Source organism: Ralstonia flatus, from assembly GCF_958439105.1.
In the GTDB taxonomy this organism is placed as follows: domain Bacteria; phylum Pseudomonadota; class Gammaproteobacteria; order Burkholderiales; family Burkholderiaceae; genus Ralstonia; species Ralstonia flatus.
This window is the reverse complement of record NZ_CAUDLI010000013.1, coordinates 57,296-114,966: the sequence shown is the minus strand read 5'-3', so window position 1 is coordinate 114,966 and position 57,671 is coordinate 57,296. Positions and strand designations below refer to the sequence as shown.

The 57,671-nt window shown below is 64.0% G+C and carries 43 protein-coding genes (2 of these 43 running past the window's edge); 16 read left to right on the top strand and 27 right to left on the bottom strand.

Features of this window, described 5'->3' with window-relative positions:
* Window positions 1-1,710: the 5' portion of a type VI secretion system Vgr family protein gene (locus R2676_RS24015; protein ID WP_206274399.1), read on the bottom strand. Its footprint begins 1,164 nt before the window's first position; 1,710 of the gene's 2,874 nt are visible here — the first part of the coding sequence; it begins with the start codon at window positions 1,708-1,710; its stop codon lies off the left edge, out of view.
* Window positions 1,711-1,858: 148 nt separating this feature from the next.
* Complete coding sequence (locus tag R2676_RS24010) at window positions 1,859-2,626, bottom strand: hypothetical protein (RefSeq protein WP_206274398.1); 768 nt, start codon at window positions 2,624-2,626, stop codon at window positions 1,859-1,861.
* Window positions 2,627-2,887: 261 nt separating this feature from the next.
* On the opposite strand from R2676_RS24010, the gene R2676_RS24005 reads away from it, so the two are divergent.
* From R2676_RS24005 to R2676_RS23970, 8 genes are all read left to right on the top strand, one after another.
* Window positions 2,888-3,745, top strand: coding sequence for a M15 family metallopeptidase (locus R2676_RS24005; RefSeq protein WP_206274397.1), 858 nt, complete (start codon window positions 2,888-2,890; stop codon window positions 3,743-3,745).
* Window positions 3,746-3,770: 25 nt separating this feature from the next.
* A complete protein-coding gene (locus R2676_RS24000) occupies window positions 3,771-4,040 on the top strand; it encodes a PAAR domain-containing protein (RefSeq protein WP_092975286.1) in 270 nt (89 codons plus the stop codon).
* A gap of 11 nt (window positions 4,041-4,051) precedes the next feature.
* Window positions 4,052-5,536: a hypothetical protein gene (locus R2676_RS23995; protein ID WP_206274396.1), complete on the top strand. Its 1,485-nt coding sequence runs from the start codon at window positions 4,052-4,054 to the stop codon at window positions 5,534-5,536.
* 64 nt (window positions 5,537-5,600) lie between these two features.
* Window positions 5,601-9,551: a type VI secretion system membrane subunit TssM gene (gene tssM / locus R2676_RS23990; protein ID WP_206274395.1), complete on the top strand. Its 3,951-nt coding sequence runs from the start codon at window positions 5,601-5,603 to the stop codon at window positions 9,549-9,551.
* The gene (gene tagF, locus R2676_RS23985; RefSeq protein ID WP_027678940.1) at window positions 9,548-10,543 is read left to right on the top strand and encodes a type VI secretion system-associated protein TagF; all 996 of its coding nucleotides are present in this window, start codon (window positions 9,548-9,550) and stop codon (window positions 10,541-10,543) included. The genes tssM and tagF overlap by 4 nt, the downstream gene beginning before the upstream one ends.
* Window positions 10,544-10,545: 2 nt before the next feature.
* Window positions 10,546-11,364: an OmpA family protein gene (locus R2676_RS23980; protein WP_092975298.1), complete on the top strand. Its 819-nt coding sequence runs from the start codon at window positions 10,546-10,548 to the stop codon at window positions 11,362-11,364.
* Between the two features lie 154 nt (window positions 11,365-11,518).
* Window positions 11,519-12,352: a hypothetical protein gene (locus tag R2676_RS23975; protein WP_206274394.1), complete on the top strand. Its 834-nt coding sequence runs from the start codon at window positions 11,519-11,521 to the stop codon at window positions 12,350-12,352.
* A gap of 75 nt (window positions 12,353-12,427) precedes the next feature.
* A complete protein-coding gene (locus R2676_RS23970) occupies window positions 12,428-13,981 on the top strand; it encodes a TIGR04222 domain-containing membrane protein (RefSeq protein WP_206274393.1) in 1,554 nt (517 codons plus the stop codon).
* A gap of 5 nt (window positions 13,982-13,986) precedes the next feature.
* On the opposite strand, the gene tssA is transcribed toward R2676_RS23970, so the two are convergent.
* The 15 genes from tssA to R2676_RS23895 form a co-directional block, all read right to left on the bottom strand.
* Window positions 13,987-15,063 (bottom strand): type VI secretion system protein TssA, encoded by a 1,077-nt coding sequence (tssA, locus tag R2676_RS23965; protein ID WP_206274392.1) that lies wholly within the window; start codon window positions 15,061-15,063, stop codon window positions 13,987-13,989.
* A 38-nt stretch (window positions 15,064-15,101) separates the two neighbouring features.
* Window positions 15,102-15,509 carry a hypothetical protein gene (locus R2676_RS23960; protein ID WP_316857628.1) on the bottom strand — a complete coding sequence of 136 codons (408 nt, stop codon included), beginning with the start codon at window positions 15,507-15,509 and terminating at the stop codon, window positions 15,102-15,104.
* A 219-nt stretch (window positions 15,510-15,728) separates the two neighbouring features.
* Complete coding sequence (locus R2676_RS23955; RefSeq protein WP_206274391.1) at window positions 15,729-16,475, bottom strand: putative type VI secretion system effector; 747 nt, start codon at window positions 16,473-16,475, stop codon at window positions 15,729-15,731.
* A gap of 94 nt (window positions 16,476-16,569) precedes the next feature.
* Complete coding sequence (locus R2676_RS23950) at window positions 16,570-17,682, bottom strand: MFS transporter (RefSeq protein ID WP_206274390.1); 1,113 nt, start codon at window positions 17,680-17,682, stop codon at window positions 16,570-16,572.
* Window positions 17,683-17,690: 8 nt separating this feature from the next.
* Complete coding sequence (locus R2676_RS23945; RefSeq protein ID WP_206274389.1) at window positions 17,691-20,420, bottom strand: T6SS effector BTH_I2691 family protein; 2,730 nt, start codon at window positions 20,418-20,420, stop codon at window positions 17,691-17,693.
* Window positions 20,398-21,531 carry a DUF4123 domain-containing protein gene (locus R2676_RS23940; RefSeq protein WP_206274388.1) on the bottom strand — a complete coding sequence of 378 codons (1,134 nt, stop codon included), beginning with the start codon at window positions 21,529-21,531 and terminating at the stop codon, window positions 20,398-20,400. Before R2676_RS23940 ends, R2676_RS23945 begins: the two co-directional genes overlap by 23 nt.
* 17 nt (window positions 21,532-21,548) lie before the next feature.
* Complete coding sequence (locus R2676_RS23935) at window positions 21,549-24,308, bottom strand: type VI secretion system Vgr family protein (protein ID WP_316857627.1); 2,760 nt, start codon at window positions 24,306-24,308, stop codon at window positions 21,549-21,551.
* 21 nt (window positions 24,309-24,329) lie between these two features.
* Window positions 24,330-27,053 carry a type VI secretion system ATPase TssH gene (tssH, locus tag R2676_RS23930; protein WP_206274386.1) on the bottom strand — a complete coding sequence of 908 codons (2,724 nt, stop codon included), beginning with the start codon at window positions 27,051-27,053 and terminating at the stop codon, window positions 24,330-24,332.
* A 39-nt stretch (window positions 27,054-27,092) separates the two neighbouring features.
* The gene (gene tssG, locus R2676_RS23925; protein WP_206274385.1) at window positions 27,093-28,184 is read right to left on the bottom strand and encodes a type VI secretion system baseplate subunit TssG; all 1,092 of its coding nucleotides are present in this window, start codon (window positions 28,182-28,184) and stop codon (window positions 27,093-27,095) included.
* Window positions 28,148-29,998: a type VI secretion system baseplate subunit TssF gene (tssF, locus tag R2676_RS23920; protein ID WP_027678927.1), complete on the bottom strand. Its 1,851-nt coding sequence runs from the start codon at window positions 29,996-29,998 to the stop codon at window positions 28,148-28,150. The genes tssG and tssF overlap by 37 nt, the downstream gene beginning before the upstream one ends.
* A gap of 78 nt (window positions 29,999-30,076) precedes the next feature.
* Window positions 30,077-30,550 (bottom strand): type VI secretion system baseplate subunit TssE, encoded by a 474-nt coding sequence (gene tssE, locus R2676_RS23915; protein ID WP_009241814.1) that lies wholly within the window; start codon window positions 30,548-30,550, stop codon window positions 30,077-30,079.
* A gap of 68 nt (window positions 30,551-30,618) precedes the next feature.
* Entirely contained in the window at window positions 30,619-31,122 is a 504-nt protein-coding gene (locus R2676_RS23910) for an Hcp family type VI secretion system effector (RefSeq protein WP_009241815.1), read from the bottom strand.
* 105 nt (window positions 31,123-31,227) lie between these two features.
* A complete protein-coding gene (gene tssC, locus R2676_RS23905; RefSeq protein WP_027678926.1) occupies window positions 31,228-32,712 on the bottom strand; it encodes a type VI secretion system contractile sheath large subunit in 1,485 nt (494 codons plus the stop codon).
* Entirely contained in the window at window positions 32,705-33,217 is a 513-nt protein-coding gene (gene tssB, locus R2676_RS23900; RefSeq protein WP_009241817.1) for a type VI secretion system contractile sheath small subunit, read from the bottom strand. Before tssB ends, tssC begins: the two co-directional genes overlap by 8 nt.
* A 34-nt stretch (window positions 33,218-33,251) precedes the next feature.
* The gene (locus R2676_RS23895; RefSeq protein WP_037026711.1) at window positions 33,252-33,881 is read right to left on the bottom strand and encodes an outer membrane protein assembly factor BamD; all 630 of its coding nucleotides are present in this window, start codon (window positions 33,879-33,881) and stop codon (window positions 33,252-33,254) included.
* A gap of 439 nt (window positions 33,882-34,320) precedes the next feature.
* Here R2676_RS23895 and tssJ point away from each other — a divergent pair, with 439 nt between their 5' ends.
* The 7 genes from tssJ (at window position 34,321) to R2676_RS23860 (ending at window position 43,551) form a co-directional block, all read left to right on the top strand.
* Window positions 34,321-34,914 (top strand): type VI secretion system lipoprotein TssJ, encoded by a 594-nt coding sequence (gene tssJ, locus R2676_RS23890; protein ID WP_231479625.1) that lies wholly within the window; start codon window positions 34,321-34,323, stop codon window positions 34,912-34,914.
* Between the two features lie 15 nt (window positions 34,915-34,929).
* The gene (tssK, locus tag R2676_RS23885; RefSeq protein ID WP_027678923.1) at window positions 34,930-36,276 is read left to right on the top strand and encodes a type VI secretion system baseplate subunit TssK; all 1,347 of its coding nucleotides are present in this window, start codon (window positions 34,930-34,932) and stop codon (window positions 36,274-36,276) included.
* Window positions 36,273-37,058: a type IVB secretion system protein IcmH/DotU gene (gene icmH / locus R2676_RS23880; protein ID WP_027678922.1), complete on the top strand. Its 786-nt coding sequence runs from the start codon at window positions 36,273-36,275 to the stop codon at window positions 37,056-37,058. The genes tssK and icmH overlap by 4 nt, the downstream gene beginning before the upstream one ends.
* 70 nt (window positions 37,059-37,128) lie before the next feature.
* On the top strand, window positions 37,129-39,942 hold the full coding sequence (locus tag R2676_RS23875) for a type VI secretion system Vgr family protein (RefSeq protein WP_316857625.1): 2,814 nt from the start codon (window positions 37,129-37,131) through the stop codon (window positions 39,940-39,942).
* Entirely contained in the window at window positions 39,939-41,672 is a 1,734-nt protein-coding gene (locus R2676_RS23870; RefSeq protein WP_206274384.1) for a hypothetical protein, read from the top strand. The genes R2676_RS23875 and R2676_RS23870 overlap by 4 nt, the downstream gene beginning before the upstream one ends.
* A 103-nt stretch (window positions 41,673-41,775) precedes the next feature.
* A complete protein-coding gene (locus R2676_RS23865) occupies window positions 41,776-42,783 on the top strand; it encodes a PoNe immunity protein domain-containing protein (protein ID WP_206274383.1) in 1,008 nt (335 codons plus the stop codon).
* A gap of 57 nt (window positions 42,784-42,840) precedes the next feature.
* On the top strand, window positions 42,841-43,551 hold the full coding sequence (locus R2676_RS23860; protein WP_206274382.1) for a hypothetical protein: 711 nt from the start codon (window positions 42,841-42,843) through the stop codon (window positions 43,549-43,551).
* A 128-nt stretch (window positions 43,552-43,679) separates the two neighbouring features.
* Here the strand turns inward: R2676_RS23860 and R2676_RS23855 are convergent, their stop codons facing one another.
* The gene (locus tag R2676_RS23855; RefSeq protein ID WP_206274381.1) at window positions 43,680-46,421 is read right to left on the bottom strand and encodes an FtsK/SpoIIIE family DNA translocase; all 2,742 of its coding nucleotides are present in this window, start codon (window positions 46,419-46,421) and stop codon (window positions 43,680-43,682) included.
* Window positions 46,422-46,516: 95 nt separating this feature from the next.
* A complete protein-coding gene (locus R2676_RS23850) occupies window positions 46,517-47,311 on the bottom strand; it encodes an MHYT domain-containing protein (protein WP_206274380.1) in 795 nt (264 codons plus the stop codon).
* 256 nt (window positions 47,312-47,567) lie between these two features.
* On the opposite strand from R2676_RS23850, the gene R2676_RS23845 reads away from it, so the two are divergent.
* Window positions 47,568-48,149 carry a hypothetical protein gene (locus R2676_RS23845; protein ID WP_206274379.1) on the top strand — a complete coding sequence of 194 codons (582 nt, stop codon included), beginning with the start codon at window positions 47,568-47,570 and terminating at the stop codon, window positions 48,147-48,149.
* 21 nt (window positions 48,150-48,170) lie between these two features.
* On the opposite strand, the gene R2676_RS23840 is transcribed toward R2676_RS23845, so the two are convergent.
* The 8 genes from R2676_RS23840 to kdgD all read right to left on the bottom strand — a co-directional run.
* The gene (locus R2676_RS23840) at window positions 48,171-49,472 is read right to left on the bottom strand and encodes an MFS transporter (protein WP_206274378.1); all 1,302 of its coding nucleotides are present in this window, start codon (window positions 49,470-49,472) and stop codon (window positions 48,171-48,173) included.
* 52 nt (window positions 49,473-49,524) lie between these two features.
* Window positions 49,525-50,427, bottom strand: coding sequence for an SMP-30/gluconolactonase/LRE family protein (locus tag R2676_RS23835; protein WP_206274377.1), 903 nt, complete (start codon window positions 50,425-50,427; stop codon window positions 49,525-49,527).
* A 4-nt stretch (window positions 50,428-50,431) separates the two neighbouring features.
* Window positions 50,432-51,277 (bottom strand): NAD-dependent epimerase/dehydratase family protein, encoded by an 846-nt coding sequence (locus tag R2676_RS23830; RefSeq protein ID WP_206274376.1) that lies wholly within the window; start codon window positions 51,275-51,277, stop codon window positions 50,432-50,434.
* Window position 51,278: 1 nt separating this feature from the next.
* Window positions 51,279-52,880, bottom strand: coding sequence for a galactarate dehydratase (garD, locus tag R2676_RS23825; RefSeq protein WP_206274375.1), 1,602 nt, complete (start codon window positions 52,878-52,880; stop codon window positions 51,279-51,281).
* Window positions 52,881-52,921: 41 nt separating this feature from the next.
* Window positions 52,922-54,331, bottom strand: coding sequence for an enolase C-terminal domain-like protein (locus tag R2676_RS23820; RefSeq protein ID WP_206274374.1), 1,410 nt, complete (start codon window positions 54,329-54,331; stop codon window positions 52,922-52,924).
* Between the two features lie 18 nt (window positions 54,332-54,349).
* A complete protein-coding gene (locus tag R2676_RS23815; protein ID WP_316857624.1) occupies window positions 54,350-55,702 on the bottom strand; it encodes an MFS transporter in 1,353 nt (450 codons plus the stop codon).
* Between the two features lie 100 nt (window positions 55,703-55,802).
* Window positions 55,803-57,374, bottom strand: coding sequence for an aldehyde dehydrogenase (NADP(+)) (locus R2676_RS23810; RefSeq protein WP_206274373.1), 1,572 nt, complete (start codon window positions 57,372-57,374; stop codon window positions 55,803-55,805).
* Window positions 57,375-57,401: 27 nt separating this feature from the next.
* Window positions 57,402-57,671: the 3' portion of a 5-dehydro-4-deoxyglucarate dehydratase gene (gene kdgD, locus R2676_RS23805; RefSeq protein WP_206274372.1), read on the bottom strand. It continues 669 nt past the right edge of the window; only the last 270 of its 939 coding nucleotides appear in the window; its start codon lies off the right edge, out of view; its stop codon occupies window positions 57,402-57,404.

The window sequence follows — 57,671 nt, the reverse complement described above, 5'->3', positions numbered from 1 at the left end:
TTGCTTGTAGAGGGCCGTGCCGTCGCTTTGGTCGGATGCGCCCTGCCCGCCCGGCGTGGGCGCGATGCCTGCCTCGCCCTGGCCGTTGTACAGCGAGCCGATCACGACGGGCTGGTCGATGTCGTCTTCGCTGAACTTGACGAGCACTTCCTGCCCGATGCGCGGCAGCCATTGCCAGCCCATGCCCGAGCCGGCCTGCCGCTGTGCGACGCGCACCCAGCGGCTGCTGCGGTCATCGGCGCGCTCGCCTTGTTGCCAGGGAAAGCGCACGCGGATTTCGCCTGCGGGGCTGGCATGATGCTCGCCATCTCCGCCGGCTTGGGTCTGGCCGTCCGGGCCGACCACGATGGCGCTGTGTACGCCCTGCGCGGTGGGTGCCGCGTAGAGACGGCCGCAATCGGGTTCAGTCACGGCCGGGCGCCAGGGCCGGCGTGCGTCGCTGGCGCGGAACAGGCCAGCGTAGCCGTGCGCGCGTGCTGCTTTGAGCAGATCGCCAGTCGGCGTGCTGCGCTCGATGGGGCCTTCTGCTTCTTGGAAACCAAAAACGCCCGGGCCGGATTCCGGTGCGCTGGGCGGCGTATCGAATGCCAGTGCGGCATCGAGGCCGCCCAAACGCTGGCTGAGCGCGTTGTGCGTATCGACGGTCAGGTTGTTGATGCCGCAGTGCTCGACCAGATCCATCAACAGCGGATAGGCGCCTTCCACGTCCTGCGGCAAGTGCGGGCAATCCACCACCTGCAGGCGCGTTCCGCTGCGCAGTGTGCGCACGGTGCCGCGCCCTGAAAACAACAGCGCGCGCGCTTCCAGGCTTTCCATGACCTGCTCGGCAATGCGCTGGGCATTGGCGGAATCCGGTGCGAGCGATGGGCTGATCGACAGATACGCATCCGGGCTGCCCGTGCTGGTGGCGAAGCGCGCAGGGGCGTGGGCGCGAGCGTTCTGCTTGCCTTCCGGGTCCCACGCGGCCACCGCCACGCCGCCCACCGTCGTGCGGCTGTGGCAGGCGAGTTGCTGGATGGCGTCGCGCTCTTCCAGGCTGTGCGCGCGGTGGAAACGGATACCGCCCGCCGCAGCCGATTCCACATCTTCCGGCAGCTGCGTGCTGTCGGCAAAAATCACCAGCGTGTGGCCGCCGTGCGCCTGGTCGTCTTCCACCGTGGTGAAGCCGAGCCCCGCTTCGGCCAGCAGCCGCGTGACGAAGTGGTAGTCGGTCTCGCGAAACTGGGCGATGTGCGGGCGTGTACCGAAATCGCTCATGCGTGCTTCGGCACCGGCCGCGTAGCGCCACGAGGCGTACGGCTCGTACGGCGACAGCATCTGCTCAATGATGTCGGCAAGTGGCCGATTCTGGAACACCTGGCTGTGGCGCTGCTGCGTGGTCAGCCAGAACCATGGCACCACCGTCAGGCGATAGCGCGTGAGGCTGCCGTCTGCGCCGAGTTTTTCGGCCAGGCGAATCAGGCCCGTGCGCTTGGTCTGCGTGCCATCGGCCAGCGTCGTGACAAGCGTGACCCGCTGGCCCAGCAATGATTTGAGTGCGATGCGCGCATTGGCGCTCACGGCCACCACGCGCCACTCAAACAGCTCGGACAGCGCCTCGCGACCAAGCCAGGCTTCCACCGCAAGGTCCGCAAGCGGCCCTTCGCCTTCAAGCGTGTAGAGGCGGCGCGTGGGTGCGAAGAGGTTCTGAAGAAGGGTCGTGGCGTCCATTCGCTGTCCGGTGCTGCAACGCGTGGCGTATCACGGACGATTTTCGTGAGACCAGCGCGGGCATTTACGAGGCAGCGCAATGTCGGACATCGCACTTGCCTCCGCTCAATTACCGGGTTGTAAAAACACCAACCCAGCAGTCAAGCAGCTATTGCCCTTTGTAATTGGGTGAATTGGCGGCCTTATTGGCAGCATTCTGCGGCGCAAGCAATGCGGCCAGCAGATCGGCATCAGGATCATCGGGTGCCAATGTGCCTTTTCGGTTCTTGGCAGTTTTGGCGGTGGATTGCGCCTTGGGCTTGGTTGGCTGCTGCAACGCCTTAAATGGCGTGTTGGTCGATTTGGCGACGAGCTTGGCAGTTGCCGTCTTGCCTTCCTCGGTATCAGTCGTGGTGCTGCCGGACTTTGCCGCCACGGCATGCGCGGCGGGCGTTGCGTCATGCGCGTCTTTGGCGGACACGCTGGCAACCGGCGTCTTCTCGCTTTTATCGCCCTTCTCGTTTGCGTGGTCTTCGCCCGGCGCGACGTTGACGATGGTGGCGGCCTGCGCTTCTGCCACAGGCTCGCTTGCGGAGGCAACCGGCGCCGCAGCGGCCGTGTGAGCGGCTTCGGCGGCTGCAGTTTGCGTGGACGCGGGCGCTTGCGCGGCTGCAGGCGTGGCCTGTTCTGCCACCTGCGCGGGCGCAGATTCGCCGCTCGGATTCAGCAGGACCCATGCGCCGATACCGGCGGCCAGCACGACAACCGCCGCCGCAACGCCATAGCGCCGCCCCGACTTTTTCGGTGCCTTGCCGTTGGCCGCAACGCGGCCCTCCAGGCTCGCAAGAATGCGCGTATGCCCGGCCTCATCGGTCTCGGATTCAGAATTGAAGAGCGTTGGAGGCCCTTCTTGTTTCAAATCGCCGTTATTACTCATCACGGGTCCAGAATTGAAATAGAATGCGCGGCGAACGTATGGATTACAAACAAGCGCCGATTCCGGTGGTGGCTGCTGATTCTAAGTCTGGCCTTGCTGAAAGACAAATGATTGGCGCAGGTAGCGGTATTTTCTTTATCGTTTCTTAATATTTCTGTGTAGCGGGCGCTGGATTATTACCGTTTATTAATAATTTAGCGTTGTAAATACAGATATAAATCTGGATGAATTGACGTAGGCGCGCACGCTCCGCAGGTCGGTATGGTTTTTGTCGCTCTGGTTCTCTACTTCGTTGCCATGGTGGTGGTGGCTGCCGTGCTGCTGCTGCCGTCGGTACGGCAGCGCTGCGCGGCGTTGCTGCGTGCGCAGTGGCAGCGCTTGAGCACGGGGGCTGCGGTGGTGGGCGCGCGCTCCGCAGGGTCGTTGCGCGAGTCGGTGGACAGCGCAACGTCCGGGGTGTCGGCGTTCAAGCAGTTCGTGGTGCGGCGGCGGATGCTGCTGCTCGGCGCGCTCGGCGTGCTTTCGGTGCCGCCCATGCTGGCACTGGCGCTGCGCGAGCAGCAGTCGTTCGAGTTCGATGACGACCAGGTGCGCGAGCCGGATCCGCACATCTCGGCATTGCTCAACGGTGAACGGCTGATCCCGCCGCCGCCCCTGCCGCCCGAGGTGTTCACCACGCGTGAAGTCGAGCAGATCCGCCCGGCCATCCGCGATGCGAGCCGCGACTGGAACCTGCTCGACGCGGATTTCCGTCAGCGCCTGCTGCTCGTCTACAAGATCATGCGCGACGAACACGGTTACGAGATGGCGCTGCTCGAAGGCTACCGAAGCCCCGAGCGGCAAGTGAAGCTGGCGGCGATGGGCAGCAATGTCACGCAGGCCACGGCGTTCCAGAGCTATCACCAGTACGGCCTGGCGGCAGACAGCGCTTTCTTCCGCGAGGGCAAGCTGGTCATCAGCGAGAAAGACCCGTGGGCCATGCGCGGCTACGAGCTGTACGGCCAGACAGCGGAATCGGTCGGCCTCGTGTGGGGCGGCCGCTGGAAGATGATGGATCTGGGCCACGTCGAGCTGCGCCGCAAAGGCGTGCTCGGCAAGCAGCCCGCACCAAGGCAATGACGAAAGGACACATGGGGAGCATGCAATGACACGGCCCTTCATCCTGCTGGGTGACAAGACGGACCACGGCGGCGTGGTGATCACCGCGTCGGGCAACACAAGCACGGGCGGCAAGGGCATTGCCTGCGTGGGGGACAAGGTGACGTGCCCGAAGAACGGCCACGGCGGTACGACCGTCATCGTGACGGGCGACCCGAACGTCATCATCGACGGCAAGCAGGCGGCGCGCCACGGCGACAAAACCGCCTGCGGCGCCACGCTCCTGTCCAGCCAGGGCAACACCGGCAGCATCTGAACGCGCACGACATGGTTGCAAGACTCTTCCGGTCCGGGCTGACGCTGCTCGCTGTCTTCGTGGTGGTGTGGATTGCCGTCATCGTGTGGTGGCAGTCCGCCAACCGCATGCCGACCACCGGCGACATCCTGACCTACCTGCTGTTGCTGCCGGTCGGCATGATCGTCGGCTATTGGGTCATCAAGCGCGCGCTGGACGGCATTCGCTCCAATGTGGTCGCGGGCCGCGAGCTGGCGGCGGCCACGCCGGCCGCAACAGGCACCGATGCCAAAACCGCCGACCCGCAAGACGCCACACGCCAATGGCGCGCCGTGCTGCTCGCCAGCGCCCTGCGTGCGCCGGCCGGCGGCGATGCCGCTTCAGTGGTGGAGGCCGTGCAGGCCAATACGCAACCCGGGTTGACCGACGTGCAAGGCTTTGGCCAGCCGATCTTTGCTGCGCAAGTGGAAGGCATCGACATCGAAGACCTGCGTGCAGAACTGGCAGAGCAACATCCCGATGTCGACTGGCTGGATGAACGCCTGCGCGCCCTGTCACTGGCCGGCCAGGTGGCCGAAGAACTCGCGGCACACGCCGTTGCGCAAGCCCCGGAAACAACCGAGCCGGATACCACGCGGCTGATCATCACCGCACTCCTCCCGCGCGAGTGGACGCCGCAGCATCAAGCCGCCGCCGATGGCTGGCTGCGCCGCCGCATCGCGTTGATCTGGCCGGCAGACCGTTTGACGCTGGAGCCCATCACCGCCAAGGGCGATGCCGATGCGCTGCTGTTGCTCGATCGCGCCACGCAAGGCGTCAACCGCGCCAGCGACGAGCGCGTGCTGCGCATGGTGGTGGTGGCGGATTCGCTGGTGGGCCCCAGCGCGGTCGAACAACTGATGCAGCACGAGCAGTTGTTCGAAGCCAATCGGCAGCATGGCCGCGTGCCGGGCGAAGCCGCTGCGGGCGTGCTGCTGTGCGCGCCGACGATGGCGAAGAGCCTGCTGCCACCTGCGCTGGACGGCGACGCCGCGGCAACGGAGGCGTTCACGATCACGCGCGCCGGCGTGGCGCGGCTGGAATCGCCGACGCCCGATCGCGGCCAGCCGCAATTGCAGGCGCTGGGCGACGCCGTGGGCCACGTACTCGACACCTTGGCCGCCGCACCGGTCAAGGTCAAGCAGGACGCAGCACCCGCCGAGAAGGCCGAAACCGCCGAGGGCAACTCAGCTGCCGAACCCATCACCGTGGCCGGCGTCGTTTCAGACACCGGCATGCACCCCGTACGCACCGTCGAGGTGGCTCGCGTGTTTTCCGAACGTTTCCCCGCACTGGACCTTGCCGCAGATCTGCTGCCCGTCGGCACGCCGTGCGGCTATGTGGGCGCTGCAGGCCCGCTGCTATCGGTGGTGGTGGCGCACCAGTTGAGCCAGCAGACCGGCAAGCCGGTGCTGGCCATTACCGCCAACGACATCCAGCAGCGCGGCGCCATCGCGGTGGTGCCCAGCCTGACCTGACCTTGTTCCAGATTTCGATTTTGATTTCGATTCCGATTCCGTCTGTTCCCGAGCCGAAGGCAACATGCAACGCTTCCTGAACTTCCTGACCAACTCACGCACGCTATCGATTCTTGGCGTGATCGTGCTGACCATCTTCCTGCTGCTGATGGCGCAGACCTTCGAGGTTGGCCTGGTCTGGGTCGGCATCGCGCTGGGTGTGCTGCTCGCGCTGTGGCTGCTGACGTATCTCTGGAAGCGCTGGCGCGCGCGTCAGGCCAGCAACAAGCTGGAGGGCGTGCTGGAACAGGCCGCTGCCGACAAGACCGCCACGCCAGACAAGCGCGAAGAAGTGGAAGCCCTGCGCGTGCGCCTGGCAGAAGCCGTCAAGACCATCAAGCGCTCCAAGCTCGGGCAGATGTCGGGCAGCGCAGCGCTGTACGAGCTGCCCTGGTACATCGTGATCGGCAACCCGGCGGCGGGCAAGAGCACGGCCGTGCTCAATTCCGGCCTGCAGTTTCCGTTTGCCGACAAGGGCGGCGCGGTCATTCAGGGCATCGGCGGCACGCGTAACTGCGACTGGTTCTTCACCACCGAAGGCATCCTGCTCGACACGGCCGGCCGTTACTCCGTGCACGAAGAAGACCGCCGCGAGTGGCTGGGCTTCCTCGACCTGCTCAAGCGCTATCGCCCCAAGGCGCCCATCAACGGCATCGTCGTGACGGTGAGCGTGTCCGAACTCACGCAAAACCGCCCCGAATTCGCCATCAACCTGGCCAAGAACCTGCGCCAGCGCGTGCAGGAACTGACCGAACGCCTGGAAGTATTTGCCCCGGTGTACGTGATGTTCACAAAGGCCGACCTGATCACCGGCTTTACCGAGTTCTTTGGCGACAGCGAGAAGCAGGAGCGCGACCGCGTCTGGGGCGCCACCCTGCCCTTCGAGCCCGATTCGAAGCCCGACGTGGCCGCCGTGTTCGACCAGCGCTTTGACGAGCTGTGCGATGGGCTGAAGGAGATCAGCGTGGCGCAGATCGCGCTGCACCGGAACAACAAGCTCTCGCCGGGGCTGCTGAGCTTCCCGCTGGAATTTGCGTCGATCAAGCCGACGCTGCGTGCGTTCCTGATGACGCTGTTCGATGAGAACCCGTTCCAGTACAAGCCAGTATTCCGCGGCTTCTACTTCACCAGCGCGCTGCAGGAAGGCGCCACCAACAGCGTGTCGGCCGAGCGCATTGCGCGCCGCTTTGGCCTGTCGACCGACGGCGCCGCACGCACGCGAGAGGTGTTCTCCAAGAACGGCTTCTTCCTGCGCGACCTGTTCTCGAAGGTGATCTTTGCCGACAAGCAGACCGTGCGGCAATTCGCCAGCCCCGCCAAGACGCGCCTGCGCATCGCTACGTTCTTTGCGCTGGTGCTGGCACTGGGCGTGATGCTCGGCGGCTGGACGTGGTCGTACATGGGCAACCGCACGCTGACGGCCAACGTGCAGGCTGACCTCGACAAGATCGTGAAGATGCAGCAGAACCGGGTGGACCTGCAGGCCCGCCTGGAGGCGCTCGACATCCTGCAAGACAGGATTGAACAGCTCGACCGGTATCGCAACGACCATCCGCTCGCGCTGTCGCTGGGCCTGTATCAGGGCGACACGTTGCAGCACAAGCTGCTCGACGAGTACTACAACGGCCTGCGCCAGGTCATGCTCAAGCCGGTCGGCGGCGCGATCGAAACCTTCCTCGCAGAGGTCAACGCGCATCCGGATCAGCTCGCCCCGATGGTGCGTCCGCCGGAAACCGGCGCGGTGATGACCACGTCCGTGACGACGGCTACCGCCACCGTGGGCGGCGCGTCCGGTGCCTCGGGTGCAGCGGCCAACGCGCCTGCCGCGCCAAACCAGGCCACGGCGTCGACCGGTGCCAAGCGCTACACCGATGCCTCGCCCACCAACGTGGAAGACGGCTACAACGCGCTCAAGACCTACCTGATGCTGTCGGACAAGCGCCACGTGGAAGTCGCGCACCTGACCGATCAAGTGACGCGCTTCTGGCGCGGCTGGCTGGAAGACAACCGGGGCAACATGCCGCGCGAGCAGATGATCCGCTCGGCGGAGCGCAACCTGTCGTTCTTCCTGGCCCGCGTGAACGACGACAACTGGCCGCTGCTGGAAGGCAACCTCTCGCTGATCGACCAGACGCGTGAGAACCTGCGCCGCGTGGTGCGCGGCATGCCCGCACGCGAACGCGCGTATGCGGAGATCAAGGCCCGCGCCTCCACGCGCTACGCCCCGATGACCGTCGCACGCATCGTCGGCGATACCGGGGCCGGCCTGGTTGCGGGCAGCTACGCCGTGCCCGGCACGTTCACCAAGGAAGCGTGGCTGGGCTACGTGCAGCCCGCCATCAAGGAAGCCGCCAACAAGGAACTGCAGACCAAGGACTGGGTGCTGAACGTTGCCGCGCGTGACGACCTCACGCTGGAAGGCAGCCCGGAGCAGATCCAGAAGGCACTGGTCACGATGTACAAGACCGAATACGCGCGCGAATGGCAACGCTTCATGCAGGGCGTGGCGATCCAGGATTTCACCAGCTTCGATCAGGCCGTCACCGGCATGAACCTGCTGGGCGACCCGACCAACTCGCCGATCCGCAAGGTGCTCGACACCGCGTATGACCAGACGTCGTGGGACAACCCGTCGATGTTCAACGCCGGCCTGAAGCAGGCCAAGACCGGCGTGCTCGGCTGGTTCAAGCAACTGTTCGCACGCCAGACGCCGGCGCAGGTGAACGTCAACCTGGAGGTGGGCGGCAATGCCGATGCCGGCGCCATTCCGATGGGCCCGGTGGGCAAGGAGTTCTCGGGGCTGGCACGCGTGGTCGTCATGCGCGACGACAAGTCGCTGCTGCGCGGCTACATGGATTCGCTCTCCAAGGTGCGCACGCGCTTCAACCAGATCAAGAACCAGGGCGACCCGGGCCCGGGTGCGCGCCAGTTGATGCAGCAGACACTGGACGGCAACGGCTCCGAACTGGCCGACACGCTCAAGTACGTCGATGAGCAGATGCTGACCGGCATGACCGATAGCGAGCGCGCGACGCTGCGTCCGCTGCTGGTGCGCCCGCTGCTGCAGTCGTACGCAGTGGCGATCCGCCCGGCCACGACGGAAGTCAACAAGGTCTGGAACGCGCAGGTGTATCAGCCGTTCGCCACCACGCTGGCAGACAAGTACCCGTTTGCGCCCAACGCCAAGATCGAGGCCAGCGCGGCTGAGATCGGCCAGGTGTTCGGCCCGGACGGCGCGATCGCGAAGTTCGCCAGCACGACGATCGGTCCTCTGTCGGTGCGGCGTGGCGACATGATCGCCTCCCGCACGTGGGGCGACCTGGGCATCGCGTTTGTGCCCGAGTTCACCACGGGCTTCACACGTTGGATCGCACCGCTCACGGGTGGTGCCGCCGGTGGTGCTGGCGGTGCCGCAGCCGCGGCGCCGCAGACGGTGTTCCAGATCCTGCCGGTGCCATCGCAGGGCGCTACCGAATACACGATCGAGATCGACGGGCAGCAACTGCGCTATCGCAACACGCCGCCGCAGTGGGCCAACTTCGTGTGGCCGAATCCGCAGGGCACCCCGGGCGCCCGCGTGACGGCCACCACGTTTGACGGCCGAACGGTGGAGCTGCTCAACGAGCCGGGCCGCTTCGGCCTGGAACGCCTGATTGCGACGGCACAACGCAAGCGGCGTCCGGACGGCGCATTCGACCTGTCGTGGACGAAGGACAACCTGACGGTATCGATCAGCCTGCGCATCATCAGCAGCCCGCAAGCCGGCGGCACGACGGCATCGGATTCGCCGCAGGGCCAAGGCCTGCGCGGCTTGCGTCTGCCGACGTCGATTGCCGATGCATCGGCGCCGCAGAACACCCTGACGCCGCCCGCCCCGGCGGCGCCCGCAGGCACGCCGCCTGCGGCGCAAGCGGCCGTGTCCACGCAGGCCGCACGCCACAACATCACGGAAGAGCAAGGAGGGACGGCGCAATGAGCCAGACCCAGTTGCAGCTTTCGTATTTCGGCAAGCTTCCGTCGCGCGGCGATTTCGTCAAAAGCGCCAACAACGTCCAATTGCTCGACACGCTGGACCGCTGGCTGGCGCAAGGCATGGAATTGCTGGCCGAAGCCCCGGACTGGAAGACGACCTACGACAGTTGGAAGCCGGTGCAGTTTGCGTTTCTCGGCTCGCAGAGCAAGCTCGCCATTGCGGGCACGCTCATGGCCAGCAGCGATCTGTCGTCGCGCCGGTTTCCGTTCCTGACGGCGGCGGCCATGGAGGTCGAGCGCCCGATCAACTTCATCGCGCGCAGCCCGATTGCGCTCGCCCGCCTGTGGACGCGCGCCGGCCAGCAGATGCTCTCGCTCGGCACCGCCACCGACGCCACTGAAGGCCTGCGCCTGCTGGCCGAAGGGCAGCACGGTGTGGAGACCGGCACCGGCGGCACCAGCACGCAGTCGCACGACGCCAGTTTTTCGGATTTCATCGACTTCCAGACCGTTGCCGGCCTTGAGCAGATGCTGCGCGCTGAGGGCCACAACATCCGTCTGCGCCGCACCCTGCTCGCGCTTGGCACGCTGCTGCAACCCGTGATGGCCAATGGCTCGTCGCGGCTTGAGAAAGGGCTCACGCTGCCGCTGCCGGCAGACCCGCTCTATCGCAGCCTGGTCGCGAGTTTCTGGCTGGAGCTGGTGTCGCGCTTCCTGCAGCGGGCGGACTTCGAGCTGTCGCTGTTCCTGGGCGATATCAATGGCGCAGAGCGACTCGTCATCGGCTTCAATGGCGCTTCGTCACGCACGCTGCACAGCGTCATGTCGCCGCTGGCGTATGCCGAACAGAACATCAACATCGACGATCCGGAATGGGTCGACCAGCACGTCAGCGGAGAGTACGGCTTGGCCAAGTTCGTGAGCTACCTGGATCAACCGCAGCTGTCGCTGCGCGTGGCCGTCGATACCTTCCGCGAAGTCTTCATCGGAGAATGAACATGGGTCTGGATGCAATCAAGCGCGGCTTCCGGCCTGCAACCCTCCTGGCGAACGCCGCCATGCTGGCCTGCCTGGGCAGTGCCCTGCCCGCGCATGCCGCAGCGGGCGATGCGGCGCCCGTGCCTGGCCAGGTTGTGGCCGGCGGCATGGTGCCGGACGAAGCCACCAAGGCGACCGTGCTGGCCAAGCTGCGCGAGCTGTACGGCAGTGCCAACGTGGTCGACCAGATTGAAGTCGGCAACGTGGTGTCGCCGCCCAACTGGTCGGCCAATGTGCAGAAGATCCTGTCGCCGGCCATCAAGCAGGTAAACCGCGGGCAGCTCAACATCGACGGCACGCAGGTCTCCCTGCATGGCGACGTCGGCAACGAGGCGCAGCGCCAGCAGCTGACCAGCGACATGGCGACAGCGCTCGGCCAGAGCTACACGATCAAGAATGGCCTGCGCGTGGCGGCGGTGTCCGAGCAAGGGCTGCTGGACCAGACGCTGGCTAACCGCATCATCGAATTTGAAACCGGCAGTGCCACGCTCACGCCCAAGGGCCGCGCGATTCTGGATGAAATGGCCGCCGTGCTGCCGCGCCTGAACGGCCGCAAGATCGAAATCGTCGGCCACACCGACAACTCCGGCAGCCGCGCGTTAAACCTCAACCTGAGCCAGGCGCGCGCCGAGACGGTCAAGAACTACCTCATCGCCAAGGGCGCCGAGCAAGGCACGCTCACTGCGATGGGCGTGGGGCCGGATCAGCCAGTGGCGGCCAACAACACCGATGAAGGCCGCTCGCGCAATCGGCGGATCGAGTTTCGGGCAAGCAAGTGACGCGGGAGGACGCTCGCCGGCGGGCACGGTTGCGTGAACCGTCGCCTGCTGGCCATTGCAGCCGGGTGATGAACGGCGTCCCTCCACCCAGATCCGCCTCGAGTATCACGACCCCACTAGGAGACGGTCGCTGCCAATCGCGCAATTTTCTCCGGTGAAAGAGCGCATTTGGTGGCTCTGGTGTCATCTGGTATGGGCTTGGCAACAGCTTGAGCACTGGCTTGCCAGTCGGCGACGGGGTGCGCCTGTCGCGATCGTCAGCGGCATCATTCGCTCAGTACAGGTGGATAGCGCGGCATTCAAGGCCTACGAGGCCATGGGACGGAGCGTCGACGCCAACGCGCGCAGCGCATACGACTACACCGACGACATCTCGCGGGATACCTACTATCGCGTGACTCCCGTCGTCATCACGTTGACCGACGATCGCGTTATCCACTTCTGCGAATACCAGGTCACGGACCGTCGGGTTTCGTCCAATGCACCCTATTTCGCGGGCCTGAGCGGCATGCGCGTGCTTGCTGCAGGCTGGTGGGACAACGACTGTTTTTCAGCGTGGGGCATGCGCTTGACCGGCCGCCGTGAGCCACAGACCGTCTATGTTGCAAAGCGCCCTCGAGACTTGCCCGAACCGCTGGAGACGATACTGTCGCGCAGGAGCCCCCACTTTAGCGAGGCGATCGGCCTTCTTGGTTATTTCTGCGCGCTGATGCTCGTGATCATGCTTTTTTTTGTGGGCAGTGAGTTTGGCCTCGAGGCCGCCGGCCCCGTCGCGGGGATGATGGTCGGGATGTTTACCCTCGCGCCGATGTTGTTCGTGATCATTTCACAGACGCTGATGCACCTGATGGCTGGGCCCCTGCGCTCCATCCCAGAAATGATGGCGGCGGGTGAATACGGCAACCGCCATCTCCGCTTGCGCAGCTTTGACTTCGGCCGCTGTGAGCGCGCGGTATTTGAAGCGTTGGAGCGACATGAAGAGAATTAGTCGTTCGCGGCTAGGTGCATGCAAGCGTGCAGTGTCCTTCCAGCAAGTAGGCATTAACGGTTGACAGCAACGCACATGACACCGTCCGCCCCATCGACCCTGCCCGATTCCGCCCCGACCGAAGCCGATCGGGAAGCCTGCCTGCGCCGGCTGAGCGAGTATTCACCGGACGCGCCCGATGCTCCAGTGCCGTTCAGCCAACGTCTGGCGGAGGCTGAAGGGTGGTCGCGCTTATACACGCTGACCGTCATCGAGGAATACAAGCGCTTTGCGTATCTGGCGGTGTTTGCGGGCCACCCCGTCACGCCTTCCGAGGCGATCGATGCCGCCTGGCATCTCCATCTGCAATATTCGAAAGAGTATTGGACGGTGTTCTGCGGCGAAGTACTACGCGCGCCGCTGCATCACGCGCCGGGGATTGGCTTGCCGCACGAAGACGACGCCTACGCACAGCATTACGCGCAAACACTGGAAAGCTACCGGTGCACGTTCGGCGAGGAGCCGCCGGTCGACGTCTGGCCGAGGCCGGAGCAGCCCGAGGCAGCCAAGGCGCCGGAAACTGTCGTCCCCACACAGCATGCGCCGGAGCCGGTCATGCCGCCGCCCGCACCCACAGCGCGCGCATTCATGCCATCCGTATGGCTTGTGATCGCCGTCATCCTCATCGCCATCACCACGAATGTCGCCTCGGATGTCGATGTGCTCGGCTATTCGGGGCCGCGCTTTCTCGCGTTCTATCTGGGTGTGTGCGTGATGGCGTGTCTGCTGATCCGGAGCCTGCATCGCGCCGCCTACAGCCGGAACCCCTGGGGTGCCGCGGGTGGCAACGTGCCGCGTCAGCTGACACCTGCCGAGGCGGCGCTCATCACCGGCGATGCTGCACGAATGGCGCAGGTCGCGGCGTTGACGCTGCTTGATGCGGGTGCGATCCGCATGGTCCCTCCGGCTAAGCGGAAACGCGACCGCAACACCTACGTGGTGGCGAACGAAGATCGAAGGCCGGAGCGTCACGTCAACGCGTGGACATGGCTCGCCCGGCAAACGCAGCAGCGCTCGGCGTGGCCGAACTTTCGCAATCGGCTCGTCGACGAAGCATCCGACATGACAGATCGGCTGCGCAGCGAAGGATGGCTGTGGACTCGCGGCGCGATGCGCGGAACGACGCTCGCTGCGTGGGCCATTGTGCTGTCGACGCTCTGCCTGGGCGTGATGAAGGTCTTTGTGGGCCTGTCTCGGGAGCGTCCGGTGATGTTGCTGCTGATCGAGATGGCGCTGTTCGCCATCGTGTACTGGGGCGTGACGGCGCGGCTGATCGGCGTCGGCCGTGCCGGCCCCACCGCGGGGGCCAACGCCGCGCTTGAGGTCTATCGCCAGCGCGGCCAGCAGGGGCCACGCGCCGGTTTGTCGACGCACGATCTGCTGTGGTTGACCGCGTTTGGCGGCACCAGCGTGCTGGCCAACACAGCATGGGCCGGATACCGATCGATGATGGGACCACCCGCCGGCGCCAGTTCCGGTGGCTCCGGAGGCGACACGTCGAGCAACTGCAGTTCAAGCAGCAGTGGCTCCAGCAGTTGCAGCTCGAGTAGCTGCGGATCCAGCGGCTGCGGCGGCTGCTCGAGCAGCTAGCCGAATCAGCTGGCGCTTTCCGAGGGCGGATCGCCCAGGCCCAGCAACTCCTCGATCTGCGACAGCGTCGCATCGTCCTTGACGACCGTCCGAAGCCAGGCATGCAGCGGCATGTCGCCCCACTTCGCGGCACGTGCGGCGAGGTAGGCAACAGGGCTGTGCGGCTCGGTCTGGCGGAAGAACTCGGCCACATCGCGCAGCTGGTTCAGCGCCTGGGCGCGCGTGCGGATGGGGCCAGAAACCACCGTTTCGATGACGGTGCCTGCGGCAGACTGAGCCGTCTGTTGCGGAGCGCCCTTTGCTTCCACGGCGGTTGGCTTGGGCTCCGGCTTGCCACCGAAGCGCTCAACCAATGCGCGCACCGCCTGCAAGGCTTCGCGCGCGGGGCGGAAACTCGGCGCGTGATCACCCGCTCGTGCATCGAGCACAGACTCCAACCGCAGCAGCGCGGCGCCGCAGCCGACCACATCGTCGTGCAGCGTCTTGTAGAACGCAGGCGGCGTGGCGCGCCGTGCGGATTCAAACTGCTCCTGCGTGACTTTTCCGCGCGACAGTTCGTCGGCCTGTTCCGGATCGCGGCGGATGGCTTCGACTAGGCTAGTCGCGACTTCCCAATCGATCAGGCTGTAGCCGCCCTTGCCCGCCTCCACCAGCGGCACCTCGCGAATGAGCTGGCTCGAACGCGTCGCAAGCCACGCCATGCTGCCCGTACGCGCTTCAGGATCGTCGGCTTCCGGCAGCGGATAGAGGTGCTCCCAGAACTGCTCGCACAAACCTGCGATCAGTTCGTAGCCCTCGCGCAGGCCGGCAAAGCCACGCTCCTTCGACAACGCCTCGGCCAGCCATGCGGCCAGGCGCAGATCCTTCGTGCGGTTTTGCAGCAGCGACGTGCTCTCGGCGATGACGGCGCGCCAGTCGGCTTCCTTGATCTCCGTGACCCACTCGCCCTGGTCGAGTGACGGGTCATCAAACCGGCGAGCATCCTGGATGCTGTCGAATTCTGCTGAGAAGAGCATGTCTTCGCCGCAAGGTTGAGCGCCGGGCAGCGGAGCGAGCAATTGGTCAAACGGAAGAGAGGCCATGATCTGAAGCGAAAGAAAACCGATGTGCGGTACGAAACTCAGGGCTTGCCGACGCGGCAGTCCGCCAGCGCCAGCGTCAGGCCAACGAACTGCCGGTTCAGGCAGTCCAGCGTGATGTCCTTGCTGGGCTTGTACGCCGCAAGCTTGTGATCGGGAAACAGCGCCTTGAGCGCGTCACGCTGATCGTCCTGGAACGGCGCGCCCACCTTCAGGTCTTCCGTCACGGCCAGCGTGTTCAGACTGTCGTCGGACAACGGATAGACCTGCCCCTTGAAGACCAGGCGGCGACCGTCGTATTTCTTCGACGCGGTCGGCGCGTCCTTGAAATATTCGGTCAGCACCTGGCGGTACGAAACCTGCAACGGGGTGTCGTCCTGAGCGAATGCGGGCGTGACGAGCAACGCGACCACAGCAGAAGCGGCGGCGAGGCGGGACAGTGCGTTCATATCAGCGTGCGTGAATCAGACGTCCGCGCGCGCGGGGCGGACGGTGGAGATGCTACGCAGGCTTGGGGCGGTTGGGGGGATTGTTTCTAAATCTTCATGTGTGGGCCTTAACCCGACACGTGCGAGACATCACGCTGTGCATTTAACGAGTAGACCGGCGGATCCTCTGATGTTGGCTCTGTGCCGGGCGAATCCCGTTTCTGGTTGCCTGCCAACGCATCAGTATCTGAAGTAGAAGGTACCGTATTCGCCCGAGTCATCCGGCTTGCGTTGGACCTTGGCCGACTTGACCAGATCGACGTTCCCGGAATCGGGAATGCCCAGCGTGCGGCAAACCTTCTCCGTCAGACGTACAAATGGCATCCATTTTCTGGCGAGGCTAATGGTCATCAGGCCGAAGAACGCATAGAACCCTGCGCTCATGGCTAAAAAGCCGTACGGGAAAACGTCGTGCAGCAAATTCTGCGGCGACTCGACGAGCAGCAGCATGATCCCCAGTATCGGAGCCCCTAGTCCCACAAGTATCCCAGCTACTCCTATAACCCACCACTTCACCGCATTCTTGATATGCCGGGCCTTACCCCGAGAGCAATGCGGGTACAACGCGATGATGCGGTCCTCTGGTCTCGCAATGCCCGCTGTCTCATAGTGATCGTTACGCCATTCGGCGGCCACTTCGACTTTGTCCCCTTCTTTAAAAGGACTGCGCCAGACCCAGCCCTTGACCGGATCGCCGTCAAGGTCAAATTCGACGTAATCAGCATGTTCCTCCGCACTCGATGCGGACGCTGCTGTCGCGATCGCGGGTCCACTCAACCCCGCGATGCCCGCTGCAATGGCGACCACTTCGAGCTTGTCCCGATCGGCCTCCGTAAACACGAAACTCGCTTCTGCACGGGTCACCTTGTAGTTCGTTATCGTGCCCGTCAGCTTTACCAACCCTTCAGGCCGTTGCTCGACGATCATTTATCGGAAACGCATATCGGTTGCTATCAGCAATATATCCGACGGCTCCTTCTTGCCATGCTTCTCTCGATGCAGGCGAAATGCTGCCTCACAGTCAAACATGTCGGGGCTCTGGGCGCTCGTCAACAGTGCTTTCCGGAGACGCTTTCCACCGCAGCGGCTCCTCTGGCCCTATGCCGTCCTCGCGACGCTTCCGGCCACAGTCGCTATTCCACTCTTCCGGAAACGTTGGCCAAGTGCACAGCCTCTCCGCCAAGCAATGCAGCGGTGCCCACAGAAACGTCGCCAAGAATGTGAGCTGCGTTTGCGCGGAATTCTCACCGCGACCACCGACACGATCCAGTACGCGCGAGGCCGACAACTCCGTTTCCTCAAGATGCTGGCTCGGGGTGTGAAAGCCTTTTCGCAGCCATTCATATTCGGTCGGGGACGGCACCTTCTCTATGCCCTCTTCCATGAATGTGCGGATGTACTGCCACAACCCTTCTCCGGCCAGCTTAGGGCCGACCCAAAGAACCTCCTCGCCCTTGCGTTCGGGGTCGCCCGGGTCCAACGGCGGCCAGTACAGCACTAGGCCACGCAGCCCAAAATAGCCTCCACCTGTCTCCTGCCTGCGCTGGCGAGCAAATTTGTCATCAATCTGATCTGGCCGCATGTCACGTGGTGCACACCAACTGGTATGCGCCCTGACGCGATCCCACTCCAGAACGACGTTACCGCCATAACGCTGCGGACGCAGCACATACACTTTGCGTGTGGTGCGATTGAAGCGATAACGCGGTCGCAGCAGCGTGAAATAGTTAGGCGCAATCTTCTCTGGCCAAAAGAGCGACAGCACAAATCCCATGACGCCTGTCATGCCGGCGCCGATCAGCATGGAGATGTACCACCCGCTGGAAAACACGGGGTCCATCGTGGATAGCAGCACCCAAAAGAACAAACAAACTCCGAGCGCAAGCCATAACAAGCCCACCGCCATGAACTCAACGGAGCGATCTTCCTCGCCCATATTGGAGAGTTCGATGAAGTGCTCGTTATGATCGAACAGCGTGCGCGCCCATTCCAAGCTGGGCTTAGCATCATCCTTGCGGCGCTCCTTGGGAGCGTGCAGCACGGTGTACCGATTGATATCAGCCAGGAATTCGACGGCCTCCTTCTGACCGTGTTTTTTCCGGTGCTGCTGGAAAGCCGCTTCGCAATCAAACATTACCTACCTCAACCGATATCAGCCAGTGCATCAGCAAGCTTGTCCATCATTTGCGCCTCGCTCTTGTAAGGGATTTTCGTGCTACTGGCCTTGTGGAACGGCTGTGCTTTCAGCCAATTCTCCCACTCCACGCCTTTAAGCTTGCCGATCACGAAGGTGGCAGCGACCGTCAACAATCCCGAAACCAGATTGAGTCGAAGCAACCAGAGAGGTGCAGTCAAATAGCGCGCACTCAAAATGGCGCCACCAACCGCAACACTGCCACTAACGGCGCGCACAGCGTACGCGACCATCAAATATTTTTCTTTTTCCTTGTACGCAGTTACGCCGTCCACACTATCCCAGATCACCCCAACAACCGCCCCCGCAGCAACATATCGCGCTGCCCCCGCCTTCAATGTGAGGAGTTCGCGTTCTGCGACCGTGGCCGTACCAACCTTGTGAGTCTTATACACAATGTCTGGCACCTGCTTATACAGCACCTTTTCATAAAAGGTTGCCCTGGTGTCTTTGAACATCCCCAGCAGATCGGCCATTGATCCGACCAACTCTGTCGTAGTGCGCAGATCGTGCCGAACGTAGGCCCGGCTGATGGCTGGAAGAATCGCTAAGGCATTGACGGCGCAGATTGCATGAGTGGTTCGCATCTCTTGCATGGCGCTGTTAGCGCTGCCCCCTTTGATAGCATTTCGTATCCGCCGGTCAATGGATTTGACCTGCTTCATCAGCGCCGAACTAAGTGCGTCCTGTTCAAGCTGCTTGATGTGCGCTATAGCTTTGGTACCCAAACCTCGAGCGAGTAGCAGAGCCTGTGTCCGGGCAATGCGCTTCTCCATCTCGGACGGCGAGAGCCCCTTGACCTGGATCATGACGGCGGACAATACGATTCCCGCCATGCCGTTCTTCGCTTCCTTCGCAAGCTTCATCAGCGAAGTACGCCGATCTGCGGCGGCAGCGGCTCCGTCGAGCACGGTCAACAGATCCTTCTCAACTTTGTCCGACGTCTTGAGGGTGCCGCTCATCTTGTTGAGCGCTGCGGCCATATCTGCGTAGGCTTTCTGGCTACGCGCGTTGTCTTGCGCTCCTGTCACCGCCTGCTCAGAGGGGGGGATCGGCGTGACGAGGAGCTGCAGCGCCGACTGCAGTTCCGAGCTCAGAGCACGATTGTTCAAGCTGAGCATTCGCCAGACCAGATTCTTCTTATGTGGAGTGAACAAGTCGAGCGACCCATACCATGCGCGACCGCGAGGACTGTTGTCCAACTGCATGAGGATGACGCACAGTTGCCCAGCACACCGATCACCGTCGCCCGTATCTGCGGAAGCAGTATCGCTGTACAAACCCAGTGCTTTGTCCGTCAAGCTATCCGACTTCAGCCATTGCACAAGGTCTTCCGCTACGCGGTCCATCTCTGTATCGCGGTTCCTGATTTCCTTTTCGTGTTCGGTATCGAAGGCACTGACCAACGCCATATCGCAATTGGCGTCGATGCTGGCTTGCGCCTTCTTTGCTGCATCGTCAACAGCTTCTTGACGCTTCGCTGTCTTCTGCTCGATCTGCTTCTGCAAGTCTTCACGACGACGTCGATTCAACTCTTGGATGCTAATGGTCTCGTAGGTGCCATCCGGCCGGCGAACCCTGACGGGCTGGGGGCTGTCCGAGCCCGGGTAGTGCCCACCCATGTTCTCGCGGACTTCACGCATACGATCGATCGCGCCATCAAAGTCATCGATCGCTTTCTTCTCGAGCGCCTTCTTAACGGTTTGGATACTGCGACTGGCGCTGTCCTTCCAAGCGTTTGTGATATTTCGCCCGTCTTCCGTCTTAAGCCACTTGACGTAAGGCACCGATGCCGACAGGTGATGAAGGCTCAGCTCCTGCGCGACACCGAGCGCGTCTTCGCACGCAACTACCGCGCCTTTGTTGTCCTGCAGGAACTTACGCATGCCCTCCAATCGAGAACCGTGTTTGGCCTTGTAGGGCGGCTGCGTCACCGTTTCAATACGCGTGTCTTCGATAATCACGGGAGCCGCATCGGGAGTTGGAATGACCTGCTGCTCCGTCACGGTTTTCTCGTAATTGCCCCAGCCACGCTCCTGCGGCGTCATGCCCATCAGGCCGAAGAACTGCTCATTCCCGACAACCTGAACTTTCTCATCCCCAAGCGCGGCATATTCCAGCACCTGTTTGTCCAGTTGCGCAGGCTGCATGCTGTCTGCCTGGCTGGTATTGCCACCGAGCCAGCCAGCAACATCGAACTGTTGCATGTACTTTGCAGGGTTCGGTTCGATCTCGCGCTTCAGGTGCGCCGGGTCGATCGGATCGGGATGGAAGGCATACCAGAGCGATTTGACGTTCTTTGCGTCTTTGATCCAGACCAGACTGTTATTGGCCTGCCGTGCATCCCGCGCGCAGGCGATCTTGACCTCGGCTTGCTGCGGGAGCATCACAGGAAACTGCTTCAGATAGCCATGCGGATGGATGGCGTACCCCTCCCACTCCAGCAGGCCGCGCCGCTCGATGCGCAAGTACAAGTAACCGGCGCGTAGCATCCGTACGCCGTAGCGTCCCGTTTTGATGGAAACCCCGCCTGGCTGGGCTTGAAGCTTGCCGGTGGGTTTGAACTTGTCGAGAAGAGTCAGCCCTTCTGACCGCGAACTGTAGCCAACGGCGTAGCGTGTAAAGAGAATCGGCAAGCCTTCTCGCTTGCAATCGTCACACGGGTTGGTGCAAACCATGTGTTTCGTCTCCGGGGTTCAGGCAGGCATCGAAGGCGCTCACAAAACGCGCTTCCGGATCTGCACTCAGTGCTTCCAGCGTTTGGTTCAACACGCGCGACCAGTGCGGCGTGTCCCAGTCAATCGAAGGTGGTGCTTCGCGGTACCTGATGCTGCACCAGACGAAGTCTTCGAGGTTTCCCCCATCCAGATGGTGCGCGGTACCGATTGAAAGCAATTGCCGCATCAGGTTGGCATTGGGTTGCTCACTTGGAGTGACACCGTTTTCCGCAAACCGCGCCCACACTCGATTCCCAACCGGCGCCGAATGCGCCGCCCGCCATTGCTTCGCATCCATCAAGCGGTTCAATACCGCCCCCTCCGGCCCCCTGTCTGGCTCCCTAGACAGCTCGGCCTCGAACCATAACGGAACCGACACAACGGCATTCTGCGTCGATACCATTTCCTCTAGCGCCCATGGCCCCCATGGCTGCGTCAACGACCACCATCCCTCCACCGGGCCTAGCCACATGGCTTGCTGCGCGGCAGTCAGTTCGGGCCACACGCGCTGCAGCACGCGCGGGTCCTGGTAGCGAAAGACTTTGGCGTTCCGGCCTTCGGGGGGATATTGAAACCCCAGCATGCGGAGGTGTTGTGCGAGCCCGGCTGCGGAGTCGGCGCAGAACAGCACGGCCCCCAAACCTTGCCGCACCAATCGTTGATTTGCCTGCCCGCTCGCGGTCATCACCAAACGGGCCAGTGCATCTCGTGATAGTTCCTGCTCCAAACTGTTCGTTGCGCCGTCTGGTAACGCGCTGTCGGGCAGCGGCACGACGCAGGGTGCTTCGTTCTCGCGCCCCGTGTAAAAGTCGTCTGGCACGGCAACGCGCAGGGTGGCGGCTTCCGGCCAGACTTCGGAAATCGCGTCAGCCAGCGGATTGCTTTCCCACGCGTCCAAGAGAAGATAGGCGCGCAATGGGTGGGCCCCCGCCCGTTGCTGCCGCTTCAATGCGTGATAGCGGGCAGCCAGCTCACGGCACCTTGCCAGGGCGTCGGGATGTGGCACGTCTGTATCCGTGCTGTCGGCCGCAAATAAGGAGGTTTCCAAGTCCGCCAGCGTGGGATGGGGCATACCTTTCGTCCCAGAACTCAACGTGACACCGAGCCAGCACCATTGGCGGCGGCGCTGCTTTCTTGCACGCCACAGCCCTTCAGATTACCGCCCGCCAAGCTGTTATCCGTCCCCGCCCCACCCGGCCCCACAAACCGATGCCCCGCCCCCTTAAACGTCACCATCCCGGGCGCATGCAGCTCAATCGTTCCGTTCGTCACCTTGATCTGCGCACCGGCCGCATTGACGAGCACGTGCTGCTTCGCCTCCGCAGTGACATTGCCCTGCGTGGAGGCAACCGTCACAGCCTTCTCGGCCACCAGATGAGTCTCGCCCTTGAGGCTCGAAAGCCCGACCTTGCCGCTTGCGGCATGCATGGCGATGCCCGGTGTCGCATCCCCGGCTTGCCCGAGCGATTTGCCATGCGCATAGAGGCTTAGCCCCTCCGCCACCGCCACTGAAAGATTGCCGCCCGCGGCGACGTTGGTGTCTTGCTTGGCGACCAACGTGGCTTGCGTCCCGGCAATCAGCACCGCATCTGCCGGCGTCGTGCTGACAATGCCTTTGGGCGCAGAGACTTGCAGATGCGGCTCGCTGTAGGCAACGGCCTGTGCGCCTTCACCCGCGCTTTCGGTGTGACGCAGCACTTCGGTGGTGTGGCGCAGCTGCTTGAGCGCGGGGAGTTCCTTGGCGGCAGGTTCGTCGGCCAGGCCGGCTTTCTGCTTCTGCGCCGCGTCGGCGAGGGATTCGGCGAGGTCGCTCACGGCTTCGATCTGGCTGGCGGCAGCTTCGCTATCCTGCAGCGATGCGCTGGTGCCGGCGCTGTGGGCGGTGAGCAGCAGGCCGGCGCCGGCGCGCACGGCACCGCTGTCGTCGGTGGCGAGTGCGGCTCCGTGCCCGAGATCGGCTTGCCGCGCGCTGTCGACCTGTTCCTTGTGATGGCCGAGCACGAGGCCGCTTGCCGCCTGCGTGGTGCTGAGCTGCGTGCGGCCCTGCCCTGCGGAGTCATCAAAGACGAGTTGGTTGTAACCCGACGAGCCCGACTGGCTGCCGGCCAGCGCCTGCGTCTTGATGCCGGACAGCACGGCGTTGTGGGCGTAGGCGCCCTGGCTCTTGCTGTCGCCGGCAAACCACGCCGGCGCGTTGCCGGTGGCGCCGGCTGCGCCGGCCTGGTTCTGGTTGTATTGCGCGTCAGTCTGGCCGCTGCCGTTGTAGGCGGCGCCCACCACGACGGGCCGGTCGATGTCGCCTTGCAGGAATTCGACCAGCACCTCCTGGCCAACACGCGGCAGCGCCACGCCGCCCCAGTTCGGGCCGGCCACGGGCGCGGTCACGCGCACCCATGCGCCAAGGCCGGCGCTGGCGCGCGCGTTGTCGTCGCCAGCCGGATGCGATTGGCGGCTGGCCGACCGAGCGCCGCGTTGCCAATGAAATTGCACCTTGATGCGATGGTCCCGGTCGGTATGCACGGGCCCTTCCGCCCCCACCACCAGCGCGGTCTGGCTGCCATTGACGGTCGGGCGCGGATGCAGCGCACGGCCCTGCGCATCACTCTGCTGCGGGCGCACGGGCACGTTGTCGCGCACGACGGTGAAGTGGTTGCGATAGAACGGCGCGTCGTCGCCTGCGCCGTGGTTGCTTCCCGCGGCCAGCACATCCCCGCCACGCAGTGCACCAAGCGTTTCGGTCAGCACCTGGCCGAAGCGGTCGTTGAAGTTGTTGCGTGCCTGGTGCTTCACGGCCAACACGGCAAAGCGCTGCTCGCCATCGTCATGATCGAAGTGATCGAGCAACTGGAAGCGCGTGCCGGTCGCCAACGTGCGGGCGGTGCCTTCGCCGTCGAACTGCTTGTCGCGCAGCTCCAGCGCTTCCATCATCAGCCGCGCGACGCGCTGCGCCTGGTTGTTGTCTTCAAACCAGTACTGACCGGGGTAATCGGTGTCTTGCAACGTCAGCTGCGGGCCGTCGTTGCTTTGTTGCTGCGCGCCGAGTTGCGCCGTGCGCTTTGCGTTGGCGCGATAGTCCCAACTGGCGATCGATACGGCATTGGTCTGCCAACGGCGGGCGCCTTGCCAGCGGTCGATCACGTCTTCCGTGGCCGTGGCATCTGCGCGGCCAAAGCGGATGCTCGCCTGTGCGTTGTCGGCAAAGACGTCATTCGAGTCTGCAATGACCATGCGATGCACGCCCAGCGCATCGCCGTCCTTGGCTTCATGCTCGAAGAAATAGAAGAGCCCTTCTTCGGCCAGCAGGCGCGTGACGAAATTAAAGTCGCTTTCGTCGTATTGCGTGATGACGCTGCGGCGCGTGTAGACCGCGCTGTCGCGCAACGCCCAGCGCCAGGCGGGCACGAGGTGGCCCTGGCCCTGGTAGTCGCCAAACAGGCTGTCAATCACCTCGATGATCGACATGTCCTGGAACAGGAAGCTGTCTTGCCGATGGCGCAGGAACGCGAGCCAGGGTTCGATCACCAACCGATAGCGCACCAGGCCACCGTTGGCCCCCACCTGCTCGAAGCGCGTCACGTGGCCATGGAACGGCCGCAGCGCGCTTCGGCTTTGCTGCGTCAGCAGATCCAGCCGCACAGGCTGGCCGAGCAGCTTGGCCGAATCGATATCAGCGTTGTCCGACAACGCCGTGAGTTCCAGCCGGAAGCCGCCTGCGTCGATGTGCTCGGCCGCATCCAGCTGCTCCGGCAGCAGCACGTTCGGTCCCAGCGGCGTTTCCAGGCGCAGCAGCCGGTCGGCCTGGGAGAACGACGCACGTAGCAGGTTTGCCAACTCGGTCGGAGAGACCATGATGTGCTCCAGCGAAGCGACTTAGTTGATGCGGTACTTGAATTCGCCGTTCTTGCCGACGCCGACCTTGATCTTCTCGACGCTACCGCCTTCGGCCATGCGCGTCAGCACCGATTCGGCAATCTGCGGCAGCAGCGTGCCGTTCAGGATGTGGTCGACCGCGCGGGCGCCGGCATCGACTTCCGTGCAGCGTGCGAGCACCGATTCAACGAGTGCGTTGTCCCACTGGAACGTCGCCTTGTGATTGATGGCCACGCGATCGCGAATGCGGCCCAGCTTGAGCGTGATGATCTCGGCCAGCACGTCGTCGGAAATCGGGTAATACGGCACCACCTTCATGCGCCCCAGGAATGCGGGCTTGAACGCCTTGTAGAGCGTCGGGCGCAGCAGCTCTGCCAGCGCATCGGCGTCGGGGAGTTCTTCAGCAGGCTTGTTCAGGCACGCCTGCATGATGGCCTGCGAGCCGACGTTCGACGTGAGGATGATGATGGTGTTGCGGAAGTCGATCGGGCGACCTTCGGCGTCGTCCATTTCGCCCTTGTCGAAGACCTGGAAGAACATCTCCAGCACGTCGGGGTGGGCCTTCTCGACTTCATCGAGCAGCACGACGCTGTACGGGTTGCGACGCACGGCTTCGGTCAGTACGCCGCCTTCGCCATAGCCGACATAACCCGGCGGCGACCCCTTGAGGCCAGACACGCTGTGCGCCTCCTGGTACTCGCTCATGTTGATGGTGATGAGCTTGCGTTCACCGCCGTAGAGAATGTCGGCCAGTGCCAGCGCGGTTTCCGTTTTACCGACGCCTGACGGGCCGGCAAACAGGAACACGCCGCGCGGCTTGTTCGGATCTTCCAGGTTGGCGGTGGCGGTGCGCACGCGCTGCGCGATGGCGTCCAGCGCGTGGTCCTGCCCGATCACGCGGGCGGCCAGCAGCGGCTTGAGGTTCAGCACCGTGCGCAGTTCGTCCTTGACCATGCGGCCCAGCGGAATGCCCGTCCAGGCCGAGACGATTTCCGACACGACATGGCCATCCACCTGCAACGGGACCATGGGCGATTCGCCCTGCAGCGCGCGCAGCTCGGCGAGCAGCGTGGCCAGTTCGTCCTGTTCGTCCGTTTTGTCGGCGGCGCGCTTGCGCTTGGGGATCGAGACGACGTCGCTGTTGGCCGCCACGGGCAATGCGTCTTCCTCGCCGGCTTGGGCGGTACCGCTTTCGCGCGCCTCGCGCAGCGCCTGAATGCGAGCGGCCAGCGCGCGCTCCTGCGCCAGACGTTCGGTGTTCTGCGCGACGCGTTGCTCCAGCTCCGTGCGCTGCTCGTTCAGCGCCTTCAGGCGCGTGTCGTGGTCGGCACCGGCGCTTTGCTCGCGCTCCAGCGCGTTGATCTCGCCTTGCAGGCGTTCGAGCGTTTTCTGGTCGTCTTCAATGGCGCCCGGCGTGGCGCTCTGGCCCAGCGCCACCTTGGCGCACGCCGTATCCAGCACGCTGACGGCCTTGTCCGGCAGCTGGCGGCCGCTGATATAGCGATGCGACAAGCGCACGGCCTCGGTAATCGCCTCGTCCAGCACGCGCACGCCAAAGTGGCGCTCCATCAGCCCGGCCATGCCGCGCAGCATGGCGGCCGCCAGCGGCTCGCTGGGCTCTTCCACCTTCACGACCTGGAAGCGGCGCGCCAGTGCGGCATCTTTTTCAAAGTACTTCTTGTATTCGCTCCACGTGGTGGCCGCGATCGTGCGCAGCTCGCCGCGTGCAAGCGCAGGCTTGAGCAGGTTGGCCGCATCGTTCTGCCCGGCCTGCCCGCCCGCGCCAATGATGGTGTGCGCCTCGTCGATGAACAGGATGATCGGCTTCGGGCTCTTCTTCACCTCGTCGATCACGTTCTTCAGGCGGTTCTCGAATTCGCCCTTGACGCTGGCGCCTGCCTGCAGGAGCCCCATGTCGAGCGTGCGCAGCGTCACGCCCTGCAGCGGCGGCGGGACATCGTTGGCGGCGACGCGCAGGGCCAGGCCTTCCACCACAGCGGTCTTGCCCACGCCAGCTTCGCCGGTGAGGATCGGGTTGTTCTGGCGACGACGCATCAGGATGTCGATCACCTGGCGGATCTCGGCATCGCGGCCGATCACGGGGTCGATGCGTCCATCGCGCGCAGACTGGGTCAGGTCCACGGTGAACTGGTCCAGCGCAGGTGTGGACGTCAGCGCCGCGGCGGGCTTGCCGCCTTCGCCTTGCGTCGCGTCTGCGCCGTCGTCGGCAATGTCCACGGCCTGCTCTTGCTCGTCGGAACCGGCGGTCAGCCGATCGAAGTCGTGCTTCAGGCGGTCGGCTTCAATCTGCCCGAACAGGCGCGAGCCCCGTTGCGCGAGCGCCGACAGGCTGGGCTCCGTCAACAGCGCCAGCAGCAGATGGCCCGAGCGGATGCGCGTGATTTGCGAATCGAGCGAGGCAATCAGCCAGCCGTGCTCGAACAGCTTCGGCAGGTACGGCGAAAACGCCGGCGTGCGCGTATTGCCGGTCTGGAAGCGGCCGATCTCGGCTTCCAAGTCACGTTGCAGCGCGGCCAGGTCGATGCCGCTTGCGCGGGCAGCCACGGCAAAGTCGCTGCGGCGGTTTTCCAGCAGCGCCAGGAACAGGTGCTCGAGATCGACCTCGTAATTGCCGCGCGCCATGCACAGCGACGCAGCGCGCTCGGCGGCTTGCCGGCTCGTCGCATTCAGCTTGGCGATCAGGGTTTTGAGTGGGATGGCCATGGCGGCAGCGCTCCGGAAGAATCGATGAATGTGTCGGTATCAATGCAGCGGCGCGAGGGTGTATTGCGCATCGCTGCGGTCCTGCTGCGCGGGGCGGGAACACAGGAAGGTGTCCCAGCCCAGGCGCCCGTCGTTGCTGTTGTCCAGCGTGCTGCCGGTCACGTCCTGCTGGCGCAGGATCAGCTTGATTTCGAACTCCAGCGTGGTGCCGCACAGGATGGTCAGCATCTTGCGCAGCGCCAGCGCGCCGGAGGCACCCGGCAGGAAATTGCGGTATTGCGCACGCTTGAGCGGCCCGACCCACAGGCGCACGCGCAGGTCGCGCTGCCACACCCGCGCGCCGGCCAACGCCGTGGCGCCCAGCACGTTGTTGGTGCTGCCCAGCCGCGTGTACTGCGACGCCGGCACGCGATACCACCCGCCGACAAACTGCTCCACCCGCATCGGCGCCTGGAAGTAATCCGACAGCACGCGCTGCAGGTACGCCGCAGACACCGGCCGATGCCGGATCGCCGTGGCATAACCGGCCAGCGCTTCGTCGAGGATCGGCCCCGGCGTGGTGGAGAGATCGCGGCGCAGCGTCTTGTCTGCCGCCCCCGCCAGCGATAGCAGCAGCGGCAGGTAATGCTTGTTGCTGTCGACTTCGTACTGGAACGGCAGGCGGTATTTCTTCCACGCCAGGTAGAACAGCGCCGTTGCCCGGTTCGAGAAGATGTCGAAGAACGCACGTGCAGCGCGGTCGCGCCAGAGGCTTTCGCGCTCGGCCACGATTTCGGTGTAGCGCAAGGGCAAGGCGCCCTGCCCGCCCAGCATGCCGAAGAACGTGGGCGTGATCGCCAGCGAATCGAGCGCGCCCTCTTTCAGCGCGGCAATGAATGCGGCGTCGGTTTCAAGCATCTCGGCGGTGATGCCCTCGGCCTCGATGTGCTGCAGTTCGCTGGGCGGAAACGACAGCGACAGCGTGTTGCGAAAGCTCAGGCGCGTGGCCAGCGCCTGCTCGGGCGCCGTGCCGCCTTCGCGCGCGAACAGCTGCTCCAACAGGCGCACGGCCTGGAAGAACTGGTACCGGTGCGGCTGCTGGAGCAGCCGCCGGATCACACCAGGATCGATTCGCCGCTGCGGGGTGCGCATTTGACCAATTCCTTGCCGGTGCGGCGCGAGACCGCAATCAACTGCACAAAGCTGTTCATGTGGACGTACAGGCCGAAGAAGTGGTCCAGCACACGGATGAACCGGTGCATGCCGGTGCCCACAAAGGCGTCTTCATCCAGCGTGAGGCGCACCTCCAGGCCGCGCACGAAGGTGGCGAACGGCTTGCCGGCCAGCCACTGCGTCGCCGGTTGGTAATCGAGCGCGACGATGCCTTCGATCTGCCGCGCCGAAATCGCGTTGCGCGGCAGGTCGTGCAGGCGGAGCATCTCTTTCAACGTCGGCAGACCGTTCTGCACGAGCGACAGATGGTTCAGCGCCAGCAGCGAGATCAATCGCCATTGCGCCGCGCGCCCGCCGCCAAACCGCATCGAAGGCGTCGGCTTGCGCAGGAAGGTGATGTTGCGGGCGATGGAACTGCCTTCCATCGACAGATCGCCATCGGGCTGGCCAAACGCCAGCGTCGAAGGCAAGTCCCGGTTCGTGCAGGTGACAGTCAGGCTGAGCGTGTCCGTCTGCGGGCTGGCGGGGTCGAACTGCGTATCGACGATGGAGATTTCCGTTTCGAAGCCGGGGCTGCGCTGCGCGATCAGCTCGTTGCGGCGTGCAAGCCAGTAATGGCCCGCGCGGCCGGGCTCCTCGCCGTGATGCAGCGAGTAGAACGGCCGGAACTCCGTGACCTTCTCGTGCGCCGTGGTTTCACGCACCAGCTGCACGTTGTCGATCGAGTAGATGTCAAAGCCATGCGCGCGCCGGCTGTCTGCCACGACCGGATAGGCGCTGGCCGTATGTTCGATGCGGATCGGATCGGCCTTCTGTTGGAACAGATTGACCACGGGCGTGCAATGCAGGCGCAAGTGCTCAGGCTGCAGGTTCTCGAGCAGGCGCGCGGCGTGCGAATCGCTGCGCACGTCTTTCAGCACCAGATGCAGCGTCAGACGGCGCACCGGCACGCCCGGCGTTAGGCCGCGCCGCAATGCGGCCAGGTCGATGTCGAAGAAGTTGAATTTCTCGGCAAAGCTGAAGTGCTCGGTCAACAACCGATAGGCCGGATGCGAACGTGCCGGGCAATCGATCAGGGATTCGTCTTCGCTAAAGCCGACTTCGTGCAAGGGCACGGAAATCAGGCGCTTCCAGACACCGGCGCGCTCGGCTTCCACGTATCCGGCTGCGGTGTGCAGGAACAGCGCATCGCCCAGCGCCGCCACGAACGATGGCTCGCCGTCCATGTAGACGCGCAGCTTGTCCATCGACAGCGATTCGAAACCGCCGCGCTCCCCCACGTATTCGAGCGTGATCGCAATGGCGCCTGTCGCGCCTTTGGGCAACTGCACGGCGGCCGGCGCCGACACTGCGCGCTCGAACGTCGCGCCGGCCACGCGCACCGGCGCAAACGTGACGTCGTATGCGGTGCGGAAGCGGCATTCGACCTTGCGCACCATGCGTGTGGTGAGGAACGTGCCGCGCGCAATCGTGACCGGCGCACTGAGTTGCGCAGCCACGCCGCGCACATCGAAATGCGCCACCGAGCACGACGGAAAGGGCCGCAGGTAGTGCGGATACAGCACCTCCAGCAGCGCCTCGGTAAATTCGGGGTAGTCGTCGTCGAGCTTCTTGCTGACACGTGCGGTCAGGAAGGCAAACGATTCGATCATCCGCTCGACATGCGGATCGTCGCAGCCGTCGCCCGACATGGCGAGGCGGCCGGCGATCTTCGGATACCGCTCGGCGAAGTCGCGCGAGTACCGGCGCAGGAAGGCCAGTTCTCGTTCGTAATAAGGCAGCAGCTCTTCCATTCTTCGTGGCGGTCCGGTGGCGGTCCTGCGGGTGCTTCAGTGTGTTGCGGGTGGTGCGTTGTGCAGGTCCGTGCAGTCTCAGCCGCGTCCGCGTGACACGGAATACCGCAGCGTCGACGGTTGCAGCATGGCGTCAAAACTCACGGGCTCGCGTGCGGGCCCCACCAGCAGCACTGCGCTGATCCCAAAGCACAAGGCATTGGTCGCGCGTTCATTGATTTCCAGCGACACATTCACATGCTGCAGTCGCGGCTCGTGCCGCTCGATCGCCTTCGTGAGCGACTGGCAGATGTAGTTGCGGTCGTAGAAACTGGCCAGGCTCAGGCCAGAAAAATCGTTCAGGCCATACGTGAGCAGCGACCGCTTGCATTCGGGCAAGCCGTGCAAATCCTCTTCTTCCAACACGATGCGCGTGTTGAGCAAGGATTCAATATCGCGTGCCACGGTGCTCTTGAGTTCTTCCAGTGAGAGCTGGCGCAATGCCGTGGGCATGGGCGCGTGCGGCTCGTCGTCGAAGAGCTTGTCGAGCAGGCTGGGTTCGAAGCCTTTCATATGCTGCTAGAAAACAAGATGCCGCAGCACGGCGGCTGCGGCTCTTGTCATCAGGAGAAAACCAAACGTTAAACCGAGTAGGTCTTGTCGTTCTTGGTGAGGCTCCAGGCGCCTTGCGAGTTGCCGCCTTGGCCGCCGGCGCTCTTCTGCTGCGTGTACTTCCACTGCACAGCGGCGTAGCGCAGGCTGAACGTGTCGGTCGGGATGCCTTGCGCGACCACTTGCGAATCGACTTCGCTCAGGATGGCGTTCTTCAGCTTGACTTCGAGGTACTTCACGCGGTTGCCTTCGCCATCTGCGCGGAAGAATTCGATGGTCACTTCACCGAAGGTCGTGCCGCCCGAAGCGTGCTGGTACAGCAGCGGGCTGACGACGTCCAGATCCTTCGTGAAGACCATGTCGCGGTGCTCGCAACGCTCAGCCGTGTGGCCGCCCGCGGTCGAAGCCGTGGCCGAACGCGGTTGGCTGATGGCCTGCGACCAGCTGTTGATTTCGATCCAGTCCTTGTGATCCTTGTCTTGCGACTCCCCCTTGATTGCCGGGCTGTCGAACTTGACGTAGATATCCTTCATACAGAGACCCTCTTCAATAGATTGGTTGTTGGTACTGCAACGGGTAACGAGCATAACGGGTGGTTATGCCCGAACATTCCCCCCCGGGGAGAGTCCGGTCAGGAATTACGAGTTGGCCGACTTGGGCAGATCCGCCACGAGGCGCAGCGAGATCGACAGTTCGTCGAGCTGGAAATGCGGCCGCAGGAACGCCACCGAGCGATACGTGCCCGGCTTGCCCGGCACCTCCGCCACCTGGATCGACGCCTCGCGCAGCGGGAATTGCGCCTTCTGTTCTTGCGTGGCGTTGTCGTCCAGCAGCACGTACTGCGAGATCCAGCGGTTCAGGAACGTCTCAACGTTCTTGGCCGAGGCAAAGCTGCCGATCTTGTCGCGCATCATCGCCTTCAGGTAATGCGCCACGCGCGATACCGAGAAGATGTACTGCAGCTGCGCAGACAGCACCGCATTGGCGTTTGCGCTGTCGGAGTCGTACTTCTTCGCCTTCTGCGCCGACTGTGCAGCGAAGAACGCGGCGTAATCCGTGTTCTTGCAATGCACGAGCGGGATGAAGCCGAGGTCGCTCAGTTCCTTCTCGCGGCGGTCGGTGATGGCGATTTCGGTCGGGCACTTGAGTGCGATTTCGCCGTCGTCGGTCTTGAAGGTGTGCGTCGGCAGGTCTTCGACCAGGCCGCCACCCTCCACACCGCGGATGGCAGCGCACCAGCCGAAGTCGTCAAACGCCGCGGTCAGGCGCGCGCCGAACGCCCAGGCGGCGTTGCACCACAGGTACTTGCTGTGATCGGTGCCGTCGACGTCTTCAACAAAGTTGAAGCTCTCGACCACGGTGCCGTCCTTCGGGTTGTACGGCAGACGGCCCAGGAAGCGCGGCAACGTCAGACCGACGTAGCGCGAATCTTCCGAATCACGGAACGACTTCCACTTGGCGTATTCGACCGTATCGAACACCTTCGCCAGGTCGCGCGGCTTGCCCAGGTCGGCAAACGATTCCAGGCCCAGCAGCTCCGGCGACGACGAGGCGATGAACGGTGCATGCGAAGCCGCAGCCACGTGCGCCATCTGCTCGATGAAGTACATGTCTTCGGGCTGACGCGTGATTTCGTAGTCGCCGATCAGCGCGCCGAACGGGGCCCCGCCGAAGGTGCCGAATTCTTCTTCGTAGACCTTCTTGAACAGCGCGCTCTGGTCAAACTCGATGGCGGTCTTGAAGTCCTTCGTCAGATCGCGCTTGGTCGCGTTGAGCGCCTTGATCTTGATCGTCTGGCCGGTGCTCGTTTCCTTGACGAGGTAGTGCAGACCGCGCCAGGTGGATTCCAGCTTCTGGAATTCCGGCGCGTGCATGATTGCGCTCAGCTGCTGCGAGATCAGGCGGTCCAGCTCGGCCACACGTGCATCGAGCGTGGCCGACAGGTTGTCGGACACCACCACGGTGCCGCTCAGCACTTGGCTGGCCAGCTCGCCGATGATGTCTTTCGCGCGTTCACGCTCGGAGTCGGACTTGGCGACGCGGCTTTGCTCGACGATGCTGTCGAGCAGGCTCACCTCTTCCGCAACCGAGGCGCCTTGCGCAGCGGATTGGTTCTCAAGCATCCTCGCCCCCGTTTTGCTTGGCGCCCAGCTTCTTCGCGTTTTCGGTGTTCTTCAGCACTTCCGACAGCAGATCTTCCAGCTTGTCGTTACCGGCCATCTTGTTGCGCAGGTCAGCCAGCTTGGAGCGCGCTTCGAGCAGCTTGCGCAGCGGCTCGACCTGCTCGACAACGGCTTCGGGGCTGAAGTCTTCAAGCGAACGGAACTTCAGGTCGACGCCAAAGCGGCCACCGTCTTCCGTCAGCGTGTTCGGCACCTGGAACGCCGCGCGCGGCTCCACGCCCTTCATCACTTCGTCAAAGTTGTCGCGGTCGATGTTGACGAACTTGCGGTCGCGCAGCTTGGGCTGCTGCACTTCGGATTGGCCCGACAGGTCAGCCACCACGCCCACCACGAATGGCAGTTCCTTCGTCTCGATTGCGTCGCCGATTTCGACGTCATACGTCAGCTGCACGCGCGGCGGACGCACCTTCTGCAGACGCTTCTGTACGCTTTCTTTCTTGGCCATCACGTTCCTCCAGGAATGCGAACCAGCGCTGTGCTTAACGCAGTGCGCCGAACGGGTCTGCGCTGCCGCTGGCAGCACCGGTAGCGGCTGCCGGCGCTGCAGTGGTGCCGTGCTCGGCGGCCGGCGCTGCACGGCGGACAACACGCGCGGGGCGGCGCACCGGCTGCTTGGCCGTCTGCTCGCCCGGGAACAGGACCTGTTCGCCCAGCGTGTCGCGCAGCATCTTGGCAAGCACCTGCGCGTCGGTCTTGACGTCACCGGCCAGCGCGCTGTCGGCACGCAGCTCCTGCAGCGAACGGCGCGCCACGCGCAGGCCGCTCACAGCCAGGATGCTCTTTGCCTGACGATCGGCGTTGTCACGCTGCAGGGCTTCTTCTGCAGCCAGGATGGCCTGCGGATATTTCTCTGCGCCGAACTGGAGCTGCGCAATGCGCACCCACGGCTCGTCGCGCGTCGGGTTCTGCTTGGCGATCTGCTGGTACAGATCAATCGCCTTGTCCTGCTGGCCGCCCTTGGCCGCAGCTTCCGCCTCCGACATGCTCTGGCCGAAGGCCTCGTCGGTTTGGGGTCCGGGGTTGGTGGTCGAGCAGCCTGCAAACAGAGCGGCGGCGGCAGACAGCACGATGAAGGAACGGAGAACGGAAATAGACGAGGATTTGGCCACGGCGAGACTCTTCAAAGTTTCAAAGCGGTGTGTCGATACCCAATCAAATTCGCCGGAATTGGCGAGTTAAATGTTGGTCTCGACTGGCGCGAAATAGTACACTCCGCTCGTTGCCGTTGACAACCAAAAACGGATTATTAAGGAACCGAAACATCCTTTGTATTCAGTACCTTAGAGCCGCATCCAGCAACGATCTTCGATTATTAAGAAACCGAAACATTCTTCCGATTTGCTTTATTAAGGAATCGAAACAATTCAGCGGTTTCCTTTAGCTGAACGGGCGCAGCGGCAGTCAAACAAAGAGAATTAAGTAATTCAGAAATCAGGCATGAAGATGATGAAATTCGATGCCGCTTGGGAGCAAGCGGCGAGGCAGCCGGGCTGCGGCCGCCTTCTGAAGCGGTCTCTGAAGCACCATCTCGCGGGGGCGCTCAAGCTGATGCTGGTGAGCGTGAGCGTGGTCGCGCTGGCAGCCTGCTCCACCGGCGCAAGCGTGCTGGCCGGTGCGGCCAACGGCGCGCTGGAAGCGATGGGGCTCAAATCGTCGAACGTGCCCGATGCACAGAAGCCGCCGCGCGAAGTGCCGCTCAAGATGACGGCGGGCAACAACCTGAACGCCGCCAACGACCGTCGCCCGGTGGCGGTGGTGGTGCGGCTGTATTCATTGAAGGACCCGACCAGCTTCCTGCAGGCGCCGTATGACACCTTCATCGACCCGGCGCGCGAGAAGCAGACGCTGGGCGCCGACCTCGTCAACGTGCGCGAGATGACGCTGATCCCGGGCCAGCGTTATGACTTCACCGAGAAGGTCTCGCGCGAAGCCACCACGCTGGGCGTCGTGGCGCTGTTCCGCAGCCCCGCGTCGCAGCGCTGGAAGTTTGCCTTCAACACCGAGAAGAACGAGAAGTCGGGCATCGTGATCGGGCTGCACGCCTGCGCCATGACGGTGACATCCGGCACGCTGACCACGCCGGCTGGCGCCACGCCACTGACCGATCTCAACCTGCTTTCCCCCGCGGTTTGCGGTAGCTGAACAACAAGGGCCAACGTGAGTTACTCCGCAAAGATTCTCTGGGGCGAAGGGCTGTTCCTGCGCCCGCAGCATTTCCAGCGTCAGGATGCGTATCACGAGTCGCGCCTGCATGCGACTGCGCAAGTCATCCAGCCGTATGCGTGGGGCATCCGCCATGCGCGCTTCGATACCGATGCGCTGGCCAGCGGCGTGCTGCGCGTGATCGAGCTGTCGCTGTTCTTTCCCGACGGCGAGCTGTACTTCGCGCCGCAGGCCGATGCGCTGCCCCCTCCGCTGGTGCTCGACGCCATCCCTGCCGGCGTATCGGAGCTGACCTTCCATATCGCGCTGTATCCGCTGCAAGACAATGGCGGCAACTACCGCGAACAGATCGAAGGCGCATCGGTATCGCGCTTTGTCGGCACGGAAGAGGAAACGGCAGACCTGTATACAGAGGCCGAGCCCGCCGCCATCACGTACCTGAAGAAGTCGGTCAAGCTGATTGCCGAGACGGAACCGCGCGAGCAGTTCATCTCGCTGCCCGTGGTGCGTGTGCGGCGCACCGGCACCGGCGGTTTTGAGCTGGACGAAAACTTTGTCGCGCCCAGCATGGCAATCAACGCCTCGGCCGTGCTGTATCAGCGCCTGCGCCGACTGCTGGACGCGCTGCAAGCCAAGGTCAACGCGCTGTACGGTTTCCACCGCGAGCCGACCAAGAACATCATCGAATTCCGCTCCGGCGACATTGCGTCGTTCTGGCTGCTGCATACGGCCAATGCGGCGTTTGCGGCGCTGTCGCATCTGTATCACCACCCAGACCTGCACCCGGAGCGCCTGTTCCAGGAAATGCTGCGCCTGGCCGGCGCGCTCATGACGTTCACCAAGAGCTACACGCTGGCCGACCTCCCCGCCTACGATCACGACAACCCAGGCCCGGTGTTTGCCAAACTCGACACGATCGTGCGCGAGCTGCTCGATACCGTCATCTCCACGCGCTACTTTGCGATTGCGCTGGAAGAGACGCGCCCGTCGTTCCACCTCGGCCGCATCGACTCCGGCAAGATCGACGACCAGACCAGCTTCTACCTGTCGGTGTCGGCAGACATGCCCGCCGCCGAGCTGGTGGAAGCCATTCCGGCCCGCTTCAAGGTCGGCGCCCCCGACGACGTCGAAAAGCTCGTGCTGTCGTCCATGCCGGGCGTGCCGCTCACCTATACGCCGCAGGTGCCGCCCGCCATTCCGGTGCGCCCGGGCGCGTGCTACTTCGCGGTGGAAGCGCGCGGCATGCTGTACGAGCGCATGCTGCAGGCGCAGACCCTCACCATCTATGCCCCGGCCGGCATCCGGGAACTCAAACTTGAACTGATCGCGGTGACTTCATGAGCGCTACCTCCACCCCTTCGCTGTTTGGCGGTTCGGCACCGGCAACCGCTGCGGCGGATGCACGTGAATCCAACACGCACGCCCGCACGCTGCTCGACTTGCTGTACGACGGTTTCTTCATGCTGTTCCAGTTGCGCAATGCCCAGCAGCCGACCAGCGCAGAAGATTTCCTCTCGCGCGTGCGCGCCTTTCTCGACGATTTCGACCGCGGCGCCAAGCGCCTGAACGTATCCGCCGAAGACGTGTTCGACGCCAAGTACGCCTTCTGCGCCGCGGTGGACGAAACCATCCTGTCGTCCAACTTTGCGATCCGCCCGGCCTGGGAGCGCCGCCCGCTGCAGCTCGTCCTGTTTGGCGAACAGCTCGCCGGCGAGACCTTCTTCGTCAAGCTCGAAGAACTGCGTGCGCACGGTGCACCGCGCCTGCAGGCGCTGGAGGTCTTCCACATGTGCCTGCTGCTGGGCTTTCGCGGCAAGTACATCCTCGAAGGGCCCGAGAAGCTGGCTTACCTGACCGCACGCCTGGGCGACGAGATTTCCGCCATCAAAGGTAAGCGCGCCGCGTTTGCACCGCACTGGCCGCTGCCCGACAAGGTCGCGCACATGCTCAAGCGCGAAACGCCGCTGTGGATTTTCGGCGCCGTGTTTGCGTTGATCGGGCTGCTGGGCTTCCTCGGGCTGTCGCACACGCTGAACGCCAAGACCAATGAAACGCTGGAAGGCTATTCGCAGGTCATCAAGCTCGGGCCGCGCTTCTCGCACCTGACGATTTCGCTGCCGTGATGGCCACGATGGGCCGCGCGCCCATCCTTCTGCTGAACCGCAACATGAACCCCAGCGCGACGCTGTTCCGATGAAGCCTTTGTCCAACCTGCCGGCCGCCGTGCCACAAGCCGTCCTGGGCGCGCTGCTCGGGCAGCAGACCCGCCAGATCACGCTGGAGACGGCGCTTGCTTCCGACAACCTCGTCGTGGAGCGCTTTACCGCCACCGAAGCGGTGTCGGCCTCGTTCGTCCTGCATATCGATTGCCTGAGCCCGTCGGCGCATCTGGACACGGCCAAGCTGGCCTCGCAGGAAGTCACGCTGCGCCTAGTGCAAGCCGACGGCAAGCGACGCGCGTGGCACGGTTACGTGGCCGATTGCGCGTCGCTTGGCGGCGACGGCGGCCTCGCACGCTACCGGCTGCGCGTCGTGCCCTGGCTTGACCGCCTGCGCACACGCAGCGACTGCTTCGTCTACCAGGACAAGACCGCGGTCGAGATCATCGAAGACGTCTTCAGCGAATACCCCAGCGCGCATTACAAGATTGCGACAACGCAGCCGTGCGCCAAACGATCGATCTGCTGCCAATACCGCGAAACCGACTACGCGTTCGTGATGCGCCTGCTGGCCGAGGAAGGCCTGTCGTTCCGCATCGAGCACGAGCAAAGCGACGACAAGCAACAACAAGGCAGCACGCAGTCGCGTCACACCGTCGTCATCTTCGACAACGATGCGCAACGTCCGGCTTGCCCGCAGCCGCAGATCCGCTTCCATCGCGTTGACGCCACGGAAAGCGAAGACGCGATCGAGCGTTTCTCGCACGCGCACAGCGTGGGCACCAATGCAGTGACGCTCGCCTCGTGGGACTACAAGGCATTGGCAGCGACCAGCGCCCAAGCCAGCGCCAGCGACCCCGGCGGTGAGCTGCCTACGCTGGAACGCTTTGAAGCCTCGGGCTCGTATCAATATTCGAATGCGCAAGAGGCCAGCCGCGCCGCGCAACTGCGCATGCAGGCACACGAAGGCGCGTACCTGCGCTACGAAGGCCAAGGCAGCGTGCGCCAATTGGGCGCCGGCCAGCGCTTCACGCTCACGCAGCATTTCGACAGCAAGCACAGCGAGTTCGTCACGCTGCAGGTGGAACACGAAGCCGCCAACAACCTCGGCGCCGACATCGCACGGTTGCTCTCCACCACCGAGATCGAATCGGGCAGCTACCGCAATCGTTTCGTCGCCGTGCCGGCCGAGGCGCCCATCGTGCCGCCCTACCGCCGTCGACCGACCGCGCCTGAAGGCCAGGCTGCCGTGGTCATTGCCGACGACGGCGCGCCGCTCACAACCGACCGCGACCATCGCGTGCGCGTGCGTTTCCCATGGCTGCGCGCGCCGGAGGTCAATGCGTTTTCCGATCCGTCCAACAGCGACCGGTCGCAAGTCACCGCCTGGGTGCGCGTGGCCAGCGCCAGCGCGGGCCCGAACTGGGGCGGCAATCACCTGCCGCGCGCCGGCACGCAGGTCCTGCTGACGTTTATCGACGGCGACATCGACCGGCCGATGATCGCCATGCAGCTGCACAACACGCAGGACGCCCTGCCCTGGGCCCCTGCCGATGCGCCGCTCGGGCAAGCCCTGTCCGGCTGGCATTCACAAGGTCTTGGCGGTGACGGCTACAACCAGTGGGTCGTCGACGATCATCCCGGCCAGTTGCGCACGCGCCTGGCCAGCTCGACCGCCAACAGCCAGCTCAACCTCGGCTATGTCACCTCGCACGGCGCCACGGGAGGAGACCGCGGCACGTGGCGCGGGACCGGCGCCGAACTGCGCACCGATGCCTGGGCGGTGGTCCGCGCTGGCGGAGGCCTGCTGCTCTCGACCACCGCGCGTGCGCAAGCCGTCGGCACGCTGCTCGACGCCCATGAAGCGCGCGGGCAGCTCACCGCCGCGCAGAAGACGGCACAGCGCTTGTCGGATGCCGCCGCGAGCCAGCAAGCGCTGCCCTTGGCGGCCAACGAAGCGTTCGAGCCGATCGACAAGGCGCTCGACCCTGCGCAGGACGGCAAGTACCCCAGCAACGTCAACGGCCAGGATTCACAGCAGCCCGTCGATAAATTCGGCCAGCCGCTGCTGGTGACCGAATCGCCCTCCAGCATCGCGCTCGCTTCGCAGGCCACGACCACTGTCTACGCGGGGCGGCACTTGCACGGCACCGCGCAGGCCGACTGGCACCTCGCCGCTGGCAATGTCATCGCCGCCGCGGCTGCAAAGGGCGTGAGCCTGTTCGCGCAACGCAACGGCATCCGCGCGATTGCCGAAGGTGGGCCCGTGTCGATCCAGGCGCATACCGATGCGTTGGCGGTGCTGGCCGACAAGGCCGTTACCGTTACCTCGTCGGCCGATTCGGTCGAGATCCTCGCGCAGCAGAACATCGTGCTGCATGGCGGGGATTCGTTGATCAGACTGGAAGGAAATGCAGTGACGTTTGAGACGTCGGGGCTGCTGTCGGTGAAGGGGGCTGGGCATCCGTTTGAGGGGCCGGGGGGGCAGGCGGCGGCGTTGCCGGCGTTGCCGGTGGGAACGGCCACACTGTCCAATGCAATCGAACTGAACTACCAGTACGACGATCTGGAGCCTGTGCAAGGCGCTCCATACAAGATTGTGTTCAGCGACAACACCGTACGTGAGGGCAAACTCGATAAGCAAGGTTTCGCCCGCGAAGAGGGCACCCCGAACCTCCCCTATTACGTAGAATTTGGCGAGGATGAACGGCCGTGGAAAGCACCGCCCCTAGAGTCGTCAGACGAATACAAGAAGGTGCAGCCTGAAGCTCAGCGACAAATTGAGATGGAGAGACAAGCGCGCATTGCTGCCGGTGATACGCGAGCAGCAGAGGATGTCCAACAATGAGCCTGATCGACGACATCACCAAGTTCTGTCAGGACCTGATACTGGGTGATTTTGAAGAAGAACCCAGCAACGCCGCGATGATAGTCGGCGGGGTGATTTCCCTGATCCCGGTCGCCCAGCAGGTTCTGAACGTGCGCGACATCTCGGGGATGATCTATCGCATCTCGCGCAAGGGCGCCAAAAACTGCGGCAAAGACGATTGGGTTGACTTGGCCCTGGCGGCATTCGGGTGCATTCCTGAGCTTGGCAGCCTCTTCAAGACGATCGTCAAACCGCTATGGAAAGGGCGCAAGCTGTTGAAGGGCGCCCTGCGCGGCGAGGCGTTCGTCAGCGGAATGCTCGGGAAGGCCAAAGGCAAAGCCATCACCTTTATCCGGACGCTGGACTGGGCGGGCAACGCGCAAATTGCTATCCAGCAGATGGACAACGCTCTGACCGGCTGCGACCAATTGCTGGGGGAGCTGGAGCAGTCTCACTGGTGGCTGCCAAATTCCGTGCAAGGACTCGCACATGACTTGCGCCCGGGCTTGAAATCGATCCGGGGACCGTTGCATACAGGCATTCAACAAGGCATTCAGGCACTGCAGGAATTCGTCACCGACCTGATCGGCGAAGACGGCTACCGCGTCGCCCAAATGGCGATGGCCGCGGCGACAGCCACTTCCGGCAGCAGAACTGCAGGCGCACACGGCGGCCACGAACCAAGCCGCCCCAGTCGGTCGGCCGAATCGAGTCACCCATCTGCAAGGGAGCAAACACCTGCCAGCCGGAAGACGCCGCCGGCCGAGAAGCAGAAGGCCAAGCACAAGGACGAGCAGGACACCAAGCGCCAGCAGGTTGAACCGGGTGGCGGGCCGCAGACTACCGCCAGTCGGGTGACACGCGCGTCTTGGAAGGCGATCGGCAATCGGTACAAGGGGCTCATTGGCGAGCATATGGCCCATTACCATCACATGGCTCTGCACGCTCCCAACGCATGGCCACATGGGCACGTCGAAGGAAAACACGCCGGGGCCGTGTGGAAAGGCAACAAGAGGTTGGTGACAGAGCAAAACAAGCATGCCACGCCAACCGAATTGGTCCCAGAGCACCTTGTGCGCATCAATCAAAATGGTGTGGATGGAGTTTGGTCGCTCGGCGAGAAAGTCTTCCACTTTGTTGAGGCGAAGGCGTCCGAGTCTGCTGGAGCCCTATTTGGCATGGCGGCAGATAGCTGGCGGGAGCGGGCCGACGGCAAGCAGTCGTCCAAGCTTCAGCCGCCGCCAAACCTGACAGAACGCCAGTACGCGCTGTGGTGTATGTTGTCGCAGCCGAAGAAAGGGCTGCAAATGTCGGCGGCGTGGCTGGAAGCCAGTGTTGCCAGCACCATGCTAGACGGCAACGAGCGCAATCGCTTCGTCTATGTCGTGTTCGTGATACCCAGTACTAGTACGCCGAAAGGCTACACACCAAAGGCAGGGGGCACGTTAAAGAAGACTGTCGCCCCCGGGGCCTTGGAGCACGTGGCCGTCAGCGCAAAAGTGGGGACAATAGCGCTCACAGGCGGTGACTACTACGATCTGAGCCTGCACGATGAGCATCGGCCAAGTCACGGCCTATCTGATCAATTCTCTTATGACGAGATTGATAACATCGCTGAGCTGTATATACGTCAGAAACAACTGCATGCCGCCAGTTCTCGACCCAAACCTACTCAGCCTCCAAAGCCCCGAACTAAACGCAACCCGTAACTGCTGACGTATATCAATGGCAAAACAGAACACTCCTTCCCTTCTTCCTAATGACGGGGATGACCTCCACGCAAAGCGACGTCAGCAGTTCCTATACGGAGCCTTGTACAAGAATGTCCGCGCGGAGTTGGAGGAGAGCATTAAGGTACGTAGCCACAGCGTACGCCATCGAGATCTCGACCCTTACTACCGCGTCACAGCCCAGCAGGGGGTCTACTCAAACACGTTCTGGCTATGGATGACGGAATACACAGCAGGCGAAGATCTTGACACGCTGGCGCAGAACTTCTCCACGGTCGTGGATGAATTCGTTCACTGGAATGAGTTGAATGTTCCTTTTCGCCTTTACCTCAAAGAGAAGTACAAGGAGGAGGGAGACACTGATCTGAGAGTCTGCGCAGTCGACTTCAACAACCAGATCGAATACGAGAACGCGCTGCAGCTGATCAGCATTGCCATCATGATCCGCGATGGTCGGTCCATTAAACGGATCATTGCCGCCATGTACAGCAACCGCTATCTGGATGCGCTATACGAGCAGCTCATCCTCGATTACGTCAACGACCCTCAGGAGGACATGGAAGAAGTCCTATTTGATAAGCCTTATGCAACGCTGATTGAGGCCTACTTCCAGGAAAGCCACGAGGCCGCGATTCCACACGTCCAGTCCTACCTGAAACAATGGTATCGATATCAAGACGGCGCCCGCTGGTACGACGCGCACAAGAAGATCCAGGAGGACACGGCGTTCTACTACGGCTATTGGGCTTTCGAGGCCGGCGCTACTTGCTTCCTACTGGGACTCGACGACAGCACCATCGACCACATGGTCTATCCAAAAGACCTCGTCGCCTATGGCAGGAAGCTGCGCGAAGAAGATCGCGTCACCAGCGATTTCGACACACCGCTAGGCCTCGATGGCTACCCTCTTAGCCGTCTGCGATGCGAAGCTGGTGAGCCTTGTCCGCAAGCAGGTTGGTGGTTAACCCCGGCAAAGGCCAATAGCCGCCGGTATTTCAAGGCGGGCGAAGTCATGCCCTCGTTTGAGGGGAGCAGCTATGGCGCAACGATCTGGCAGTGGGATATCGACCAATCTGGCCAGCAGTCTTGATTCTGCACGTCGAATATGGCCAATCACTAGACGCTCCAGCACCACCAACAAAACACCATGGGCATACTGAAAAAACTATTCGGCCGAAACACCAAAGTCCAAGTCTCCAACCCGCCCCCACCGCCGAAAGACGACGACACCTCGCCCGACATCGCCCCCGAACTCGCCGCAGCCTTGGAGGCCTACCAACAAGGCCAGTACGAAGCGGCCATCACCGCAGCGGCACCCCACGCGAATCGCCACGCCGACGCCAACCGCCTATGCGCGCTCGCCTATTCGGACATGCGCCGCTATCCCGAGGCCTTTCCTTACTGGCTTGCGTTGTTCGAACAGGAACCCAGCGCGCACAACGCGCTGCAGCTGGCGACGACGTCGGTCATGTGCGGCGAACTGAAGCGCGGCGAAGCGTGGTTGATGAAGTTCGACGAGATCAACGAGCAGACGCACGAGATGTCGAGCGTCACGGCTCGCACGCAGTTCATCTCGTCGCTCACGCAGAGCGGGCACATGGCCGAGGCATTGCCGTATCTGGATTGGCTGCGCGATGTCTACGCGCACGTTCGCATCACCGATTCGCACTTCCTGTACATGCGCGGCATCCCGTTTTTCACGAGCTTTCTGGAAAACAGCCTGCCGATTCTCAAGGCCACCCTGCCGCCCGAAGCGGTCGCTCAGTGGTATGGCGTGTTGTCGGGGCAGTTGGATGAGGAAGGCGAGGCGCAGCTCGGGGCGTGGCTGCAATCGTTGAACGTCGCCGCAGAAAGTTGAGCTGCGCCGGCAGTTGATAGCCGACTTGGCTTCTCGGAAAGCGCCAGTCGGCCAAGGTCTTCAGGTCTGCCGCAAGACGCAATGAATCGGTCGCGCCGCACGCCTCAGGAGTGGCAGACACCCGCCTGTCACTCCCCACCTCCCGGCGCCAACACCTCACGCTGCCCATTCCGCCCCATCGGCGACACCAGCCCCGCCGCTTCCATCTGTTCGATGAGCCGCGCGGCACGGTTGTAGCCGATGCGCAGTTGCCGCTGCACAGAGGAAATCGACGCGCGGCGCGTGTTGAGCACAAACGCCGCGGCCTCGTCGTAGAGCGGATCGGCTTCTGCATCGCCGCTCTCGCCACCGAACAAATCGCCGCTCGCCGCAGCTTCACCCGGATCACCGGCGAGGATGGCTTCGTCGTATTCGGGCTCGCCAAACTGCTTCCAGTGTTCGACCACGCGGTGCACTTCCTCATCGGCGACGAACGCGCCGTGCACACGCTGCGGATACCCAGTGCCCGGCGGCAGGAACAGCATGTCGCCCTGGCCGAGCAGCGATTCGGCGCCCATCTGATCGAGAATCGTGCGCGAGTCGATCTTGGAGGACACCTGGAACGCCACGCGCGTGGGAATGTTCGCCTTGATCAGGCCGGTGATGACGTCCACGGATGGCCGCTGCGTCGCCAAAATCAAATGGATGCCGGCGGCACGGGCCTTTTGTGCGAGGCGCGCGATCAGCTCTTCGATCTTCTTGCCGGCCACCATCATCAGGTCGGCCAGTTCGTCGATGATGACCACGATCATCGGCAGCGTCGAGAGGGGCTCGGGCGCATCGGGCGTCAGCGAGAACGGATTCGGCACCTTGCGGCCGGCCTGTTCTGCCGCGCGGATCTTCTGGTTGTAGCCGGCCAGGTTGCGCACGCCCAGCGCCGACATCAGCCGATAGCGCTTTTCCATCTCGCCCACGCACCAGTTCAGCGCGTGCGCGGCCTGCTTCATGTCGGTCACCACGGGCGCGAGCAGATGCGGAATGCCCTCGTACACCGAGAGTTCCAGCATCTTCGGGTCGATCATGATCATGCGCACGTCGTCGGGCGTGGCCTTGTACAGCATCGACAGGATCATCGCGTTGACGGCAACCGACTTGCCGGAGCCCGTCGTGCCGGCCACCAGCAGGTGCGGGGCGCGTGCGAGATCCGTCACCACCGGGTTGCCGGTGATGTCTTTGCCCATGGCCAGCACGAGGTGCGACGCGTGCGACTGGAAATCCGCCGCGTTCACGACCTCCGACAGGCGGATCATTTCGCGGCGGGCGTTGGGCAGCTCCAGGCCCATGCAGGTCTTGCCGGGGATGGTTTCGACGACGCGGATGGACGTCACGCCCAGCGCGCGCGCCAGGTCTTTCATCAGCCCGACGACCTGCGCGCCGCGCACGCCAATCGCCGGGTCGACCTCGAACCGCGTGATGACTGGCCCGGCCGACGCGCCAACGACCGTGACTGGCACCTTGAACTCGGCCAGGCGCTGGGCGATCAGGTTGCTCGTCTCTTCCAGATGCTCGGCGGAGACGGCTTCCGCGCTGGGGGTTGCAGCGGTCAGCAATGCGGCGCCCGGCAGGCGATAGTCGACGATGCGCGGTACGGCAGGTGCCGCAGCCGGCACGGGTGCGGGCGCCGGCACGGACGCTGCGGCAACGGCCGGCGCCGCGCGTGACACCACCTCCCCCACCACGGCCGGCAAGACGATGCGCGGCTTGGCCGCAGGCATGGCAGGCGCGACTTCCGGCTGCGCGGCCGGCTCGATCGACGGCGCAACGGGCGGTGCTTCCGCCTCGGGCAGTACTTCGACAATCGGGGCGGCTTCGGCTTCCGCTTCCCCGCTCGGCTCGGCAACCTCCTGCGCGGGCGTCGGCGTTGCGGCGGGCGCCATCAGGCCGCGCAGTTCGGCCAGAAGCGCCTCGGCTTCTTGGCGTACGGCGTCGAGGTCGACCGTTGCCGTTTCTGCGGCGGCGGCTTTCGCCTCCACCAACTCCGGCACCGTCGTTTCCGGCAGGACAACCGGCTCAGCAGCGGGCATGGCCTGCGGCGGGGCCGCCGAGGCTGGCGCTGGCGCCTGCGTTTGCAAACCAAGTTGCGGCTGATGGAACGGGCTGCTGACGATGGTGGCACGCGGTTTTGGGCGTGCCGCAGGCGTCTGCGGTGGAGTGGGCGGAGCTGCGGGCGGCGTCTTCACAGTGGCCGGCGCTTCTGTCGGTGCGCCCTTCTTTGCGTCAAGCAGTGGCCAGATCTCGCCCGGTTGCGGCGGCGAGGGGCGCGTGCGCGGGGGTGGCTGCCATGCGGGCTGGCGGCGAGCAGACACGGCTTCGATACCACGGCTACGCACCGTCGGTTGTGCAGCGCCGGCGTGACCGCTCCAGCGCGTCTCCCCTGCCCCGCCGAGGCCGAGCGCAGTCTGCTTCAAGCCGTCGTCAACGGGTTCGTCGTGGCGGGTGTCCGGGTCGGAAGATGCTTCGGCGTCAGCGGCGCGACGGCGGTTGAACACCTGGCCCCACGATCGTCCGAAGACCATGGGGGCGACCCAGATCAGCACGCCGAGCATCAGGAGGAATGCGCCCGTCCAGCCCAGCATGTGAGAGAACAGCGACGACAATGCGCGCCCGGCAGCACCGCCCGCCTTGTCCTGCGGGTCGGCGCCAGAAGTCAGGGCTTCAAGCGCGGCGCTGGCGCTCAGCGCGACGAGCGTCACCAGCCAGAGCCGCACGGTGCCCCGGCCTTTGAGGAAGTCCCGCTCCCCCGCCAGCGCGCGCGTCACATACCGCCACACCAGCGGCAGCAGCCACACGGTGGAAATGCCAAACCAGCCAAGCACCATTTCAAACGCCATCTACAAATGCCAGGCCGCGATTGTAGCGGGGCGCGCCACCGCCATGAGAATCGCCCGGCCGAAAAACACGCGGCCGGGCGTTCTGGCAACACGTTTCAGCGCAATGTGCCCGAGGCAGTGGCGCGTGCGCTGCTGGCGCTGCTGGCGCTGCGCGACGCCTCGATCAGCAGGATGATCATCAGGATGGTGCCGGCCAGCGCAAACACGGCATAGCCGATGTTGCTGCCTTCAATAGCGAACAGCGACGGCGAATAGCTCTGCCCCGTGCAGATCATCGTGCCGGCCGTCATGCCCGTGTAGTGCATGCCGCAGACGGCCACGCCCATGATGAGCGCCGCGCCGAACTGCTGGCCGCGTGTCTTGACGGTTGTGGCAAGCCACAGCGCAACCATCGACACCACCACCGCAATCAACGCCGAGACGCCGATGATGGAGATGTCCCAGTCGAAGTTGCTGTTGGTGTGCACGGCGGCCATGCCGGTGTAATGCATCACCGCCACGCCCAGGCCGGTCAGCACGCCGCCCTCGGCAATGTTGCGCAGGCGGTGGCCCGTGGTGCGCGACGCAATGACAAGGCCGCCCGCGGCAAAGACCATCACCACCAGCAGCGACACCATGGTCATGAAGAGATCGAACTCGATCCGGACGGGCGTCCGGTAGGCCGCCATGCCGATGAAGTGCATCGACCAGACCGCCCCGCCGCCAAGCGCCACGCTGGCGCAGATCAGCCGGTCCATGTCGAGGGTGCCGTTCTTGTTGCGCACGCGTCTTGACCATCGCAAGCCCACATACGCTCCCGCCACCGAGATGAGATACGACAGCCCCACCAGCAGCCAGTCGTATGCATAGGGCACGATCGCGCCCGGCACCGCAGAAAAGCCGTAGAACATGAACACCCTCCCGTTGTAATACCAAAAGACCGCCGGATTGCCGGGCGGTATCGGCCGGCCGCCCTTTGCTCTGGCCGGCCACGTTTTCGTTATCGTCTGTCTGGCAATGGAACGGCCTCGAGCGGGCCTTTGGGACGCAAGTATGGCGACGCGTAATTGCCCAGCCAATCACCTGCTTTAGGTAACTTCGGGTCGACTTTGGCCGCAGGCCCCCCGCTTGCTTGCGCTATGGGAAATGCGTTTCTCAGGAGGCCCCATGTCGCTCATCGTCGCAGCCCGTTTCGACACGTTTGAACGCGCCGAAGACGCCGCGCGTGCGCTGTTTGCCCAGCGCTTTTCCGAGGACGATGTGAACGTCTTCTTCGTCAACCCGTCCGGCCAGCACGCAGCGTTTCCGATCGGCGGCGACCGCAATGCCGACCCTGGCGCCGTCCGCGCACATGCGGGCGCCGGCAAGGGGATGGCGATCGGCGCGGCGATCGGCGCCGTTGCCGGTGTGGTGGTGCTGATTGCGCTGCACGTGGCCGTGCTGTTTTCGGTGGTGGCGGCCGGGGTGGGCGCCTATATCGGCTCGCTGGCGGGTGCCATGGTCGCCACCCGCGATGCGCCCCAGCCTGCACAACCGCCCGATGCCACGCTGCGCACACGCCATTCCGGCGTGCTGCTGGCGGTGCGTGTGACGCCCGACCGGGAAGCCGAAGTCGCGCGCATCCTGGCCGGTGCCGGCGGCATGGACGTCGAAGAAGCCGCGGGCCGCTGGCGCAACGGCGAGTGGGTCGACTTCGACCCGCTCAGCCCGGCCAAGCTCAATCCGAAGGTTGCCCAGCAGGCTGCCTGATCCACGTCTGCAAACGCAGAATCAAGTCGCCGTGCTCGGCGCCGTTCCACCGGGCTGCATCGGCACGGGGCGCGCCTGCTTGTCGTTGAGCATCGTCCACACGAGGATGGCCGCCACGATATCGAACACCGCCAGCGCCACGAACAGCGGGTTGTAGCCGATGGTCGTGGCCAGCGTGCCCACGGCCAGCGAGAAGAGCATGCCGCCCATATAGCCCGACATGCCCGCCAGTCCGACCGCTGTGCCGACTTCGTGCTTGCCGAACATGTCGGACGTGAGCGTGTACAGCGCGCCGGAGAGCGTCTGATGCGCGAAGCCGCCCACGCAGAACAGCGCAATCGCCGTGTAGGGACTCGTCGCCAGACCGATACAGGCCGGGCCGATCATGCACAGGCAGCCCGTCACCATCACAAGCTTGCGCGATGTCACCAGCGACACCGAGAAGCGCTTCTGGAACCACGGCGCGAGATAGCCGCCAAGCACGCATCCGACGTCCGCCGCCAGGAACGGCAGCCAGGCAAACAGCGCGATCTCCTTCAGGTTCATATGGCGCTCGGTGGCCATGTAGAGCGGAATCCAATAGTTGAACGTCTGCCACGCCGGCTCCGAGAGAAAGCGCGGGATGGCGATGCCCCAGAAGCGGCGGCCGCTGACGATCTTGCCCCACGACGGCTTGGGCGCATCCGCGTTGTCATCCGGCGTTTCCTGGCCTGCACGGATGTAGTCGCGCTCCTCTGCCGACAAGCGATGGTGCTTGGCCGGCACGCGATACAGCAGGAACCAGAGCACGCTCCACACCAGTCCCATCCCGCCGATCACGGCAAAGGCAAAACGCCAGTTGCCGTGCAGGATGCACCAGACCACCAGCGGCGGCGCCACCACCGCGCCCACGGACGAGCCGATGTTGAACCAGCCCGTGGCGATCGATCGCTCCTTGGCGGGGAACCACTCTGCCGTTGCCCGCAGCGCCGACGGGAAGCCTGCCGCCTCCGTCATCCCCAGCATGGCGCGGAACGCCGCCAGCGACAGCCAACCACCCGCCGTGCTGTGCAGCAGACAGACCACCGACCACGCCGCCGCAAACAGCGCAAAACCCAGCTTGGTGCCCAGCACGTCGAGCACATAGCCCGCCACCGGCTGCATCACCATGTAGGCCGCCTGGAATGCCGCGACGATGTAGCCGTACTGCTGTGTGCTGATGTTCAGCACCTTGTTCACTTCAGGCGCCGCCACCGCCAGCGCATTGCGCGCCAGGTAGTTCATGATCAGGCCGCTGAGGACGAGGCCGATGATCCACCAGCGCAAGCCTTTGATGGGTTTCATGTGTTGTCTCCTAAAGCCCCCGGTTGTTTTTGTGGGCGGGGCGTACTCGGTTTCAGAGGTGCAGGACGGGTTCCGGTAATCCAGTCACGCCCGGGCGCACTGCAAACGTGGCGCCCGAGAGCGGGTCGTCGCCGATGCGGATCGACGTCACGAACAGGGTGTCCAGCCCGGGGCCGCCGAATGCACACATGGCCGGTTTGGACGTAGGAATGGCGATGCTTCGATCAAGGCGGCCGGCCGGCGTGAAGCGGTGCACGAATCCCGCATCGTTGCCGCAAATCCAGTAGCAGCCGTCGGCGTCCACGGCGGCGCCATCGGGGCGACCGGGGTGCGCGTTCATGTCGATGAAGACGCGGCGGTTGTGCGGCGTGCCGGTGTCGACGTCGTAATCGAAAGCCCAGACCGTCTGGCGGCTCGCGTGCGAATCCGACAGATACATCGTCTTGCCATCGGGGCTGAACGCCAGGCCGTTCGGGACGATCAGGTCATCGATGACGGCATCGACGCGCCCAGTGCGCGCGGCATCTGCATCAAACCGATACAGCTTGCCGAGCGGCAGACCTAGCGAAGTGTCCAGCACCATCGTGCCGGCCCAAAACCGGCCTTGGCGATCGCAGCGACCGTCGTTGAAACGCATGTCGGGGCGAGCATGCGCCACCGTGGCGAGGCGCTGCAGGGGCCCAAGCGCGATGCCGGCGCTGGGCGGTGGCGCGAGAAAGATGCCCGTTTCCATCGCCATCGCCCAACCGTTGGGCGCCATGGCAATACAGCCGGCCATCTCGGGCAGCGGCCAGCTGTTGGTCTGGCCCGAGAAGAAATTCCAGCACCACAGCTTGCGGTCAGGGATGTCCGTCCAGTACAGCGCCTGCTCACCGGCGTGCCAGACGGGGCTTTCGCCGACACCGCATTGCATGCTGCCAATCCGCTCGACAAGCGGTTCTACGTTGAATGCCATTGCTTCAGTCTCCGAACGGGCCGGCTTTGACGAACGCGCCGCCCTGGTACAGCGCCGCCGGGTCATCGGCAGGCAGCGGCGGTTGCGCTTCGACCTGCGCGCGGAAGATCTCGCTCGTCTGCGTAGGCTGGTAGCCGAGGTGCGCGGCGTGGCGGTTGTCCCACCAATGGTCGCGGTTGTTCGACATGCCGTAGACGACCGTAAAACCCACGCTTGGCACGAACAACGCGCGGCGGATGAGTTGCTCCAGGTCGTCGTAGCCGAGCCAGGTGACAAGCATGCGGCGATCCTTGGCTTCGGCAAACGAAGAGCCGATGCGGATGGCGACCGTCTCGATGCCGTAGCGATCGAAATAGAAGCTGGCGAGCTGTTCGCCGAATACCTTGCTGAGCCCGTAGTAGCCATCGGGCTTGGTGGGCACGGTGCTGTCGATCACCTCGCCCTGCTTGTAGAAACCGATGGTGTGGTTCGAGCTGGCGAAGACGATGCGCCGCACGCCATGACGACGCGCGGCTTCGTACAGGTTGTAGGTGCCTGCGATATTGGCCGGCAGGATCTCTTCAAAAGGCCGCTCGATCGACACGCCGCCCAAATGCACGATGGCATCGGTGCCGGCGACGAGCGCATCGACGGCTTTCGCGTCAGCCAGGTTGCACGGCACGATCTCCTCGCCGGTGCGTGCTTCGCCCAGATTTGATATATCAGACAAGCGCAAAGAATCGGCGTACTTGGGCAGGCGCTCGCGCAGCACCTTGCCGAGGTTGCCGGCGGCGCCAGTCAGCAGCAGGCGGTGGCAGCGTGTTGTCACGCCGTCGAGCGGATCGTTTTGAAGGTTCATTTCAGTGGTCATATCAGGTCACCGGGGCGGGGTTGAACAGGGCCAGCGCGTTATGCAAACCGAGCTTGTCGGCGCAGACTTGTTTGCGGCCGCTCGCCACGTCAAGAATCAGGTGGAACAGTTCCCAGCCGATGTCGGCAATGGTCGCTTCGCCGGTGGCGATGCGGCCCGCGTCTAGGTCGATCAGGTCATGCCAGCGCTCGGACAGCGCCTTGCGCGTCGACACCTTGATGACCGGCGCCATGGCTAGGCCATACGGCGTACCGCGGCCGGTCGTGAACACCTGCAGGTTCATGCCGGAGGCCAGCTGCAACGTGCCGCACACGAAATCGCTGGCGGGCGTCGCTGCAAAGATTAGGCCCTTGCGACGCACTTTCTCACCGGGGCCGAGCACATCGACGATGGGCGTACTGCCCGACTTCACGATCGAACCCAGCGCTTTTTCCACCACGTTGGAGAGCCCGCCCTTCTTGTTGCCCGGCGAGGGGTTGGCGCTGCGGTCGGTCTGGCCGCCGCTGAGGTAGTTGTCGTACCACGCCATCTCGCGCAGCAGCGCGCGGCCGACGTCTTCATCGATGGCGCGCGGCGTGAGCAGATGGATGGCGTCGCGCACCTCGGTCACTTCCGAGAACATCACGGTGCCGCCTGCACGGACGATCAGGTCCGCCGCAAAGCCGACCGCCGGATTGGCCGTCACGCCCGAGAACGCGTCGCTGCCGCCGCACTGCACCCCGACCACGAGGTCGGATGCCGGGCAGGTTTCGCGCTGGCGCTTGTTGAGATGCTCCAGGCGGCGCTCGGCCATCTCCATGATGGCGTCGGTCATGCCGATGAAGCCGTCGAAGGCTTCGTCCTGCAGACGCAGCACCGGCGAATCTGCGGTCCCGGCCACTTCGATCGGAATGCGCCCGCCCGGCGCAAGCTTTTCCGGCACAAGGCGTTCCGGGACGAGCTTTTCGCAGCCCAGGCCGATCACCATGATCTCGCCGCCAAAGTTCGGATTCAGCGCTAGGTTCTGCAGCGTGCGGATCGGCACGATGGCGGCCGGCGCGTTGATGGCGACACCGCAGCCGTACACATGGTTGAGCGCGACCACATCGTCGACGTTGGGGAAGCGCGGCAACAGCTCGCGCTTGATGCGGCCGACCACGTAATCCGTCACGCCCGCCACGCACTGCACGCTGGTCATGATGCCGAGCACGTTCTTCGTGCCCACCGTGCCGTCTGCGTTGCGATAGCCCTCGAAGGTGTAGCCCTCCAGTTTGGCGAGCTTCGGATCGGGGCGCGTGGCCAGCGGCAATTCATCCAGCGCGGGCGCAGACGGCAGCTTCACGGCATGCTCGTTGACCCAGCTACCGCGCGACAGCGGCTTCACGGCATAACCGATCACCTCGTTGTAGCGAATGATCGCGTCACCTTCGGCCAAGTCGACCAGCGCCACCTTGTGGCCTTGCGGCACGCCTTCGACGAGCACCGTGCCATCGGCCAGCGCCGAGCCGGCGGGCAAGCCGCGTGCGTTGACGACGATGGCGACGTTGTCACCGTCGTGCACGCGGATCGTCAGCGCCTTTTCAGTTGCGTTGCCGGCCTCAGGGGCCAGCGTCGGTTCAGACATCACAGACTCCGTGATTGATTCAAACTCAAACGGGCTTCTTTTCAACGCCCCAGGCTCGGGCGCTTCGGGTCATACGTCCAGCCCGGCACGAGGTACTGCATGGCCATGGCGTCATCACGCGCGCCAGGGCCCAGGGTCTTGTACAGCGCATGGGCGGCCATGACGCGCTCCATGTCGATTTCGATGCCGAGGCCCGGGCGCTCCGGCACGGCCACGTGGCCGCCCTGGATGCGCAACGGCTCGCGCGTCAGGCGCTCCTCGGCTTCCTGCCAGATCCAGTGCGTATCGATGGCCGTGATGTTGCCGGGCGCGGCCGCGGCCACATGCGTGAACATCGCCAGCGACACATCGAAGTGGTTGTTGGAATGCGAGCCCCACGTCAGGCCCCACTCGTCGCACAACTGCGCCACGCGCACGGAGCCTTGCATGGTCCAGAAATGCGGATCGGCCAGCGGAATATCGACCGCGTGCAGCTGCACGGCGTGGCCCATCTGCCGCCAGTCGGTCGCGATCATGTTGGTGGCCGTCGGGATGCCGGTGGCGCGCTTGAACTCGGCCATCACCTCGCGGCCCGAATAGCCGGCTTCGGGGCCGCACGGGTCTTCGGCATAGGCCAGCAGATGCCCTTGGCCCTTGCACAGCGCAATCGCCTCGTTGAGCGACCACGCGCCGTTCGGGTCCAGCGTGACGCGGGCGTGCGGAAAGCGCGCCTTGATGGCAGCAATCGCTTCCATCTCTTCAGCGCCGGGCATCACGCCGCCCTTGAGCTTGAAATCGGCAAAACCGTAGCGCTCGGTGGCAGCTTCTGCCAGGCGGGCGATGGCAGCGGACGTCATGGCAGCTTCGTGGCGCAGGCGCAGCCAGTCGTCGGTGCCGTTCGCGCCATCCAGATACGGCAGATCGGTCTTGCGGCGGTCGCCCACGTAGAACAGATAGGCGAGCATCGGGGCGCTATCGCGCTGCTGGCCGGCACCGAGCAGCTCTGCCACCGGCACCTCCAGAAACTGGCCAAGCAGATCGAGCAGCGCCGCTTCCACCGCCGTGATGACATTGTCCATGCGCAGGTTGATCTCGTGCGGCTGGCGCAGCACGGCGGCTTCCGAAGCAGAGGTCACCTGGTGCACGGTCGCCTGATGCGCGGCATTGCCGCCACCGGCCAGCGCGCGGCGAATGCTGTTCAACACGCCGTTGGTACGACCGATCGATTGACCGACCACCAGCGGAATCACGCGCTCCAGCGCTTGGCGGATGCCCTCCCCGCCCGGCACCTCGCCCACGCCGGTGCGCCCGGCGTTGTCCTTCAGGATCACGAGATTGCGTGTAAAGAACGGAGCATGCGCGCCGCACAGGTTCAGCAGCATGCTGTCGCGGCCCGCGACGGGAATCACCTGCATCTCCGTCACCCGCGGTGTGTGGGTGCGTGCGCCGGACTCGATCGATTGCAACGTCACTTACGAGGCTCCCCTGGCTTACAGCGGCTTGAGTTCCACACGCTTGATCTCGCCGACCATGAACAGGTAGCAGACGATGGCGACCAGCGCATGGATCCCGACGTACACCAGCGCACCGTTGAACGAACCCGTTGTGTTGACGATGTAACCGATCGCGATGGGCGTGGTGATGCTCGACAGGTTGCCGAAGGTGTTCATCAGCGCGCCCGACAAGCCGGCAATCTGCTTGGGCGCCGTATCCGAGTTCACCGCCCAGCCCAGCGCACCGAGGCCCTTGCCGAAGAACGACAGCGCCATCACCGCCACCACGACGGCCTGCGCATCGACGTAGTTGCAGATCACCATGGTCATGGAGAGCAGCATGCCCAGCACGATGGGCACCTTGCGCGCGACTGACAGCGAGGCACCACGCCGGAGCAGCGCATCAGAGATGATCCCGCCGAGGATGCCGCCCAGGAAGCCGCACACCGCCGGAATCGACGCAACGAAGCCCGCCTTCAGAATCGACATGCCGCGTGCCTGCACCAGGTACACCGGGAACCACGTGATGAAAAAGTAGGTGAGCGCATTGATGCAGTACTGCGCGATGTACACGCCCATCAGCATGCGGTTCTGCAGGAGCTGCTTCACGTAGCCGAGTTTCGGACCCTCGTTCTTGGCCACGCCCGCTCGGTCCATGTTGACCAGGCCACCGCCGGCTTCGATGTATTCGATTTCGGCACGGTTCACGCCCGGGTGGTCCTTCGGTTCGTGCACGAAGGCTCTCCACACGATCGCCATGGCGATGCCGATCACGCCCATCACGATAAACACGTGATGCCAGCCGAATGCGTGCACCAGCCAAGCCATCAGCGGGGCAAACACCACGGTGGCGGCATATTGCGCGGAGTTGAAGATGGCCGCCGCGGTGCCGCGCTCATTGGCCGGAAACCACGCCGCCACAATGCGGCTGTTCGCCGGGAAGGACGGCGCCTCGGCGGCGCCCACCAGGAAGCGCAGGCAGAACACCATGACGATGGCGGCGGCGCCGGTAAAGAAGCCGATCGCGCCCTGCGCCAGCGTGAAGAGCGACCACAACAGAATGCTGAACGTGTAGACGCGCTTCGAACCGAAGCGGTCGAGCAGCCAGCCGCCTGGGATCTGCGCAATCACATAAGCCCAGCCGAACGCCGAAAAAATGTAGCCCAGCGACACGGCATCGATGCCGAGTTCCTTCTGCATGGCCGACCCGGCAATGGAGATGGTGGCCCGATCAGCGTAATTGATGGTCGTCACGATAAACAGCATCGCGAGGATCATGAAACGCACACGGCTCATGCGCTCAGCGCGCGGCACGGCCTGCGCTCCCACTGCGGGGGCTTTGATGTCCATCGTCTCCTCCTTGGGCCGGCACCCGTCGTGCCAGCAGGATCAAATTGCCGGGTCCTGTGCGGCCCGGCGTGTTGTTTTTTGCTAATCGCGTGTGACGACGTCAGGCCCAGCTTCCATCCACCAGGCGGCGCAGCTTGAGCGGGTTGGCGTCTTGCAGCGCTTCGGGCAGCAGTTCGGCCGGCAGATCCTGGTAGCACACCGGGCGCAGGAAGCGCTCGATGGCTGCCGTGCCGACCGAAGTCGTGCGTGCATCCGTCGTTGCCGGCCACGGCCCGCCGTGCACCATGGCGTGGCACACCTCGACGCCGGTCGGCCAGCCGTTGGCCAGAATGCGCCCCGCCTTGCGTTCCAGAATCGGCAGCAGCGAACGTGCGATCGCCGTGTCGCCCGTGTCCAGATGCAGCGTGGCAGTCAACTGGCCTTCGAGCGATTCGGCCAGCGCGCGCAGCTCTTCTGCATCGCGGCAGCGCACGACCAGGCCGGTGGCGCCGAAGATCTCGTCGTGCAGCGTCGGCTGCGCCTGGAAGCTCTTGGCATCGGTCACGTAGAAGCCGGCTTGCCCGCGGTTGGGCTGGTCGCTGCCTTGCCCGCGCGCGACGCAGCGCACGTTTGCCTCGGCGGCCAGCTTGTCGACGCCGCGCGTGTAGGCGCTGTGGATACCGGCGGTGAGCATCGGTTGTGCAGCCACATCGCCCATGGCGGCAGCGGCAGCCGCTTCAAAGACATCCAGTTCCGGCCCATCGATGGCGAGCAGCAGACCCGGGTTCGTACAGAACTGGCCTGCACCCATCGTCAGCGACGCCACGTACTGCTGACCCAGCGCAGCACCACGCTTGGCCAGTGCATCGGGCAGCAGGAACACGGGGTTGATGGCGCTCAGCTCGCCATACACGGGAATCGGCTGCGGGCGTGCCTGCGCAATGCGCAGCAGCGCCAGACCGCCAGCTCGCGAACCGGTAAAGCCGACGGCCTGGATACGCGGATCCGCCACCAGTGCGCCCGCCACATCGTTGTCGGCCACGATGAGCGAGAACACGCCTTCCGGCAGCCCACACTGCGCAACCGCGGCTTGAATGGCACGGCCCACCAGTTCGGACGTACCCGGGTGCGCCGGATGCGCCTTCACGACCACCGGGCAACCGGCTGCCAGCGCCGATGCGGTATCGCCACCCGCCACCGAGAACGCCAGCGGGAAGTTGCTCGCACCGAACACGGCCACCGGGCCGAGCGCAATGCGGCGCATGCGCAGGTCCGAGCGCGGCAACGGCTTGCGTTCCGGCAAGGCCGAATCAAGCCGCGCGCCCACGGCATCGCCGGCACGCACCACGCTTGCAAACAGGCGCAGCTGGTTGCACGTGCGGCCACGCTCGCCTTCCAGGCGCGGACGCGGCAAGGCCGACTCGGCCATCGCGCGTTCGATCAGCGCATCGCCCAGCGCTTCGATCTGGCTGGCGATGGCTTCCAGGAAGGCAGCGCGGGTTTCCGGCGCGGTCTCGCGGTAAACGTCAAAAGCCGCGGCGGCCAGTTCAGCGGCACGCGCGGCCTCGGCCTTGGAGGCCAGGGTGAATTCAGGTTCGAGCCATTCCCCGGTGGCGGGGTTCATGGCGCGAACCTTGCCGGCACCACCCGCTACGCGGGCGGCACCCAACAACAGTTCGCCGCTCAATTGCATAAGGATTCCTTGTGTTTTCGGTTGCGCTCAGGCCGCCAGCTTTTCCACTTCGGCAATGCGCGACACCAACGTCGACAGTTCTGCAATCTCGGCGTCGGTCAGGTCGGTCAACGGAGCACGGACCGGACCTGCGTCACGGCCGATGACCTTCATACCGGCCTTGACGATCGACACCGCATAACCACGCTTGCGATTGCGCAGCTGGATGTACGGCAGCACGAACTCGTTGAGCATCTTGTAGACCTTGGCATTGTCGAACGCGCGCACGGCGGCGTAGAACTCTAGCGCGAACTTCGG

Coding starts and splice junctions, on each gene's coding strand:
- tssJ (WP_231479625.1), top strand. CDS start 34,321: ATGCTGGTGAGCGTGAGCGTGGTCGCGCTGGCAGCCTGCTCCACCGGC.
- tssA (WP_206274392.1), bottom strand. CDS start 15,063: ATGGCCTCTCTTCCGTTTGACCAATTGCTCGCTCCGCTGCCCGGCGCT.
- R2676_RS23875 (WP_316857625.1), top strand. CDS start 37,129: ATGAAGCCTTTGTCCAACCTGCCGGCCGCCGTGCCACAAGCCGTCCTG.
- R2676_RS24005 (WP_206274397.1), top strand. CDS start 2,888: ATGGTTTTTGTCGCTCTGGTTCTCTACTTCGTTGCCATGGTGGTGGTG.
- R2676_RS23960 (WP_316857628.1), bottom strand. CDS start 15,509: ATGAACGCACTGTCCCGCCTCGCCGCCGCTTCTGCTGTGGTCGCGTTG.
- icmH (WP_027678922.1), top strand. CDS start 36,273: ATGAGCGCTACCTCCACCCCTTCGCTGTTTGGCGGTTCGGCACCGGCA.
- R2676_RS23970 (WP_206274393.1), top strand. CDS start 12,428: ATGACACCGTCCGCCCCATCGACCCTGCCCGATTCCGCCCCGACCGAA.
- tssC (WP_027678926.1), bottom strand. CDS start 32,712: ATGCTTGAGAACCAATCCGCTGCGCAAGGCGCCTCGGTTGCGGAAGAG.
- tssG (WP_206274385.1), bottom strand. CDS start 28,184: ATGCGCACCCCGCAGCGGCGAATCGATCCTGGTGTGATCCGGCGGCTG.
- R2676_RS23850 (WP_206274380.1), bottom strand. CDS start 47,311: ATGTTCTACGGCTTTTCTGCGGTGCCGGGCGCGATCGTGCCCTATGCA.
- R2676_RS23810 (WP_206274373.1), bottom strand. CDS start 57,374: ATGCAATTGAGCGGCGAACTGTTGTTGGGTGCCGCCCGCGTAGCGGGT.
- R2676_RS23950 (WP_206274390.1), bottom strand. CDS start 17,682: ATGTTTGATTGCGAAGCGGCTTTCCAGCAGCACCGGAAAAAACACGGT.
- R2676_RS23830 (WP_206274376.1), bottom strand. CDS start 51,277: ATGACCACTGAAATGAACCTTCAAAACGATCCGCTCGACGGCGTGACA.
- R2676_RS23835 (WP_206274377.1), bottom strand. CDS start 50,427: ATGGCATTCAACGTAGAACCGCTTGTCGAGCGGATTGGCAGCATGCAA.
- tssF (WP_027678927.1), bottom strand. CDS start 29,998: ATGGAAGAGCTGCTGCCTTATTACGAACGAGAACTGGCCTTCCTGCGC.
- garD (WP_206274375.1), bottom strand. CDS start 52,880: ATGTCTGAACCGACGCTGGCCCCTGAGGCCGGCAACGCAACTGAAAAG.
- R2676_RS23855 (WP_206274381.1), bottom strand. CDS start 46,421: ATGGCGTTTGAAATGGTGCTTGGCTGGTTTGGCATTTCCACCGTGTGG.
- R2676_RS23955 (WP_206274391.1), bottom strand. CDS start 16,475: ATGATCGTCGAGCAACGGCCTGAAGGGTTGGTAAAGCTGACGGGCACG.
- tssE (WP_009241814.1), bottom strand. CDS start 30,550: ATGAAAGGCTTCGAACCCAGCCTGCTCGACAAGCTCTTCGACGACGAG.
- R2676_RS23815 (WP_316857624.1), bottom strand. CDS start 55,702: ATGGACATCAAAGCCCCCGCAGTGGGAGCGCAGGCCGTGCCGCGCGCT.
- tssB (WP_009241817.1), bottom strand. CDS start 33,217: ATGGCCAAGAAAGAAAGCGTACAGAAGCGTCTGCAGAAGGTGCGTCCG.
- R2676_RS24010 (WP_206274398.1), bottom strand. CDS start 2,626: ATGAGTAATAACGGCGATTTGAAACAAGAAGGGCCTCCAACGCTCTTC.
- R2676_RS23995 (WP_206274396.1), top strand. CDS start 4,052: ATGGTTGCAAGACTCTTCCGGTCCGGGCTGACGCTGCTCGCTGTCTTC.
- R2676_RS24000 (WP_092975286.1), top strand. CDS start 3,771: ATGACACGGCCCTTCATCCTGCTGGGTGACAAGACGGACCACGGCGGC.
- R2676_RS23845 (WP_206274379.1), top strand. CDS start 47,568: ATGTCGCTCATCGTCGCAGCCCGTTTCGACACGTTTGAACGCGCCGAA.
- R2676_RS23910 (WP_009241815.1), bottom strand. CDS start 31,122: ATGAAGGATATCTACGTCAAGTTCGACAGCCCGGCAATCAAGGGGGAG.
- R2676_RS23870 (WP_206274384.1), top strand. CDS start 39,939: ATGAGCCTGATCGACGACATCACCAAGTTCTGTCAGGACCTGATACTG.
- R2676_RS23935 (WP_316857627.1), bottom strand. CDS start 24,308: ATGGTCTCTCCGACCGAGTTGGCAAACCTGCTACGTGCGTCGTTCTCC.
- tssH (WP_206274386.1), bottom strand. CDS start 27,053: ATGGCCATCCCACTCAAAACCCTGATCGCCAAGCTGAATGCGACGAGC.
- R2676_RS23945 (WP_206274389.1), bottom strand. CDS start 20,420: ATGGTTTGCACCAACCCGTGTGACGATTGCAAGCGAGAAGGCTTGCCG.
- R2676_RS23860 (WP_206274382.1), top strand. CDS start 42,841: ATGGGCATACTGAAAAAACTATTCGGCCGAAACACCAAAGTCCAAGTC.
- tssM (WP_206274395.1), top strand. CDS start 5,601: ATGCAACGCTTCCTGAACTTCCTGACCAACTCACGCACGCTATCGATT.
- tagF (WP_027678940.1), top strand. CDS start 9,548: ATGAGCCAGACCCAGTTGCAGCTTTCGTATTTCGGCAAGCTTCCGTCG.
- R2676_RS23840 (WP_206274378.1), bottom strand. CDS start 49,472: ATGAAACCCATCAAAGGCTTGCGCTGGTGGATCATCGGCCTCGTCCTC.
- R2676_RS23980 (WP_092975298.1), top strand. CDS start 10,546: ATGGGTCTGGATGCAATCAAGCGCGGCTTCCGGCCTGCAACCCTCCTG.
- R2676_RS23940 (WP_206274388.1), bottom strand. CDS start 21,531: ATGCCCCATCCCACGCTGGCGGACTTGGAAACCTCCTTATTTGCGGCC.